This is a genomic window from Pseudomonas sp. B611, from assembly GCF_055407965.1.
In genome coordinates, this window is record NZ_JBUZST010000012.1 from 112,980 (window position 1) to 160,317 (window position 47,338).

At 60.0% G+C, this 47,338-nt stretch carries 40 protein-coding genes (1 of these 40 running past the window's edge); 22 read left to right on the top strand and 18 right to left on the bottom strand.

Going from position 1 to position 47,338, the window contains the following annotated elements; genetic code table 11:
- From rimP to ACZRMO_RS22080, 8 genes are all read left to right on the top strand, one after another.
- Window positions 1-241 carry the 3' portion of a ribosome maturation factor RimP gene (rimP, locus tag ACZRMO_RS22045; RefSeq protein ID WP_032864760.1) on the top strand. The gene continues 218 nt to the left of window position 1, outside the view, so only the last 241 of its 459 coding nucleotides appear in the window; its start codon lies off the left edge, out of view; its stop codon occupies window positions 239-241.
- A gap of 47 nt (window positions 242-288) precedes the next feature.
- On the top strand, window positions 289-1,770 hold the full coding sequence (gene nusA, locus ACZRMO_RS22050) for a transcription termination factor NusA (RefSeq protein WP_017735551.1): 1,482 nt from the start codon (window positions 289-291) through the stop codon (window positions 1,768-1,770).
- A gap of 27 nt (window positions 1,771-1,797) precedes the next feature.
- Entirely contained in the window at window positions 1,798-4,314 is a 2,517-nt protein-coding gene (infB, locus tag ACZRMO_RS22055) for a translation initiation factor IF-2 (protein WP_124527755.1), read from the top strand.
- A gap of 159 nt (window positions 4,315-4,473) precedes the next feature.
- Entirely contained in the window at window positions 4,474-4,869 is a 396-nt protein-coding gene (gene rbfA, locus ACZRMO_RS22060; protein ID WP_003176137.1) for a 30S ribosome-binding factor RbfA, read from the top strand.
- 3 nt (window positions 4,870-4,872) lie between these two features.
- Complete coding sequence (truB, locus tag ACZRMO_RS22065; protein ID WP_026136642.1) at window positions 4,873-5,790, top strand: tRNA pseudouridine(55) synthase TruB; 918 nt, start codon at window positions 4,873-4,875, stop codon at window positions 5,788-5,790.
- Between the two features lie 118 nt (window positions 5,791-5,908).
- Complete coding sequence (gene rpsO, locus ACZRMO_RS22070) at window positions 5,909-6,178, top strand: 30S ribosomal protein S15 (RefSeq protein WP_003177875.1); 270 nt, start codon at window positions 5,909-5,911, stop codon at window positions 6,176-6,178.
- A gap of 194 nt (window positions 6,179-6,372) precedes the next feature.
- Window positions 6,373-8,478: a polyribonucleotide nucleotidyltransferase gene (gene pnp / locus ACZRMO_RS22075; protein WP_124527754.1), complete on the top strand. Its 2,106-nt coding sequence runs from the start codon at window positions 6,373-6,375 to the stop codon at window positions 8,476-8,478.
- 297 nt (window positions 8,479-8,775) lie between these two features.
- A complete protein-coding gene (locus ACZRMO_RS22080) occupies window positions 8,776-9,399 on the top strand; it encodes a BON domain-containing protein (RefSeq protein WP_124527850.1) in 624 nt (207 codons plus the stop codon).
- 310 nt (window positions 9,400-9,709) lie between these two features.
- Here ACZRMO_RS22080 and ACZRMO_RS22085 read toward each other — a convergent pair whose 3' ends face one another.
- From ACZRMO_RS22085 to dksA, 14 genes are all read right to left on the bottom strand, one after another.
- A complete protein-coding gene (locus ACZRMO_RS22085) occupies window positions 9,710-12,628 on the bottom strand; it encodes a DUF748 domain-containing protein (RefSeq protein WP_463974213.1) in 2,919 nt (972 codons plus the stop codon).
- A gap of 87 nt (window positions 12,629-12,715) precedes the next feature.
- A complete protein-coding gene (locus ACZRMO_RS22090) occupies window positions 12,716-13,732 on the bottom strand; it encodes a class I SAM-dependent rRNA methyltransferase (RefSeq protein ID WP_463974214.1) in 1,017 nt (338 codons plus the stop codon).
- 67 nt (window positions 13,733-13,799) lie between these two features.
- Complete coding sequence (locus ACZRMO_RS22095; RefSeq protein ID WP_017735558.1) at window positions 13,800-14,669, bottom strand: oxygenase MpaB family protein; 870 nt, start codon at window positions 14,667-14,669, stop codon at window positions 13,800-13,802.
- Window positions 14,670-14,685: 16 nt separating this feature from the next.
- A complete protein-coding gene (gene acs / locus ACZRMO_RS22100; protein ID WP_463974215.1) occupies window positions 14,686-16,623 on the bottom strand; it encodes an acetate--CoA ligase in 1,938 nt (645 codons plus the stop codon).
- Window positions 16,624-16,728: 105 nt separating this feature from the next.
- Window positions 16,729-18,393 (bottom strand): glucose-6-phosphate isomerase, encoded by a 1,665-nt coding sequence (gene pgi / locus ACZRMO_RS22105; protein WP_463974216.1) that lies wholly within the window; start codon window positions 18,391-18,393, stop codon window positions 16,729-16,731.
- A gap of 213 nt (window positions 18,394-18,606) precedes the next feature.
- The gene (panC, locus tag ACZRMO_RS22110; RefSeq protein ID WP_124527748.1) at window positions 18,607-19,458 is read right to left on the bottom strand and encodes a pantoate--beta-alanine ligase; all 852 of its coding nucleotides are present in this window, start codon (window positions 19,456-19,458) and stop codon (window positions 18,607-18,609) included.
- Complete coding sequence (panB, locus tag ACZRMO_RS22115) at window positions 19,455-20,255, bottom strand: 3-methyl-2-oxobutanoate hydroxymethyltransferase (protein WP_124527747.1); 801 nt, start codon at window positions 20,253-20,255, stop codon at window positions 19,455-19,457. The genes panC and panB overlap by 4 nt, the downstream gene beginning before the upstream one ends.
- A 367-nt stretch (window positions 20,256-20,622) precedes the next feature.
- Window positions 20,623-21,108, bottom strand: a complete 486-nt coding sequence (gene folK / locus ACZRMO_RS22120) for a 2-amino-4-hydroxy-6-hydroxymethyldihydropteridine diphosphokinase (protein ID WP_463974217.1) — start codon at window positions 21,106-21,108, stop codon at window positions 20,623-20,625.
- A gap of 2 nt (window positions 21,109-21,110) precedes the next feature.
- Window positions 21,111-22,499: a polynucleotide adenylyltransferase PcnB gene (locus ACZRMO_RS22125; protein WP_017734147.1), complete on the bottom strand. Its 1,389-nt coding sequence runs from the start codon at window positions 22,497-22,499 to the stop codon at window positions 21,111-21,113.
- Between the two features lie 697 nt (window positions 22,500-23,196).
- A complete protein-coding gene (locus tag ACZRMO_RS22130) occupies window positions 23,197-24,627 on the bottom strand; it encodes a sigma-54-dependent transcriptional regulator (protein ID WP_124527745.1) in 1,431 nt (476 codons plus the stop codon).
- Between the two features lie 22 nt (window positions 24,628-24,649).
- A complete protein-coding gene (locus tag ACZRMO_RS22135) occupies window positions 24,650-27,604 on the bottom strand; it encodes a sensor histidine kinase (protein WP_177414104.1) in 2,955 nt (984 codons plus the stop codon).
- Entirely contained in the window at window positions 27,588-27,764 is a 177-nt protein-coding gene (locus ACZRMO_RS22140; protein ID WP_003176118.1) for a hypothetical protein, read from the bottom strand. The genes ACZRMO_RS22135 and ACZRMO_RS22140 overlap by 17 nt, the downstream gene beginning before the upstream one ends.
- 62 nt (window positions 27,765-27,826) lie before the next feature.
- Window positions 27,827-28,714, bottom strand: coding sequence for a tRNA glutamyl-Q(34) synthetase GluQRS (gene gluQRS / locus ACZRMO_RS22145; RefSeq protein WP_124527743.1), 888 nt, complete (start codon window positions 28,712-28,714; stop codon window positions 27,827-27,829).
- 83 nt (window positions 28,715-28,797) lie between these two features.
- Complete coding sequence (dksA, locus tag ACZRMO_RS22150; protein WP_124527742.1) at window positions 28,798-29,241, bottom strand: RNA polymerase-binding protein DksA; 444 nt, start codon at window positions 29,239-29,241, stop codon at window positions 28,798-28,800.
- Between the two features lie 318 nt (window positions 29,242-29,559).
- Between dksA and ACZRMO_RS22155 the strand changes: the two genes are divergently transcribed.
- Together ACZRMO_RS22155 and sfsA are read left to right on the top strand one after the other, a co-directional pair.
- On the top strand, window positions 29,560-30,732 hold the full coding sequence (locus ACZRMO_RS22155; RefSeq protein WP_463974218.1) for a pyridoxal phosphate-dependent aminotransferase: 1,173 nt from the start codon (window positions 29,560-29,562) through the stop codon (window positions 30,730-30,732).
- Window positions 30,732-31,442, top strand: coding sequence for a DNA/RNA nuclease SfsA (gene sfsA, locus ACZRMO_RS22160; RefSeq protein ID WP_463974219.1), 711 nt, complete (start codon window positions 30,732-30,734; stop codon window positions 31,440-31,442). Before ACZRMO_RS22155 ends, sfsA begins: the two co-directional genes overlap by 1 nt.
- On the opposite strand, the gene ACZRMO_RS22165 is transcribed toward sfsA, so the two are convergent.
- Window positions 31,439-31,756 carry a Rieske (2Fe-2S) protein gene (locus ACZRMO_RS22165; protein WP_017734140.1) on the bottom strand — a complete coding sequence of 106 codons (318 nt, stop codon included), beginning with the start codon at window positions 31,754-31,756 and terminating at the stop codon, window positions 31,439-31,441. The two genes, sfsA and ACZRMO_RS22165, sit on opposite strands and share 4 nt — an antisense overlap.
- 156 nt (window positions 31,757-31,912) lie before the next feature.
- Between ACZRMO_RS22165 and ACZRMO_RS22170 the strand changes: the two genes are divergently transcribed.
- Genes ACZRMO_RS22170 through ACZRMO_RS22180 form a run of 3 tightly spaced genes read left to right on the top strand, consistent with a single transcriptional unit; the run spans window position 31,913 to window position 34,592 of the window.
- The gene (locus ACZRMO_RS22170) at window positions 31,913-32,791 is read left to right on the top strand and encodes a heme/hemin ABC transporter substrate-binding protein (RefSeq protein WP_463974220.1); all 879 of its coding nucleotides are present in this window, start codon (window positions 31,913-31,915) and stop codon (window positions 32,789-32,791) included.
- Between the two features lie 50 nt (window positions 32,792-32,841).
- Window positions 32,842-33,825: an iron chelate uptake ABC transporter family permease subunit gene (locus ACZRMO_RS22175; protein WP_207045613.1), complete on the top strand. Its 984-nt coding sequence runs from the start codon at window positions 32,842-32,844 to the stop codon at window positions 33,823-33,825.
- Window positions 33,825-34,592: a heme ABC transporter ATP-binding protein gene (locus ACZRMO_RS22180; RefSeq protein WP_463974221.1), complete on the top strand. Its 768-nt coding sequence runs from the start codon at window positions 33,825-33,827 to the stop codon at window positions 34,590-34,592. The genes ACZRMO_RS22175 and ACZRMO_RS22180 overlap by 1 nt, the downstream gene beginning before the upstream one ends.
- Window positions 34,593-34,836: 244 nt before the next feature.
- On the opposite strand, the gene ACZRMO_RS22185 is transcribed toward ACZRMO_RS22180, so the two are convergent.
- From ACZRMO_RS22185 to ACZRMO_RS22195, 3 genes are all read right to left on the bottom strand, one after another.
- Window positions 34,837-35,109 carry a TfoX/Sxy family protein gene (locus ACZRMO_RS22185; protein ID WP_010562703.1) on the bottom strand — a complete coding sequence of 91 codons (273 nt, stop codon included), beginning with the start codon at window positions 35,107-35,109 and terminating at the stop codon, window positions 34,837-34,839.
- A 200-nt stretch (window positions 35,110-35,309) separates the two neighbouring features.
- The gene (locus ACZRMO_RS22190) at window positions 35,310-35,654 is read right to left on the bottom strand and encodes a pentapeptide repeat-containing protein (protein ID WP_124527736.1); all 345 of its coding nucleotides are present in this window, start codon (window positions 35,652-35,654) and stop codon (window positions 35,310-35,312) included.
- 93 nt (window positions 35,655-35,747) lie between these two features.
- Window positions 35,748-37,304, bottom strand: a complete 1,557-nt coding sequence (locus tag ACZRMO_RS22195; protein ID WP_463974222.1) for a bifunctional aminoglycoside phosphotransferase/ATP-binding protein — start codon at window positions 37,302-37,304, stop codon at window positions 35,748-35,750.
- A gap of 118 nt (window positions 37,305-37,422) precedes the next feature.
- Between ACZRMO_RS22195 and mrcB the strand changes: the two genes are divergently transcribed.
- The 9 genes from mrcB to msrQ all read left to right on the top strand — a co-directional run bounded on the left by mrcB (window position 37,423) and on the right by msrQ (window position 47,241).
- Window positions 37,423-39,747: a penicillin-binding protein 1B gene (gene mrcB / locus ACZRMO_RS22200; RefSeq protein WP_026136436.1), complete on the top strand. Its 2,325-nt coding sequence runs from the start codon at window positions 37,423-37,425 to the stop codon at window positions 39,745-39,747.
- A 16-nt stretch (window positions 39,748-39,763) separates the two neighbouring features.
- Window positions 39,764-40,498, top strand: coding sequence for a tetratricopeptide repeat protein (locus ACZRMO_RS22205; protein ID WP_463974223.1), 735 nt, complete (start codon window positions 39,764-39,766; stop codon window positions 40,496-40,498).
- A complete protein-coding gene (locus ACZRMO_RS22210) occupies window positions 40,498-40,827 on the top strand; it encodes a YqcC family protein (RefSeq protein WP_124527732.1) in 330 nt (109 codons plus the stop codon). Before ACZRMO_RS22205 ends, ACZRMO_RS22210 begins: the two co-directional genes overlap by 1 nt.
- A 431-nt stretch (window positions 40,828-41,258) precedes the next feature.
- Window positions 41,259-42,983, top strand: coding sequence for an acetolactate synthase 3 large subunit (locus tag ACZRMO_RS22215; protein ID WP_124527731.1), 1,725 nt, complete (start codon window positions 41,259-41,261; stop codon window positions 42,981-42,983).
- Window positions 42,984-42,985: 2 nt separating this feature from the next.
- Window positions 42,986-43,477: an acetolactate synthase small subunit gene (gene ilvN / locus ACZRMO_RS22220; RefSeq protein ID WP_003176102.1), complete on the top strand. Its 492-nt coding sequence runs from the start codon at window positions 42,986-42,988 to the stop codon at window positions 43,475-43,477.
- Window positions 43,478-43,524: 47 nt separating this feature from the next.
- Complete coding sequence (gene ilvC, locus ACZRMO_RS22225; protein ID WP_099584822.1) at window positions 43,525-44,541, top strand: ketol-acid reductoisomerase; 1,017 nt, start codon at window positions 43,525-43,527, stop codon at window positions 44,539-44,541.
- 145 nt (window positions 44,542-44,686) lie between these two features.
- Entirely contained in the window at window positions 44,687-45,544 is an 858-nt protein-coding gene (pssA, locus tag ACZRMO_RS22230) for a CDP-diacylglycerol--serine O-phosphatidyltransferase (RefSeq protein WP_124527730.1), read from the top strand.
- Window positions 45,545-45,607: 63 nt separating this feature from the next.
- Entirely contained in the window at window positions 45,608-46,621 is a 1,014-nt protein-coding gene (gene msrP / locus ACZRMO_RS22235; RefSeq protein WP_463974224.1) for a protein-methionine-sulfoxide reductase catalytic subunit MsrP, read from the top strand.
- Window positions 46,621-47,241, top strand: a complete 621-nt coding sequence (gene msrQ, locus ACZRMO_RS22240) for a protein-methionine-sulfoxide reductase heme-binding subunit MsrQ (protein WP_463974225.1) — start codon at window positions 46,621-46,623, stop codon at window positions 47,239-47,241. Before msrP ends, msrQ begins: the two co-directional genes overlap by 1 nt.
- Window positions 47,242-47,338 lie beyond the last annotated feature (97 nt).

Below are 47,338 nucleotides of genomic sequence, written 5' to 3' on the forward strand. Positions count from 1 at the left end.
CACCCTCGAAGTTTCCTCGCCAGGCATGGAACGCCCACTGTTCACTATCGAGCAGTTTGCTAAATATGCCGGTGACCAAGTGAAGATCAAGCTGCGCTCCCCTTTTGAAGGGCGACGCAATTTTCAGGGCCTTCTGCGCGGTGTAGAAGAACAGGATGTCGTGGTGCAGGTAGATGACCATGAGTTCCTGTTGCCGATCGATATGATCGACAAGGCCAACATTATTCCCAGTTTTGACTGAGACGCGGATCCCGCGGATCCAATGGCTTGCGAAAGGCGAGGCGTACGATGAGCAAAGAAGTACTGCTGGTTGTTGAGTCGGTATCCAACGAAAAGGGTGTACCGGCAAGCGTGATTTTTGAAGCGTTGGAGCTGGCCCTGGCCACTGCTACCAAAAAGCGTTTTGAAGACGAAGTTGATCTGCGTGTGGAAATCAACCGCCACACCGGTGCCTACGAGACTTTCCGTCGCTGGACGGTAGTCGAAGAGGACGATCTTGATGATCCGGCCATCGAAACCTGGCCGAGCAAGGTTGCGCAAACGCATCCTGGCGCCAAGGTCGGTGATGTCGTCGAAGAAAAGATCGAGTCCATCGAGTTCGGCCGCATTGCTGCACAGACTGCCAAGCAAGTCATCGTGCAGAAAGTCCGCGAAGCCGAGCGCGCGCAAGTCGTTGACGCTTATCGCGAGCGCCTGGGTGAAATCATCTCCGGCACCGTGAAAAAAGTGACCCGCGACAACGTGATCGTTGACCTGGGCAACAACGCCGAAGCGTTGCTGGCTCGCGAAGACATCATCTCTCGCGAAACCTTCCGTGTTGGCGTGCGTCTGCGTGCGCTGCTCAAGGAAATCCGCACCGAGAACCGTGGCCCTCAGCTGATCCTGTCGCGTACTGCGCCGGAAATGCTGATCGAGCTGTTCCGCATCGAAGTGCCGGAAATCGCCGAAGGCCTGATCGAAGTCATGGCTGCGTCCCGCGACCCGGGTTCGCGCGCCAAGATCGCGGTCCGTTCCAAGGACAAACGCATCGACCCGCAGGGCGCTTGCATTGGTATGCGCGGTTCGCGCGTCCAGGCAGTGTCGGGCGAATTGGGCGGTGAGCGTGTGGATATCGTCCTGTGGGACGACAACCCGGCGCAGTTCGTGATCAACGCCATGTCGCCGGCTGAAGTGGCGGCAATTATCGTTGACGAAGATGCCCATGCAATGGACATCGCCGTTGGCGCAGACAATCTGGCTCAGGCCATTGGTCGTGGTGGTCAGAACGTGCGTCTGGCCAGCCAACTGACCGGTTGGACCCTGAACGTGATGACCGAATCGGACATCCAGGCTAAGCAGCAAGCTGAAACCGGTGACATCCTGCGCAACTTCATCGACGAGCTGGAAGTCGACGAAGATTTGGCACAGGTGCTGGTAGATGAAGGCTTCACCAGTCTGGAAGAGATTGCCTACGTACCGTTGGAAGAAATGCTCAACATCGACGGCTTTGACGAAGACACCGTCAACGAGCTTCGCGCTCGGGCCAAGGATCGTTTGTTGACTAAAGCCATCGCTACTGAGGAAAAGCTGGCAGACGCCCATCCGGCCGAAGACCTGCTCTCGCTTGAGGGTATGGACAAGGATTTGGCGATGGAACTGGCGGTGCGCGGCGTAATTACCCGCGAAGACCTGGCCGAGCAGTCTATTGACGATCTGCTCGACATCGACGGCATTGACGATGATCGTGCCGGCAAGTTGATCATGGCCGCCCGAGCCCATTGGTTCGAGTAACTAGGCGCGGCCTGAGGAGAGAAGTGCATGACGCAAGTCACGGTGAAACAACTGGCCGATGAGGTCAAAACACCGGTAGAGCGCCTGTTGCAGCAGATGCGTGAGGCAGGTCTGCCGCACACCGCCGCCGATGAAGGTGTGAGCGATAGTGAGAAGCAGTCTTTGCTGACTCACTTGAAGAGCAGCCACAAGGCGAAAGTGGAAGAACCGCGCAAGATTACATTGCAGCGCAAAACCACCAGCACCCTGCGTGTTGCTGGTAGCAAGAGCATCAGCGTTGAAGTACGCAAGAAGAAAGTCTTCGTACAACGCAGCCCGGAAGAAATCGAAGCCGAGCGCAAACGCGAACTGGAAGAACGTCGCGCAGTAGAAAATGCTGCTCGTCAGAAGGCTGAAGAAGAGTCCAAGCGTCGCGCCGAAGAAGAAGCGCGTCGCCAGCCTGCTGCTGCGCAACCTGCTGCCACTGAAGCGGTCGCTGCGCCTGTTGAAGCTGTGCGTGAGGCCGCTCCGGTTGCCGCTGCACCTGCTCCTGCAGCAGACGCTCGCAAGCGTGACGAACCTCGTCGCCCGGACAAACCACGTGCCGACGATAACAATCGTCGCAGCGGCGGTGGCGATGGCGAGCGCAAAAACGCTCCGCATCGTGCTTCGGTCAAAGAGAAAGCGCCTGCTCCACGCGTTGCCCCACGTACTACCGACGAAGAAAGCGATGGCTTCCGTCGTGGTGGTCGCGGCAAGGCCAAGCTGAAAAAACGCAACGCCCACGGTTTCCAGAGCCCAACCGGCCCTGTCGTGCGTGAAGTGAAGATCGGCGAGACCATCACTGTTGGCGATCTCGCCCAGCAGATGTCGGTCAAGGCAGCTGAAATCATCAAGTTCATGTTCAAGCTGGGTACTCCGGCCACCATCAACCAGGTACTGGATCAGGAAACTGCCCAACTGGTTGCTGAAGAGCTGGGCCACAAAGTGACCCTGGTCAGCGACACCGCCCTGGAAGATTCCCTGGCCGAGTCCCTGAAGTTTGAAGGTGAGGCAGTTTCCCGTGCACCGGTTGTGACCGTAATGGGCCACGTTGACCACGGTAAAACTTCCCTGCTCGACTACATCCGTCGTGCCAAGGTTGCTGCTGGCGAAGCCGGTGGTATTACCCAGCACATCGGTGCGTACCACGTTGAAACCGAGCGCGGTATGGTCACCTTCCTCGACACCCCTGGTCACGCTGCGTTTACCGCAATGCGTGCCCGTGGTGCCAAGGCGACCGACATCGTGATCCTGGTCGTTGCAGCGGACGACGGCGTAATGCCGCAGACCATTGAAGCTGTTCAGCACGCCAAGGCTGCCGGTGTTCCTCTGGTCGTTGCCGTGAACAAAATCGACAAGCCGGGCGCTGATCTCGATCGCATCCGTAGCGAACTGTCGGTTCACGGCGTGACGTCTGAAGAGTGGGGCGGCGAGACGCCATTCGTATCGGTTTCCGCGAAGATGGGTACCGGCGTTGACGAACTGCTCGAAGCCGTTCTGCTGCAAGCCGAAGTCCTGGAACTGACCGCTACCCCATCGGCCCCTGGCCGTGGTGTTGTGGTTGAGTCCCGTCTCGACAAGGGCCGTGGCCCGGTTGCGACCGTACTGGTTCAAGACGGTACCCTGCGCCAAGGCGACATGGTCCTGGTCGGTTCGAACTACGGCCGTGTACGTGCCATGCTCGACGAGAACGGCAAGCCAATCAAGGAAGCAGGTCCTGCTATCCCGGTCGAGATCCTCGGCCTGGACGGTACCCCGGACGCTGGCGACGAGATGAGCGTAGTGGCCGACGAGAAGAAAGCCCGTGAAGTGGCTCTGTTCCGTCAAGGCAAGTTCCGCGAAGTCAAGCTGGCCCGTGCTCACGCCGGCAAGCTGGAAAACATCTTCGAGAACATGGGCCAGGAAGAGAAGAAGACGCTTAACATCGTCCTCAAATCTGACGTACGTGGTTCCCTCGAAGCGTTGAACGGCGCCTTGAACGGCCTGGGTAACGACGAAGTGCAAGTGCGCGTTGTCGGTGGCGGTGTCGGTGGTATCACCGAGTCCGACGCCAACCTGGCACTGGCTTCCAACGCTGTACTGTTCGGTTTCAACGTGCGTGCCGATGCTGGCGCTCGCAAGATCGTCGAGCAGGAAGGCCTGGACATGCGTTACTACAACGTTATCTACGACATCATCGAAGACGTCAAGAAAGCCCTTACCGGCATGCTTGGCAGCGACGTCCGGGAGAACATCCTGGGTATCGCCGAAGTACGTGACGTGTTCCGCTCGCCGAAATTCGGCGCGATCGCCGGTTGCATGGTTGTCGAAGGCACCGTGTACCGTAACCGTCCAATCCGTGTACTGCGTGAAGACATCGTTATCTTCGAAGGCGAGCTGGAATCCCTGCGCCGCTTCAAGGATGACGCTTCCGAAGTACGTGCCGGCATGGAATGCGGTATCGGCGTCAAGAGCTACAACGACGTCAAGGTTGGCGACAAGATCGAAGTCTTCGAGAAGGTTCAGGTTGCTCGCAGCCTCTAACTCGCGCACTTCCGGAGCCACGCAGCGTGTGGGCATGCAAATGCCCCGTGCAGCGTACGGACTCTAAACGCAACGCCCGGTCTGGCTTTTGTCAGGCCGGGCGTTTGCCGCTTTCAGACCCCACGGGTTTCACCGTGTGGCAGTAACAGGTAACAAGACATGGCAAAAGAATACAGCCGTACCCAGCGTATCGGCGATCAGATGCAGCGTGAGCTGGCCCAACTGATCCGTCGTGAAGTCAAAGACCCGCGCGTTGGCCTGGTGACCATCACCGCCGTTGAAGTGAGCCGTGACGTTGGTCACGCCAAGATCTTCATCACCGTGATGGGGCAGGACAACAGCGAAGAAATCGCGCAAAGCATCAAGGTGCTCAACTCGGCTGCAGGCTTCCTGCGCATGCAGTTGGCCCGTGAAATGAAGCTGCGCAGTGTTCCCCAGCTGCACTTCCACTACGACGAAAGCGTCGTGCGTGGTGCGCACCTGTCGGCACTGATCGAGCGCGCCGTGGCTGAAGACAGCCAGCACCCGTCCACACCTGAAGACGCCAAGGAGTAAGTGGTGGCTCAGGTCAAACGTATCCGTCGCAACGTCAGTGGCATCATTCTGCTCGACAAACCCATTGGCTTTACCTCCAATGCTGCCTTGCAGAAGGTCCGCTGGCTGCTCAATGCCGAGAAGGCCGGGCACACCGGCAGTCTCGATCCCTTGGCCACCGGCGTGTTGCCGTTGTGCTTTGGCGAGGCCACCAAGTTCTCGCAATACCTGCTCGATTCCGACAAGGGTTACGAAACCCTGATGCAACTGGGCAAGACCACCACCACGGCGGATGCCGAAGGTGATGTTTTGCAGGTTCGCGACGTGACCGTTGGTCGTGCAGATATTGAAGCCGCTTTACCCGGTTTTCGTGGGCAAATCAGTCAGATACCGCCCATGTACTCGGCGCTCAAGCGTGATGGGCAGCCTCTTTACAAGCTGGCACGTGCGGGCGAAGTAGTGGAGCGCGAACCGCGTTCTGTTACTATTGCGCGCTTGGAATTGCTCGCCTGTGAAGGTGACACTGCGCGCCTGGCCGTGGACTGCAGCAAAGGCACCTATATCCGTACCCTGGTGGAAGATATTGGTGAAAAGCTCGGTTGCGGCGCGTACGTTGCAGAACTGCGACGCACCCAGGCCGGCCCTTTCACCCTGGCCCAGACGGTCACGCTGGAAGAGTTGGAAGCCGTGCACGCCGAAGGCGGCAATGAAGCAGTTGATCGCTTCCTGATGCCATCGGACAGCGGTTTGCTGGATTGGCCATTGCTGCACTTCTCGGAGCACAGCGCGTTCTACTGGCTTAACGGCCAGCCGGTACGTGCCCCGGACGCCCCGAAGTTCGGCATGGTGCGGGTACAAGATCATAACGGTCGCTTTATCGGTATCGGTGAAGTGAGCGAAGACGGGCGCATCGCGCCGCGTCGACTGATTCGGTCAGAATGACCGAACGAGGGTGGCTGTTAACAGGCACGGTCACTTCCTCATTTTTAGATACAGGGATTTGTCCCTGGCCTGTTGAAGCTGTTTCTTTGAAACAGTTTCCTGATAAAAGGATTGCCTCATGGCTCTCGACGTTCAAGAAAAAGCACAAATCGTTGCTGACTATCAGCAAGCTGTTGGTGACACTGGTTCGCCAGAAGTGCAAGTTGCACTGCTGACCCACAACATCAACAAGCTGCAAGGTCACTTCAAGGCCAACGGTAAAGATCACCACTCCCGTCGTGGTCTGATCCGCATGGTAAACCAGCGTCGTAAGCTGCTGGACTACCTGAAAGGCAAGGATCTGGGTCGTTATCAGACTCTGATCGGTCGCCTGGGTCTGCGTCGCTAATAAGCGATTGCGCTAGAGGTTGGTTGTCTGCCGTGTGTCAGTGGGATTCCCGCTGGCCCATGGCAGGCTCCCAGCCTCAAGTTTTATCTGGATACACGTTTTACCCTGGACGAGGCTCGGGCCGATTCCCGAGATTGCCCAAGAATTTCGCAAGAAGACAAGTTCCCCAAGAGCCACAAAGAAGGTAGGACACCGTGAACCCGGTTATCAAAAAATTCCAGTTCGGTCAGTCGACCGTTACCCTCGAGACAGGCCGTATCGCCCGTCAAGCCTCCGGCGCAGTGCTGGTTACCGTTGATGACGACGTGACCGTATTGGTGACCGTTGTTGGCGCCAAGACCGCTGACCCAAGCAAAGGCTTCTTCCCTCTTTCCGTTCACTACCAGGAAAAGACTTACGCTGCCGGTAAGATCCCTGGTGGTTTCTTCAAGCGCGAAGGCCGTCCTTCCGAGAAAGAAACCCTGACTTCCCGACTGATCGACCGTCCGATCCGTCCGCTGTTCCCAGAAGGCTTCATGAACGAAGTGCAGGTTGTCTGCACCGTCGTTTCCACCAGCAAGAAGACCGATCCGGACATCGCTGCGATGATCGGTACCTCGGCTGCCCTGGCTATCTCGGGTATCCCGTTCGACGGCCCGATCGGCGCCGCCCGTGTTGCTTTCCACGAAAGCACCGGCTACCTGCTGAACCCGACTTACGAGCAACAGAAAGCATCGAGCCTGGACATGGTCGTTGCCGGTACCTCGGAAGCCGTATTGATGGTTGAATCGGAAGCCAAAGAGCTTACCGAAGACCAGATGCTGGGCGCCGTACTGTTCGCTCACGACGAGTTCCAGTCTGTCATCAAGGCTGTCACCGAGCTGGCTGCCGAAGCTGCCAAGCCAACCTGGACCTGGGCTCCACAGGCCGAAGCGACCGAACTGCTGGGCGCTATCCGCTCCGAGTTCGGCACTGCGATCTCCGACGCCTACACCATCACCGTCAAGGCCGATCGCTACGCGCGCCTGGGCGAGCTGAAGGATCAGGTTGTTGCCAAACTGTCCGGTGAAGAAGGCCAGCCTTCGTCCAGCGAAGTCAAAGCCGCTTTCGGCGAAATCGAATACCGCACCGTTCGCGAAAACATCGTTAACGGCAAGCCACGTATCGACGGTCGCGACACCAAGACCGTACGCCCGCTGAACATCGAAGTCGGCGTTCTGCCGAAGACTCACGGTTCGGCGCTGTTCACCCGTGGTGAAACCCAGGCCCTGGTAGTCGCGACTCTGGGCACCGCCCGTGACGCACAACTGCTGGACACCCTGGAAGGCGAGAAAAAAGACCCGTTCATGCTGCACTACAACTTCCCTCCGTTCTCGGTGGGCGAGTGTGGTCGCATGGGTGGCGCTGGTCGTCGTGAAATCGGTCACGGTCGTCTGGCCCGTCGTTCGATCGCAGCCATGCTGCCGGCTGCCGACGTGTTCCCGTACACCATCCGTGTTGTGTCGGAAATCACCGAGTCCAACGGTTCCAGCTCCATGGCTTCCGTTTGCGGTGCTTCCCTGGCACTGATGGACGCCGGTGTGCCGATGAAGGCGCCGGTTGCCGGTATCGCCATGGGCCTGGTTAAAGAAGGCGAGAAGTTCGCCATCCTGACCGACATCCTGGGTGACGAAGACCACCTGGGCGACATGGACTTCAAAGTAGCGGGTACCGCCAAAGGTGTTACCGCGCTGCAGATGGACATCAAGATCAAAGGCATCACCGAAGAGATCATGGAGATCGCCCTGGGCCAAGCCCTGGAAGCGCGCCTGAACATCCTCGGTCAGATGAACCAGATCATTGGTCAGTCCCGTACCGAACTGTCGGAAAATGCTCCGACCATGATCGCGATGAAAATCGACACCGACAAAATCCGTGATGTTATCGGTAAAGGCGGCGCGACCATCCGTGCGATCTGTGAAGAGACCAAGGCTTCGATCGACATCGAAGACGACGGCTCGATCAAGATCTTCGGCGAAACCAAGGAAGCGGCTGAGGCAGCACGCCAGCGCGTCCTGGGCATCACCGCTGAAGCCGAGATCGGCAAGATCTACGTCGGTAAGGTTGAGCGCATCGTCGACTTCGGCGCATTCGTCAACATCCTGCCGGGCAAAGACGGTCTGGTGCACATCTCCATGCTGAGCGACGCTCGTGTTGAGAAAGTGACCGACATTCTGAAAGAAGGCCAGGAAGTGGAAGTGCTGGTACTGGACGTGGACAACCGCGGCCGTATCAAACTGTCCATCAAGGACGTAGCAGCAGCCAAGGCTTCGGGCGTTTAATCACCCCCAGGCTTTACGCTAAAAAAAGGACTCTTCGGAGTCCTTTTTTATGGGCGCGCAAAAAAAGTGCAGGGAAATCAATCGTCACGGCGATGGCAAAAGCCGCAACTTGCATGCAGGCACGATGGCCTTCATGCAAGTTGCACGATTCCGGAAATCCGCAAATTTTATAAGTTGTTGTTTTTAAAGGATTTTATCGTTGCTCAGAACTTGGCACAGCGCCTGCAATATCCCTGTTAACGCTGCAGCATCAAGGTACACACACTGCAGACTATTAATAAAACAGGAGTTACTCGTATGAAGAAGTTCGCTCTCGCTACCGCCACTGCTACCGCCCTGACCCTGGCCATGGCCAACGTTGCCTTTGCTCAGACTTCTCAAGCGCCTATGACCCTGGCAGCCGGCGAAGTGACCAAAGCCAAGGAGTCCACCTCGGACACTTGGATCACCACCAAAGTCAAAGCTGACCTGCTGACCGAAAAGGGCATTCCAGGCTCGGACATCAAGGTTGAAACCAACAAAGGTGTGGTTACCCTGTCGTCTGACGTAGAAATCTCCGAATCGCAGAAAGCCACCGCTGTTGCGATCACCAAGAAAATCAAAGGCGTGAAAGCGGTCTCTGCTGACAGCCTGCATGCTGGCGGTGCCTACAAAGCCGACAACGTAGACAAGACCAAAAGCGCTGCCGCTGGCGCCAAGGAGTCTACTTCCGATACCTGGATCACCACCAAAGTGAAAGCTGACCTGGTAACCGAGAAAGGCATTCCTGGCACCGACATCAAAGTCGAAACCAACAAAGGTGTCGTTTCCCTGTCTTCGACTGCTGCAGTGACCGAAGCACAGAAAACCACCGCGGTGAACATCACCAAGCAAATCAAAGGCGTTAAAGCTGTATCGGCCGATGGCCTGAAAGCAGAGTAATGCCCAACCTATCGTCTTGAACAAAGCGTCGGCGGCAACGAGCGAGCCAGACATCCGCTCAATGCACCTCACGTGTTCATGCGACCGACCACAGGGATGTGGTCACTACAGGCCCCGGCACTTGTGTCGGGGCCTGTTCTATTGTGGCTTGGAATAAGGATTCCGAGGCGACGCAGAACCAATGTGGGAGCGGGCTTGCTCGCGAAGGCGGTGTGTCATTCACACATCAGTTGACTGATCCACCGCCTTCGCGAGCAAGCCCGCTCCCACACAAGCCCGCACCCACACTTAGATTTGCAATACTCGCTGCTTACTCGGCATCCAGATGCAACGGTGTCACCACCCGACCATCTTTCTCCGCCTGACCCAGGTTGGCATCAATGAAGTACACCCGGTCATCTTCCAGCTGGCCCTTGTCCACCAGGTAGTCCTTGATGGTGCTTGCACGGTCCTGGCCAAGTTGGCGCAGCAGTACGTCGCTGGCGCTCCAGAACTTGATCACGCCGTCACGCAGCTTCGCGGTGCGGTCACTGTCGCTCAGGTCTTTCCATTCCGCCGGAGGTTGTTGTTTCAGGCGGGTACGGTAGATGCCTTCCAGCAATGGCGCCTTTTCCTTCTCCGGTACAACCAGCAGCGAGGCCTGGGCGGGAACCTTGTCGCCACGTCGCTGGAGGATCTTGTAGTAGTTGTATTGGTATTCACGCTCCAGACGTTCGGCGGCCAGGAACGGCCCGTCGCTGCTGGCAGCGGCTGTGCCTTCGATTTCCAGGCGCAAGGCCGGGCGTTCTTTCAGGGCCTTGGCCAGGGTGTTCAAGGCGCCTTCGGCGTCCTTGCTCAGTTCGCTGGAACCTGCGGCGAAGGACACATTGCCCAAGTCCTCCGCGCCACCGCCGGTAACCAACCCACCGATAAACTTGAACGGTGCCGTTGCCGCGCGCACCACCAGGTTGCGCAGGGTCTGCCACACGATCGGCATCACGCTGAACTGTGGGTTGTTGAGGTCGCCCGTCACCGGCAGCTCGATGGAGATCTTGCCATCGGAGTCCTTGAGCAAGGCGATGGCCAGGCGAATCGGCAAGTCCACGGCGTCGGCGCTGTCGACTTTCTCGCCCAGTTGCAGTTGCTCGACCACCACCTTGTTTTCGGCTTTCAACTGGCCTTTGGTGATCACGTAATGCAGGTCGAGATTGAGCCGGCCCTTGCGGATACGGAAACCGGCGAACTTGCCGGAGTAGGGGGTCAGGGTCGTCAACTCGACCCGTTTGAAGCTGGTGGCGATATCCAACGCCGCCATCGGATCAAACGGGTTCACGCTGCCCTTGATGGTCACCGGCGCGTAGCGATCCACCTTGCCCTTGATATCGACGCTGGCCGGTTTGGCCTGGCGGCTGTCGATCGTGCCGATCTGCCCGTTGAGTTGCTGAATGGCGGTGGCAAAGTTGGGGGTCAGGCTGAAGTCGGCAAAGTTCGCCGAACCGTCGTTGATCGCAATCTGCCCGATACGAATGCCCAGCGGCTTGTCTTTGCTGGCCGGTTTCGGGCTTTTATCGGGCGCTTGTGGAATCAGCAAGTCATCGACGTTGGTGGTGCGGTCGTCGTTGATCATGAAGCGCGCATAGGGTTGCAGCAGGTTGACCTTGTCGATCGACAGGCTCTCGCCGTGCTGGTAGTTGACGCCTTCGAGCACCAGGCGCTGCCATTTGAGGAAGTCGCGGGTCTTGAGGGTGTCGAGGGTATGCAGCTGGTCGACCTGAGCGCGTCCGGTGATTTGCAGCTTCAGAGGATCGGCGCTTTTGAGGTTCACATCCAGGTTGCTGCCGAGCATGCCGCTACGCAGTTCCAGGCGAATAAACGGGCTGATATAGGCCTGGGCAACCCGCAGGTCGATGTCTTGGGTATTGACCTTGAGTTTGGCACTGATCGGGTTCAAGTTGACCTCGCCCGTCGCGAGGATCTTGCCCTGCTTGCCCAGACCGGTATCGACCTTCAGGGTAAACGGGCTTTGGTTGAGGCTGTCGAAGTTCTGCACGTCGACGTTCAGCGGGCCCAGCTCCAACGCGACGGCTGGCTTGACCTGACGGTCGGCCAGATGCACCTGATAGTTGCGCAGTTGCACGTCCTTGAGCAGCACTTGCCACGGTTTGCTTGGCGCGGCCGGTTCTGTTTTTGGCGAATCGGCAGTGGCCGGTGCGGTGGCTGGTTCAGGCTTCGCGGTCGGCTTGCTCGGCTGGCTGGCGAACAGTTTCTGCCAGTCCAGTTGGCCGTCGGCTTCGCGGGCAGCCCAGGTTTCCAGTTTGTTGCTGCGAATCTTGCCCACCACCACCTGTTGCTTGGCCAGGTCCACGGTGGTTTCGCTGACGTCCAGGCGCTCCAGGCGCACCAGTGGCCGGCCATCCGGGGCCTTGATGGCAAACGGTGCGATGCTGGCGGCGGTGTTGGTCAGGTTCAGCTCGGTCTCTTTGGCCAGGCTGAATTTGTAGTCGGTGCTGAAGTTCAGCACGCCGTCTTCAAGCACCAGCGGCAGCGCATCACGCACATACGGCCACCAGGCCTTCATCTTGCCATCGGTGACCTTCAACGTACCTTCGGACGTGATCGGCACCAGGCTGAAGTTGCCTTTCCAGTCGATCTGCCCGCCTTCAGGGCCGGCGGCGACCAAGGTCATGTCGGCATTGTCTTCGGGCAGGGTGCTGAGGTTTTTCAGCTCGAAGTCGAGTTTGTCGTAGAGGAACTCGATGGGCTCGCTGGGACGCAAGTCTTCAAAGTGCACGTAGCCGCCGGCCAGCTTGATGGCGTCGATCCGCAACGGAAAGGGCTTGGCATTCGGGTCGGCCGGGGTTGGCTCGCTTGGCGGAATCTTGAACAGTTGCGCCAGGTTCAACTGGCCGGACTTGTCGAACAGCAGCTCCGTCTTGGGCTGGTCCAATTGCACATCGGCCAGGTGCAGCGCGCGGGTCCACAGGCTGTCGATCTGCAGGTTGGCGTAGAGGCGTTCGAAACCGATCTGTTCTTTGCCGGGCTCGCCGATTTTCAGGCCCCAGACCGTCAGTTCCAGGCTGAACGGGTTGAGCTCGATGCGCTCGATCCGTGCCGGCACCGTGGCGTAATTGGCCAGTTGCTGGTTGGCAATGCGCAGGGCAATGCCGGGCAAAATCAGAAAGCCCAGCAAGCTGTACAGGGCAACGGCGGTCAACAAGGCGCCAGTGGCGCGAATCAATCCTTTGGGCATGGGGCGGCGCCATCTATGTCAAACAGGAGTGCCTTGGAGTATGGCACGGGTTTTCGGTTCCGAAGCTCAGGGCTATTGGGAAACGTCCTACAGCTGCAGTATCAGAGTTTTCAGTGGAGGCTGCTGGTCTTGTGACGGAAAATCCGCCCCCGGCGTCATGATTTTCCAGTCGCGTACGGGGCGCCCGGCCTTTTCCGCGCAGCGCAGCACCTGTTCGCGCCAGTCATCCATGCTGACCTTCGCCAGGTTGTTGCAGCAGATCAGCACGCCATTGTCGGCCGTGGCGAGCAGTGCGGGCTTGAGCAGGCTTTGGTAGTCACGCAACAGGTCAACGGTGCCGAAGGCGCTCTTGGCCCAGGCCGGTGGGTCGAGCAATACGAGGTCGTACTGGCGCTGTTCCAGGCGTGGATAGCTCGGCAGTTTCTGGCCGCGACGCTGGGTAATGGGCAGACCGGCCAGTTGGCGGATCGCCGGGAAGTAGTCGGATTGCACGAATTCCATGGTCGGCAATTGTGGGTTCAGCTCACCGTTTTCGCGACCGACCGCCAGGTTGCCCTCGGCAAAGTCCAGGTTGCACACCTCACGGGCACCGCCCGCCGCCGCGCTGAGGCCGACGCCGCAGGTGTAGGCGAACAGGTTCAACACGCTTTTGCCGGCGCTGTGGGCCTTGACCCAGCCGCGGGTGTTACGCAGGTCGAGGAACAGCAGCGGGTCCTGCCCGGCATGGCGCCCGCGCACGCGGTAATTGAGGCCCCATTCGTGGCCGACCAGGTCTTCCAGCGCTGCCGGTTCGGCACGGTACACCGTGTCTTCGCGATCGATCCGCGAGTTGCCACGGGAACGGTCGTTGTACACCAGCAGCAATTCCAGGCCGATGTACTGGTTAATCAGCTGGTGCAGGTCCAGCAGCTCTTCGGTTTGCAGCGCCTGGTGGAAGCTCTGCACCAGCAATTGCGGGCCGTAGCGGTCGATGGTCAGGCCGCCGGCGCCTTCCTGGCTGCCATGGAACAAGCGGTAGCAGTCGGTGCCTTGGGCGTGCAGCTCGTTGATCAGGTCTTGGCGATGATTGAGAGCGGCGCGCAGCGCCTGATTCAAGGGAGACATGGAGCGCGCCTTGCTTAAGTAATGGGGGTAAATGTGGGCGCGGAGTTTAACAGTTATAGGGCCAGGCCTACATCAACCCCATCCGCCGATGCGCCCGTTGTACCGAACCATTGCGCATCGCCCAGCGCAGCAACGGCGCACTGCGCTTGACCCCCGCGCGGATCATCTGGCGTTGCAGCGGGCTCTGGTGCTGGTCGAGCATGGCGCTGGCCCAGTCCGGCAGCAGGTCGATCCCGGCCTGCATCATCAGCGCGCCAAACGGCTTGGCCAGGGTACTCGGCGCCGGGGCATCGAGCAGCAGGCGCAATACCTCACGGCTGCGTTCGTCGCACAGCAGTTGTGGGCGGATACGTGCCAGGTAATCCGACACTTCCTGCCGTGAGCGCGGCACATGCCGCGCGCCGAGTTGTTCGGCGACCAGGGCGATTTCGGCGTAGTAGCGGTCCTGGTCACGCCCCGACAGGTGCGGGTTGCGGTAGCGCAGGTGGGCGGCGAGGAAGTTGCTCACCTCCGCCACATGCACCCAGGTCAGCAACTCCGGGTCGCTGGCCGCATAAGCCCGACCGTCCGGTGCATGGCCGACCACTTGCAGGTGAATGGTGCGCACTTTTTCGATCAACCATTCGGCGTCCTTGCGCGAACCAAAGGTGGTGCCGGAAATGAACTGCGACGTGCGCCGCAAGCGCCCGAGCATGTCCTGGCGAAAGTTCGAGTGGTCCCATACGCCGGCCAGGGCCAGCGGGTGCAAGGCTTGCAGCATCAAGGCGCTGATACCGCCGATCAACATGCTGCTGAAGTCGCCATGGACTTGCCAGCTGACCGAGTCCGGCCCGAACAGGCCGGGGTCGCCCTTGGGGTTTTCCAGGTCCAGTTGGCCCAGTGACAAGCCCGTGAGGCTCATCAACTGGGTTTCGATACGGCTGCGGATAAATTCCATGGCGACTCAGGTTTTCCTAACGGTTCAGGCGTTTGTCGATCAGGCCATCCACCACGCTGGGATCGGCCAGGGTGGACGTGTCACCGAGGCTGTCCAGTTCGTTGCAGGCGATCTTGCGCAAAATCCTGCGCATGATTTTGCCGGAGCGGGTCTTCGGCAAGGCCGGTGCCCATTGGATCAGTTCCGGCTTGGCAAAGCTGCCGATTTCCTTGCTGACCAGCTCCAACAGGTGTTTTTTTAGTGCATCGTCGGGGGTGACGCCATTCATCGGGGTGACAAAGGCGTAGATGCCCTGGCCTTTGACATCATGGGGGTAGCCCACCACGGCGGCCTCGGCCACCAAGTCATGCAGGACCAGGGCGCTCTCCACTTCGGCCGTACCGATGCGGTGGCCGGACACGTTGATCACATCGTCGATACGCCCGGTGATCCAATAGTCGCCGTCCTCGTCGCGCCGCGCGCCGTCGCCGGTGAAGTAGTAGCCGGGGTAGGGTTTGAAATAGGTGTCGATCATGCGCTGCGGGTCGCCGTAAACGCTGCGGATCTGCCCCGGCCAACTGGCCTTGATCGCGAGTACGCCACTGCCGGCGCCGTTGATGACCTTGCCTTGCTCATCCAGCAACACGGGTTGTACGCCAAACATCGGCTGGGTAGCGCAGCCCGGCTTGATCCGCTGCGCGCTCACCAGCGGGCTGAGCATGATGCCGCCGGTCTCGGTCTGCCACCAGGTATCGACAATCGGGCAGCGCTGCTCGCCGACAGCATTGAAGTACCAGTCCCAGGCTTCGGGGTTGATCGGCTCGCCCACGCTGCCGAGCAAGCGCAGGCTGGCGCGGGAGGTATTCTCCAGCGGGCCATGCCCTTCGCGCATCAACGCGCGCAGGGCCGTCGGCGCGGTGTAGAAGATATTGACCTGATGCTTGTCGATCACCTGCCAGAAGCGCGAGCTGTCCGGGTAGCTCGGCACGCCCTCGAACATCAGCGACGTCGCGCCATTGGCCAGTGGGCCGTACACGATGTAGCTGTGGCCGGTGACCCAGCCCACATCGGCGGTGCACCAGAACACTTCGCCGTCGCGGTAGTCGAGCACGTACTTGAAGGTCATCGCCGCTTGCAGCAGATAGCCGCCGGTGGTGTGCAGCACGCCTTTGGGTTTGCCGGTGCTGCCGGAGGTGTAGAGGATGAACAGCGGGTCTTCGGCGTCCATCGGCTCGGGTGGGCAGTCAGTGCTGGCGGCGTCTAGGGCTTGTTGATACTTGAGATCGCGGTCTTCGCTCCAGTTCACCTTTGCGCCGGTGCGTTCCACCACCAATACGGTGCTGACATTCGGGCAACTGGCGAGGGCTTTATCGACATTCTGTTTCAGCGCCACCGGCTTGCCGCCGCGCACGCCTTCGTCGGCGGTGATCACCGTGCGGCAGTCGGCGTCGAGGATGCGGTCGCGCAGGGCATCCGGCGAAAACCCACCAAACACTACCGAGTGCACCGCGCCAATGCGTGTGCAGGCCAGCATGGCGTAGGCCGCCTCTGGGATCATCGGCATGTAGATGCACACCCGGTCGCCCTTCTTCACACCACGGCCTTTCAGCACGTTGGCCAGGCGGCTGACGTTTTCGTGCAGCTGGCGGTAGGTGATTGTGGAGGATTGTGTCGGGTCGTCGCCTTCCCAGATGAAAGCCGTTTGCTCAGCGCGGTGCGCCAGGTGACGGTCGATGCAGTTGTAGCTGACGTTCAGTTGGCCGCCGGCGAACCATTGCGCAGCGCCGGTGTGGATGTCCGATTGCTGAACGGTGTGCCAGGGCGTGATCCAGTCGAGAAAAACCTTGGCCTGTTCGGCCCAGAAGGTATCGGGTTGCTCGATGGATTGGCGATAGAGGCGCCTGTAGTCATCTTGACTGAGTTGCGCAGCGCGGCGCACGGCATCGGCGGTGGGGAAGGTGCTGATATCGAACATGAGCGGTCCTTATTCTTGTTTTAGGCACAAGTCATAAAGATGCACGCTGTGGGGGGAGGGTTCAAGGCCAACGTCCAAACGGACGTTGGCCTTGAAGGGGCAGGATCAGCCGCGGTGACGACCGCGGAAATAGTTGATCAAGCCTTGGGTCGAGGCGTCATCCGCCACGGTTTCTTCGGCGCCGGTCAGGCGGTTGTACACGCCCTTGCCCAGCTCTTTGCCCAGCTCCACGCCCCATTGGTCGAAGGCGTTGATGCCCCAGATCACGCTCTGTACGAATACCTTGTGCTCGTACATGGCCACCAGTGCGCCCAGGCGACGCGGGCTGATGCGTTCCACCACCAGGGTGTTGCTCGGACGGTTGCCCGGGATCACCTTGTGCGGTGCCAGCTTTTGCACTTCTTCTTCGGCGATGCCCTTGTCGCGCAGCTCGGCTTCGGCTTCGCTTCGGGTCTTGCCGAGCATCAGCGCCTGGCTTTGCGACAGGCAGTTGGCATACAGCCACTGATGGTGGTCGGACACCGGGTTGAAGCTGACAATCGGCACGATAAAGTCGGCCGGGATCAGTTGGGTCCCTTGGTGCAGCAACTGGTGGTAAGCGTGCTGGCCGTTGCAGCCGACGCCGCCCCAGATCACCGGGCCGGTATCGGTGGAGACGGGCGTACCGTCTTGGCGCACGCTCTTGCCGTTGGATTCCATGTCCAGCTGTTGCAAGTGCTTGGTGATGTTACGCAGATAGTGGTCGTACGGCAGGATCGCGTGGCTCTGCGCACCCCAGAAGTTGCCGTACCACACGCCCAGCAGGCCCAGCAGCACCGGCATGTTCTGTTCGAACGGGGCGTTCTGGAAGTGCTGGTCCATGGTGTAGGCACCGGACAGCAGTTCCTTGAAGTTGGACATGCCGATGGCCAAGGCAATCGGCAAGCCGATGGCCGACCACAGCGAGTAACGGCCGCCGACCCAGTCCCACATCGGGAAGATGTTTTCTTCACGGATACCGAACGCCACGGCCGCCGCGTTGTTGCTCGACACGGCGATGAAGTGGCGGTACAGCTCGGCTTCCGAGCCACCCTGGGCCAGGTACCAGGCGCGGGCGGCCTGGGCATTCTTCAGGGTTTCGAGGGTGTTGAAGGATTTCGACGAGACGATAAACAGCGTGGTCTCGGCGCGCAGCTTCATGGTCAGTTCGTGGAACTCACTGCCGTCGATATTCGCCAGGTAGTGGCAGCGCACGCCTTTGTGGGCGTAGGACAGCAGCGCTTCGGACACCAGCTCCGGGCCGAGGAACGAGCCACCGATGCCGATGTTCACCACGTCGGTGATCGGTTTCTCGGTGTAGCCACGCCACAGGCCGTCGTGGATGCGGCCGACCAGGTCAGTGATCTGGTTCAGCACCTTATGCACGTCCGGCATGATGTTCACGCCGTTGACCGACAGCTTGTCACCCACCGGGCGGCGCAGTGCGGTATGCAGGGCAGGGCGGCCTTCGGAGGAGTTGACCGGCTCGCCCGCATACAGCGCGTTGATCGCGGCCTTGAGGTCGACTTCCTTGGCCAGGGCCACCAGCAAATCACGGGTTTCGCTGGTGATCAGGTTTTTCGAGTAATCGAGGAAAAGTCCGCAGCTGCTCAAGGTGAACTGGGAAAAACGCTGAGGATCGGCATTGAACGCGTCGCGCATGCTGAAATCCTGCATGGCTTGGCGGTGTTGGTTGAGCGCTTGCCAGGCGGGCAGAGCGGTAACGTCATGAGGAGTGCGGTAGTACGCCATCGCTGCGGGTTTCCTTTTATTACGGGGACTGCCTTTAGGACACTTCAAAGCCCGGAACGTCCTGCCTCTTATCAAGCGGCGGGTTCCAGACAGCGCTAACCAAGAGCGCAGGGCGATTACATTAAACCTAGCGTGTGAACTTGTCTTGGCTTTGTCTGCGCTGTGGCCGGTACTTTTTTATACCGGCACGGCAAGGAGGGCAACAGGCGAGGGTCAGTTGAGGTTCAGATGCAGGTTATCGATGAGGCGAGTTGTGCCCAGGTAGGCTGCGACGAGGATCACCACATCACGGTCTTCAGGGGTTGCCGGGCGCAGGTTTACGCCCTGGCGCACTTCGAGGTAGTCCATGCGCAGGCCGGCGGCTTCGATCTGCTGGATCTGTTCGGCGCGCAGCTTGGCGAAGTCGTGGTCGCCGGCTTGGATGGCTGCGGCAATCTGGCTGAGGCTGCGGTACAGCACCGGCGCGATGGCGCGCTGTTCTTCGCTGAGGTAACCGTTGCGCGACGACAGCGCCAGGCCGTCCTCGGCGCGCACGGTGGGCTCGCCGATGATCTGGATCGGCATGTTCAGGTCCTGCACCATGGCGCGGATCACGGCCAGTTGCTGGTAGTCCTTCTGGCCAAATACTGCGATGTCCGGCTGGACCATGTTGAACAGCTTGCTTACCACGGTCGCCACGCCTTCGAAGTGCCCCGGACGGCTGGCGCCACATAGGCCTTCCGACAGTTGCGGCACGCTGACACGGGTCTGGCCGGTGGTGCCGCCGGGGTACATTTCCTCGACGGTGGGCGCGAACAGCAGGTTGCAGCCGGCTTGCAGGAGTTTTTCCTGGTCAGCGGCCAAGGTGCGCGGGTAGGTATCCAGGTCTTCGCCTGCGCCGAACTGCAGAGGGTTGACGAAAATACTGGCGACCACGAAGTCTGCTTGTTGCGCGGCCTTGGTCACCAGGGTGGCGTGGCCGCTGTGCAGGTTGCCCATGGTTGGCACAAAGCCGATGCGTTTGCCGGCGTTGCGGGCGTGGGTCACAGCGGCCCGCAGTTCGCGTAGGGTTTTTACCGTGTTCATGCAGAGAATCCGTGTTCGGCGCCCGGGAAGGTGACGCTTTTGACTTCGCTGACGTAGGCGCTCAGGGCGGCGTGGATGCTGTCCTGGCCGGTCATGAAGTTCTTCACGAACTTCGGCACGCGGCCGGAAATCGACAGGCCGAGCATGTCGTGCACCACCAGCACCTGACCGTCTGTGGCGGAGCCGGCGCCAATGCCGATCACCGGTACCTTGACGGCCTGGGTAATCTCGGCGGCCAGCTCGCTAGGCACGCACTCCAGCAGGATCATCGCCGCGCCCGCTTGTTCCAGGGCGATGGCGTCGGCACGCATCTGCCGCGCCTGGGCTTCATTGCGGCCCTGCACCTTATAGCCACCGAGGACATTCACCGACTGCGGCGTCAGGCCCATGTGCACGCACACCGGTACACCGCGCTCAGCGAGCAGGCGCACCGACTCGGCAAGCCACAGGGCGCCTTCGACCTTGATCATGTGCGCGCCGGCCTGCATCAGCTTGCCCGCGTTCTGGAAGGTCTGTTCGAGGGTGGCGTAAGCCATGAACGGCAGGTCGGCGATGATGAAGGCGCCATCGTTGCCGCGCTTGACGCTGGCGGTGTGGTAGGCAAGTTCATCGGTGGTAACAGGCAAGGTGCTGTCATTCCCTTGAAGGACCATGCCCAGGGAGTCGCCCACCAGTAACACTTCAACCCCGGCCTGGCAGCTGGCGTGGGCGAAAGTGGCGTCGTAGCAGGTCAGCATGGTGATTTTTTCACCTTTGAGCTTGAGGCTCTGCAAGGTGGTCAGGGTAATGTCTGGCATGAAAAGGGTCCTCGTTCAGGCGCTTGGAAACAGCGAGTAACGCGCGTGAGTCTTCGTTTATACAGGCGCACTGTCTTGAGAGCAGTGCTTATAAGGCCTGGATTGCGCCCTTCAGCGCCGGGTTGGCGGCAGCGGGACGCCTATAGTCGTGAGGAGGACACGGGAAGTCAATTGGATGTGTTACCGCATTGTTACGAGGGGGGTGTTACCCGTGTTACTGATGCGATTCAGCTGGGGAGAGGCGGTTTCTACAGCGCCGAAGATCATATGTGGGAGCGGGCTTGCTCGCGAATGCGGTGTATCAGCCAGCACATGTGGCGACTGGCACACCGCATTCGCGAGCAAGCCCGCTCCCACAGGGATAGCATCAGGCCGTGAGGATGCGTTCCAAACCGACAAACGGGCAGGCTGCCAGCAGGTCGCTCAGGCGTTGGCCATCAGGCAGCTCGAAGTTGTCTGGCGCCAGTTCCGCCAGCGGATACAGCACAAACGCCCGTAAATGCATCTGATAGTGCGGCACCTTCAGGCGTGGCTCGTCGATCTGGCGGTCGCCAAACAGCAGGATATCCAGGTCCAGCGTACGTGGGCCCCAACGCTCAAGGCGTTCGCGGCCCTGGTCGTTTTCAATGGCTTGCAACGCATCCAGCAGCGGTAGTGGCCCAAGGCTGCTGTCCAGGGCAGCCACCGCGTTGGTGTAGCGCGGTTGGCCCGGGAGCAGGGAGTCACTTTGATAAAACGCGGACACGCCGGCAACCGTGGTGCCTGGCAACAGCGCCAGCGCTTCGACGGCGCTGCGCAATTGCTGCTCGGGGGCAGCGAGGTTGCTGCCCATGCCGATGTAGATGCGTTCCACGCTTACTCGCCCGAGGTGTCGGCAGCGCTGCGTTTGCGCTTGGTGCCGCTGCGCCGGCGCTTTTTCGGCCCTTCGCCGTCGCCTTTGCTGCCGAGGTCGCGAATCATGTCGCGGCGTTCGCTGTCATTGGCGTCCTGGTAATCCGTCCACCATTCGCCCAGGCCGTCGGTCTGCTCGCCAGCGCTTTCGCGCAGCAGCAGGAAGTCGTAGCCGGCGCGGAAGCGCGGGTTGTCCAGCAACAGGTCGGCGCGTTTGCCGCTGCGGCGTGGCAGGCGCTCCTGCATGTCCCAGATCTCGCGGATCGGCATGGTGAAGCGTTTAGGAATGGCGATGCGCTGGCATTGTTCGGCGATCAGCTCGTGCGCGGCTTCCTGCATGGCCGGGATTGGCGGCATGCCGCGCTCTTGCAGGCGCAGCACGCGCTTGGGCAGGGCTGGCCACAGCAGGGCGGCAAACAGGAACGCCGGGGTCACCGGTTTGTTCTGCTTGATGCGCAGGTCGGTGTTGATCAGGGCTTCGCTGATCAGGGTGTGGGTATAGGTCGGGTTCTGCTCCAGTGCTTCGGCGCTGGCCGGGAACAACGGATCGAACAGCTGCAGGTCAACCAGCATTTCGAAGGTGTCTGCGGCGTAGCCCGAGAGGAACAGCTTGAGCACTTCTTCGAACAGGCGCGCCGAGGGGATTTCCCGCAGCATGGGGGCCAGTTCGCGGATCGGCGCGGCGGTGTGCTTCTCGATGCCGAAGTTCAGCTTGGCGGCGAACCGCACCGCGCGCAGCATGCGCACCGGGTCTTCCTGGTAGCGCTGCGTCGGGTCACCGATCAGGCGGATCAGGTTGTTGCGAATATCGTGTACGCCGTTGGCGTAATCGAGGATGCGCTCGCTGACCGGATCGTAATAGAGGGCGTTGATGGTGAAGTCGCGGCGCTGCGCGTCTTCTTCCAGGCTGCCGTAGACGTTGTCGCGCAAGATGCGCCCGCTCTCGTTGCGGGAAGACTGGTTGGTGTCTTCCTCTTCATCGTTTTGCGGGTGATTGGCGCGGAAGGTCGCGACTTCGATGATCTCGCGACCGAAGTGGATGTGCACGAGCTTGAAGCGACGGCCGATGATGCGCGCATTGCGGAACTCGGCGCGCACTTGTTCAGGCGTGGCGCTGGTGGCGACGTCGAAGTCCTTGGGCGTGATATTGAGCAGCATGTCGCGCACGCAACCACCCACCAGGTAAGCCTGGTAGCCGGCGTTCTGCAAACGCTCGACGATGTTCACCGCATAACGGCTGAACTGGGCGCGCTGCAACGAATGCTGGTTGCTGTTAAGCACCTCAGGCGTGCTGCGAATGTGTTGCGTACGACGCAAGGGAGAACGGAATGACTGGAACAACTTCTTCAGCATGGGATGCACTGTTTGAAGGAATGTTCGGCCATAACGAAGAATGACCGCATGATGGGCGAGGATTCTAGCATTTAGTCAGGGGATGGTGTAGGAACAAGCTACAGGCATTGCGCCATAAGCCTTTAAAGGTCAAATGCCGGAAACTACAAGGGGAGCCGAAGCTCCCCCAGAAGTAGTTGCGTGCTCTATTTTTATTATGGGTTGCGGGCTTTTTGTTTTTGTTGATCGCCCTCGCCATGAAGCTTCACCTTCATGACACTCCCAATCGGGAGTCAAGAGCAAACGGATTGCTTTGGTCGCTGTGTTGCTGATCTACGATCCAACCAGTTCAGGCTCTGCCTTAGGGCAGTTTTTGTTGTTCTCGGCCTGGTTGCGGGGCAAGCCCCAAATGCAACGCCTCTCCAAAAGAATCAGTTAGCTGCGCCTCCGCCGTGTTGTTTTTGTTATGCGTGAGTCGATTCGTCTTATTTTTATTGTCTTGTACAAAGCTTGTTATTGTTTTTGTACTAAGCATATAGCAGGGTGCGTGCCAACTTTTGTGCCGCCCAGCAAAACCGGGGGTCAAAGGTGGTTTTGAGGTTTTGGCGGGCGAAAAAAAGCCGGGGCTTCGTTACCTTAAGCCCCGGCTTTTGTTACGTGAAAAATCAGCGGTAACAGTTTTTTCACATCTGAGGGTGTTACCTGAGGGGGCACCCCCTCAACTTTCGCTGGCAACCCCGGTCTTGCGCCGCGGGATGCCCAGGCGCTGGCGGCGTTCCCACAGGCATTTACGGCTCACGCCGAGTTTGCGCGCCAGTTCGGTCTCGGTCATGTGGTCTTGATGCTCAAGGACGAAGTGCTGGAAGTAATCCTCCAGTGACAAATCTTCCGTCGGCTCATGGCTGGTATTGCTACCACCGCCCTGTTGCGGGGCCAGGCCGATGAAATCGTCGTCGTCCAGATCGCTGAGTTCGATGTCGATGCCCAGCAGCTCGGCAGAAATTTCCGGGCTTTCCGACAGGATCACCGCACGCTCGACCGCGTTCTCCAGTTCCCGCACGTTACCTGGCCACGAGTAATGCCGGATCGCCTGCTCGGCGTCTGGGGCAAATTTGAGGTCGGTACGGTTGATGCGCGCGCTCTGGCGCAACAGGAACGCGTTGGCGATCTCGTTGACGTCGGCGCCACGCTCGCGCAGGGCTGGCAGCTTGAGGGCGATCACGTGCAGACGGTAATACAAGTCTTCACGGAACTGGCCGATCTTGGCCAGGCTCTTGAGGTCTCGGTGGGTCGCCGCGATCAGGCGCACATCGACCTTTTGCGACTGCACCGAGCCCACGCGGCGGATCTCGCCTTCTTGCAGTACACGCAGCAAGCGCGCCTGGGCTTCCAGTGGCAGTTCGCCGATTTCATCGAGGAACAAGGTGCCACCGTCCGCCGCTTCCACCAGGCCCGCACGCCCGGCGCTGGCGCCGGTAAACGCGCCTTTCTCGTGGCCGAACAGCTCGGACTCGATCAGGGATTCAGGAATGGCCGCGCAGTTCACCGAGATCATCGGTGCCTTGGCACGCTTGGACAGGTTGTGCAGGGCGCGGGCCACCAGTTCTTTACCGGTGCCCGACTCGCCCTGGATCAACACATTGGAGTCAGTTGGGGCGACTTTGCGGATCTTGCTGTACAGGTCTTGCATCGGTGGGCAGGAGCCGATGATGCCGATCTCGCCGTTGCTGTTGTCCACCCCTGGCTTGTCGGTGGTTTTACCGGCCGGGCGTTGTTCGGCCGGCGCGCTGCTGGCCGACTGACGGTCACGCAGGATACGGGCCACGGCCTGGAGCATTTCGTCATGGTCGAAAGGTTTGGCGATGTAGTCCACCGCGCCCATCTTCATGGAGTCCACCGCCGAACGCAGGCTGGCGTAGCTGGTCATGATCAGCACCGGCGTGCCCTGGCCAAGCTTGATCAGCTCGGTACCCGGGGCGCCGGGCAGGCGCAGGTCGCTGACAATCAGGTCGAACGTGGGAATGCTGAAACGCTCCTGGGCTTCCTGTACCGAGCCAGCTTCGCTGACCTGGTACTGATTGCGTTCAAGCAGGCGACGCAAGGCAGAGCGGATAATGGTTTCGTCTTCGACGATCAAAATGTGCGGCATTGATTCAATTCTCTCGACGGTCTCAGTTCACAGCGGACGTCGCTTCGACATGACGCGGCAAGGTCACCCGGATACGGGTGCCGCGTTGGCTTTCGGTGTCAGCCGGGCTGTCGATGGTGATTTGTCCATAATGCTCTTCAACGATGGAATAGACCAGTGCAAGGCCCAGACCGGTACCTTCACCGGGGTCCTTGGTGGTGAAGAAGGGTTCGAACAATCGGTCCATGATGTTCTGTGGAATGCCGCTGCCTTCGTCTTCGACGATCAGGTCCACCGTGTGCTCGAAAGCCTCGGTCTTGACGCGTACCGCACCGCCGGCCGGGGTTGCGTCACGGGCGTTGGACAGCAGGTTGATCAGCACCTGGGCCAGGCGTTGTGAGTCACCGTCGACCCAGTGATCGGGATCGCACAAATTGAAAAACTGTACTTCGAAATTGCGTCGGTTCAGGGCCAGCAGCCCAATTGCATCCTGTGCCACTTCGGCCAGGCACACGGCTTCGTCCTGGTTCTGATGGGCGCCCGCGTGGGCAAAGCTCATCAGCGACTGCACGATGCGCGAAACACGTTTGGTCTGCTCAAGGATCTGCCCGCTGATTTCGGTGATCTCGCCGTCTTCTTCGCGCTCTTCCCGCAGGTTTTGCGCCAGGCAGGCGATACCGGTGATCGGATTGCCAATCTCATGGGCCACGCCGGCCGCCAGGCGACCAATGCTGGCCAAGCGCTCGGAGTGCACCAGTTTGTCTTCGAGCATCTGGGTTTCAGTCAGGTCTTCCACCAGCAGCACCAGGCCGCTATTGCCCGGTGCCAAAGGCTCGTCGATGGCGGCTTTGTGCAGGTTCAGCCAACGGGTCTGGCCGTCGAGGGCCAGGTGTTGTTTGTGCAAGTGTTCGTCGGGCAGGTTGATAAAACCTTGCAGCAGTTCTTTCCAGGGCTCGCCCAGGGTGTTCAGGCGCGAACCGACCACGCGCTGCGCGGCGATGCCGGTGAGTTCCTCCATGGCCTTGTTCCACATCAGGATCTCTTGGTCCTTGGCCAGGGAGCAGACGCCCATCGGTAGTTCTTGCAACGTCTGGCGGTGGTAGCGGCGCAGGGCATCGAGTTCGGCGGCAAGCCCGGTAAGGCGCGAGTGGTAATCCTCCAGCCGGCTCTCGATGAAATGTATGTCCTCGGTGACGTAGTTTTCGCCGCCGGCCTTGTAGGGCAGGAACGTTTCCACCATGTCCTGGGACACACTCGGCCCCATCAAACCGGAGAGGTTGGCCTCGATCCGATCACGCAGGCGGCGCAGGGCATACGGGCGGCGTTCGTCAAACGGCAGGTAGAGATCGCGCAGCGCCTGCTCGACCTCTTTTTGCGCAGCCTTGGCACCCAAGGGTTTGGCAAGCTGCGTGGCGAACTCCTGGGGCGACGCCGCATGCAGCTCACGGCGTTGCGGGCGGCGTACGTTGTCCACGGCACAGGCTTCGGCGGCGCTGGTTTCTTCCGGGCTGGCGTTGGTGAACAGCGAGATCAGGGTGAACATCAGGACGTTGGCGGCCAAGGACGCAATTGCGGCCATGTGCCAGCTGGTGTCGTCGAGCACGTAGATCATGTTCAGCAGCGGGATGTAGAAGCCCTGCAAGTTGCCGACCAGCGGCAGCAGCATGGTGACGATCCACACCAGAATGCCCGCCAGCAACCCGGCGATAAACCCACGGCGATTGGCAGTCGGCCAGTACAGCACCGACAACACCCCCGGCAGGAACTGCAAGGTGGCAACAAACGCGACGATGCCCAGGTTGGCCAGGTCTTGCCCGGCGCCCAGCAGCAGGTAGAAACCGTAGCCCGCCATGATGATTGCGACGATCAGCGCGCGGCGCGTCCACTTCAGCCAGCGGTAGATATTGCCCTCAGCCGGTGGCTGATACAGCGGCAGTACCAGGTGGTTCAGCGCCATGCCCGACAGCGCCAACGTGGTGACGATGATCAGCCCGCTGGCTGCCGACAAACCGCCGACATACGCCAGCATCGCCAAGGCCGGGCTGTTGGCCGCAATGCCGATGCCAAGGGTGAAGTATTCGGGGTTGGTGGTGGCGCCCAGTTTCAGGCCTGCCCACAAGATCAGCGGCACCGCCAGGCTCATCAGCAGCAGGAACAGCGGCAAGCCCCAACTGGCGCTGACCAGCGAGCGCGGGTTGAGGTTCTCGGTGAACGTCATGTGATACATGTGCGGCATCACAATTGCCGAAGCGAAGAACACCAGCAGCAGCGTGCGCCACGGGCCTTCCTGCAACGGCGTGTGCAAGGCGGCGAGGGCGGTCTGGTTTTGCAGCAGCCACAGTTCCAACTGTTGCGGGCCGTCGAACACGCCATAGAGCGCATACAGGCCAACGCCGCCGATGGCGATCAGCTTGATCACCGACTCGAAGGCAATCGCAAACACCAGGCCTTCGTGTTTCTCGCGGGTAGCAATATGGCGCGAGCCAAAGAAGATCGTGAACAACGTGATCAGCGCGCAAAAGGCCAGGGCGACGCGATGTTGCACGGGCTCACGCGTGAGGATGCTGATGGAGTCGGCCACGGCCTGGATTTGCAGGGCCAGCAACGGCAACACGCCGATCAACATGAAAATGGTGGTCAGCGCGCCGGCCCAGGTGCTGCGAAAGCGGAAGGCAAACAGGTCGGCCAGGGACGACAGCTGATAGGTGCGGGTGATTTTCAGGATCGGGTACAGCAGCACCGGCGCCAGCAGGAACGCGCCGGACACGCCGAGGTAGCTGGACAAAAAGCCATAGCCGTACTGATAGGCCAGGCCCACCGTGCCGTAAAACGCCCAGGCACTGGCGTAGACGCCGAGGGACAAGGTGTAGGTCAACGGATGGCGAATGATCGCCCGCGGAATCATTCCGCGCTCACTGATCCAGGCCACCCCGAACAGCGCGGCCAGGTAGGCGGCGCTGACCAGCAGCATCTGGGTGAGGCTAAAGCTCATCGGCATCTTTTTGGCTCTGCAGGATGAAAGTCACGACGATCAGGATCAGCCACAGCAGATACGGGCGATACCAGGCGCCCGTGGCGTCGATCCACCAATCCATGATGGCGGGGGAAAACAGGTAGATCCCGACGACCAGCAGCAGGACCAATCGATAGATGTACATGTTGGCCTCTGTGTAAAAACGTGCGGCGATGGTAACGGATGCTTGGCAAGCTGCAAGCGCCTTCAGCTCAATTGCGCTTCGGCCAGCGTGAGTGTGCGTGGGATCTGTGTGGCATCCCAGTGCTGGATGCCCCAATCCAGCAGTTCCCGTGGGCTGGCATGCAGCAACTCGGCGCCGGGTTGCTGGCCGAGGGCGCGCAAGGCCCTTAGCAGCAACGGCGTGGCCTGGTCGGGCGTCAACGGTGGCGAGCGGTAGGACTTGCCGAGCTTGTTGCCGTCCGGCTGGATGATCAACGGGACGTGCAGGTAGCGCGGCTGGCGCAGGCCCAGCAGTTCTTGCAGGTACAGCTGGCGCGGTGTGGAGTCCAGCAGGTCGGCACCGCGCACGATATCGGTGACACCTTGCCAGGCATCGTCGAGGACCACGGCCAGTTGATAGGCGTAGAGGCCATCGCGGCGACGGATGATGAAGTCGCCGACATCGCGGCCCAGGTGTTGTCGGAATTCGCCTTGTACGCGGTCAGTAAAGTGGTACTCCAGCTCGGGAACACGCAAACGGATAGCGGCGTCTTGCTGATCGTGGCCGGCGTTGCGGCACAGGCCCGGGTAGATGCCGTTGTAGGGCTCCAACTGCTTGCGCGAACAGGTGCAGGCGTACGCCAGGCCGTGGTTGAACATGTCGTTCAGTACTTTGGCGTAGGCGTCGTGCCGCTCGCTTTGTCGGACCAGTTCACCGTCCCACTCAAAGCCGTAGCTTTCCAGGGCGTGCAGAATCGCCGCCTGGGCGCCGGGCTCTTCACGGGGTGGGTCGAGGTCTTCCATGCGCATCAGCCAGCGGCCGCCGTTGGCGCGGGCATCAAGGTAGGAGGCGAGGGCGGCGACCAGGGAGCCAAAGTGCAAATGGCCGCTGGGCGTGGGGGCGAAACGCCCGATATAGGTAGAGGCTGTCATGGGGCGGATACTACTGGAAATTCGCTAAACGCCAGAAACAAAAATGGGGCGTTTGCACGCCCCATTCGTTCAGCCCGGAAGGATTACTTGCCGACCTGTTTTTCCTTGATTTCCGCAAGGTTCTTGCAGTCCACGCACATGTCTGCGGTAGGGCGCGCTTCGAGGCGACGAATGCCGATCTCGATGCCGCAGGACTCGCACCAGCCGTATTCTTCGTCTTTGATCATTTGCAATGTCTTGTCGATCTTCTTGATCAACTTGCGTTCGCGATCACGGGCGCGCAGTTCGAGGGCGAACTCTTCTTCCTGGCTGGCACGGTCTGCCGGGTCAGGGAAGTTGGCTGCTTCGTCCTTCATGTGGTCAACGGTACGGTCGACCTCCTGCATCAAGTCCTGTTTCCACTTGTTCAGGATCTTGGTGAAGTGCTCGCGCATGGGTTCGCCCATGTACTCTTCACCCTTCTTTTCCACGTAGGGTTCGAAGCCGCCGAGGCCTTGAGTCTGCTGTTGCTTTGCTTGGGTGGACATGAATAGACCGCCTCTCACTCTTCTAATCCATTGCGCAGGATTGCAACATCACCGACACCTGCCGGCCCTGCGGCTGCAAGCGGGCGAACTTACCAGATAGATTCGGGGTGCGCCACTCCCGGTTGTCGAGGCTGCAGCGAAGGGGTCGTAAACTGCCGCGGCCCGTCGTAGCTGGGTATGCAATGTCTCGAACGTTGATTTTAGTCGTTTTGCAGGCGCTTGCCCGGTCTGCGCGGACAGCCGGGCAGGCAATAGAACATGTTTTACCGCGTGGGTTCGGTAGAATCTGGATTTTGTCCTCACCGTTAAGGAAGGCTAATGGCTCAGCCATACAGTGCGCGCAGTCGCGCCATCGAACCTTTTCATGTCATGGCATTGCTGGCGCGTGCCAATGAGCTACAGGCCGCCGGGCACGATGTGATTCACCTGGAAATCGGCGAGCCGGATTTCACCACCGCCGAGCCGATTATCCAGGCCGGCCAGGCTGCACTGGCCAACGGCAAGACCCGCTATACCGCCGCCCGTGGCCTGCCGGAACTGCGCGAAGCCATCAGCGGTTTCTACCAGCAGCGCTACGGTTTGAACGTGGACCCGGAACGCATCCTGATTACTCCCGGCGGCTCTGGCGCCTTGCTGTTGGCCAGCAGCTTGTTGGTGGATCCGGGCAAGCACTGGCTGCTGGCGGACCCCGGTTACCCGTGCAACCGGCACTTCCTGCGCCTGGTGGAAGGCGCGGCGCAACTGGTGCCGGTTGGCCCGGAAGTGCGTTATCAATTGACGGCCGATCTGGTGGCCAAACACTGGGACGCGGACAGTGTCGGCGCACTGGTCGCCTCGCCGGCCAACCCGACGGGTACGATCCTCACCCGAGACGAGTTGGCGGGATTGTCGAGTGCCATCAAGGCGCGCAACGGCCATCTGGTGGTGGACGAGATTTACCACGGCCTCACCTACGGCACGGATGCTGCGAGCGTGTTGGAAGTGGACGACGATGCCTTCGTCCTGAATAGTTTTTCGAAGTATTTCGGCATGACCGGCTGGCGCCTGGGTTGGCTGGTGGCACCGCCCGAAGCGGTCGGTGAGTTGGAGAAGCTGGCGCAGAACCTCTACATCAGCGCGCCCAGCATGGCCCAACATGCGGCGCTAGCCTGTTTCACGCCACAAACCCTGAGCATCCTGGAAGAGCGTCGCGCCGAATTCGGCCGCCGTCGCGACTTCTTGCTGCCAGCCTTGCGTGAGCTGGGGTTCGGCATTGCCGTCGAGCCAGAAGGGGCATTCTATTTGTATGCCGATATCAGCGCGTTTGGCGGTGATGCCTTCGCGTTCTGCCGGCACTTCCTCGAAACCGAACATGTAGCGTTTACGCCCGGGCTGGATTTCGGTCGCTATCAAGCCGGCCACCATGTGCGCTTTGCCTACACGCAAAACCTTGATCGGCTACAGGAAGCGGTGGACCGCATCGCCCGTGGCTTGCGGAGCTGGCAAGGCTGATGCGCTTTAATCCCCCCCTCGAAGAAGGTCGGCTGATTCGCCGTTACAAGCGTTTTCTCACCGATATCGAAACCGTTGGCGGCGAGTTGCTCACCATTCACTGCCCCAATACCGGCTCGATGCTCAATTGCATGGTGGAAGGTGGGCAAGTCTGGTTCAGTCGCTCCAATGACCCCAAGCGCAAGTTGCCCGGCACCTGGGAAATCGCCGAGACCCCCCAAGGGCGCTTGGCCTGCGTGAATACCGCGCGCGCCAATCCGTTGATCGAGGAGGCGTTGCGCGCCGGGGTGATCAGCGAGCTCAACGGTTTTACCGCCTTGAAGCGTGAAGTGCCTTACGGCCAGGAGAACAGCCGCATCGACTTTCGCCTGGACTACCCCGACGGTGCGGCGTACGTCGAAGTCAAAAGCGTCACCCTGGGCTTTGATGGCAGCGCAGTTGCCGCGTTCCCCGATGCGGTGACGCAGCGCGGGGCCAAACACTTGCGTGAGTTGGCGCACCTGGCCCGCGACGGTGTGCGGGCGGTGCAGTTGTATTGCGTCAACCTGTCGGGGATTGAGGCGGTGCGGCCGGCGGTGGAGAACGACCCGGCTTACGCCGCTGCATTGCGTGAAGCCAAGGCCGCCGGTGTCGAGGTGCTGGCGTACGGCGTGCGGGTGACGCCCGAGGAAGTGTGCGTGGACCGGCGCCTTGAGGTGCTGTTCGACTAGAGTTCCACCCACAGGCCCTGTGCGTCTTCACGGCCGGGCAGGGCGGTGAGGCTTTGCCCGGCGCACGGGCCGGAGATGCACTCGCCGCTTTCGATCAGGAACAGGGCGCCGTGAGTGGCGCACTGGATCAGGCTGGCGCTGCTGTCGAGGAACTGGTCGGCCTGCCATTCCAGCGGGATGCCGCGATGCGGGCAGCGGTTGATATAGAAGTAAGCAACACCGTCACGGCGCACCGCCAACAATTTGCAACCGTCGATTTCAAAACCGCGGCTGCTATCGGGCGCGAGGGTGTCGGAGGGGCAGAGAAACTTCATTTCAATCCTTAAGTGCCTTGACGTTCAAATGCAAACAATTATCAAATGCCGGCTTCGCCCGTTAGCTGACTGGGCGCTCAGTACGATGCCCGGCAGGGATTATCTGTCACATCGTCGGGTGCTCGTAAGGCCCCGCCTCTGGAAGGAAACCCTGTTATGCGCCTGAGTACCAGCGCTATTGCGCTTGTTGTCGGACTGCTGGTCAACCACGGGGCGCAAGCCTCTGAACTGCCGCAACGCTGGGTCAGTGCCGGTGGGGCGCTTTCGGAGTGGGTGATGGCGCTGGGTGGTGAGTCGAAGCTGGTGGGGGTGGATACCACCAGTCAGCATCCGGCGTCACTCAAGGCCTTGCCGAGCATTGGCTACCAGCGGCAACTGTCGGCGGAGGGCATCCTGAGCCTGCGTCCGCAGATCCTGGTGGGCACCGAGGAAATGGGCCCGCCGCCGGTACTGGCGCAGATCCGCAGCGCTGGTGTGCAGGTGGAAATGTTCTCGGCTCAACCGGATTTGCCGACGCTGCAAGGCAACCTCCAGCACTTGGGCAAGCTGCTGGGTGATGAGGCTAAGGCCCGTGAATTGTTTGCAGGGTATGAGCAGGCTCTGAATCAGCAGAAAAACTGGGTGACCAGGGCGCAAGCCACGCAAAAAGCCCCGGGTGTGTTGCTGTTGCTCGGTCACGCAGGTGGCAAGCCGCTGATCGCGGGTAAAGACACGGCGGCAGACTGGGTGTTGCAACAGGCGGGTGGGCACAATCTGGCGACCCACAGTGGCTACAAGCCATTTTCCGTGGAGTCGCTGGCGGGCTTGAGCCCTGATGTACTGGTGTTTTCTGATCGTGCCCTGAGCGGTGATGCGGCTCGGGCAGCCTTGTTCAAGGAAAACCCGATCCTGGCGGCAACCCCAGCGGCCAAGAGTGGGCGGGTATTCGAGTTGGACCCGACGCTGCTGGTCGGTGGGCTTGGGCCGCGTCTGCCGCATAGCCTGGTGCAGTTGTCCGCCGGGTTTTATCCGTCCCAGGCCAAGCCCGCTCCATGACCACTCTGGTTAAACCCAAGACGCTGTTTATCGGGCTGTCGCTGTTATGTGTGCTGGCGATCTGGCTGTCGTTGGCCCTGGGCCCGGTCAGCCTGCCGTTGCTGGATACGCTCAAGGCGGCATTGCGCTTGATGGGCGTGCCCATCGACGGCCAAGGGCTGGAGCAGGCGGAGCTGATCCTGGGGCAGATTCGTTTGCCGCGCACGTTGCTGGGGTTGGCCGTGGGCGGCGTGCTGGCATTGTCGGGGGTGGCGATGCAGGGCTTGTTTCGCAACCCGCTGGCGGATCCGGGGTTGGTCGGTGTGTCCAGCGGTGCGGCACTGGGGGCGGCCATCGCGATTGTCGGTGGAACGTTTTTTGGCGGCTTGCCGGACGCGTTCGGCCCGTACCTGTTGTCGTTGTGTGCGTTTCTCGGTGGGTTAGGTGTCACCGCGCTGGTGTATCGGTTGGGGCGGCGTAACGGCCAGACCAATGTCGCAACGATGCTGCTGGCCGGTATCGCCCTGACGGCGCTCGCCAGTTCGGCCGTGGGTTTATTTACCTACCTGGCGGATGACGCCACCTTGCGCACCCTGACCTTCTGGAACCTGGGCAGCCTCAACGGCGCCAGCTATTCGCGGCTGTGGCCGTTGCTGCTGGTGAGCGCCGGCGTCGCGCTGTGGTTGCCGCGCCGGGCCAAGGCCTTGAATGCGCTGCTGCTGGGCGAGTCGGAGGCCAGCCATCTCGGGATTGACGTTGAGCGGCTCAAGCGCGAACTGGTGTTCTGTACGGCCCTGGGTGTGGGCGCGGCGGTGGCGGCGGCGGGGATGATCGGGTTTGTCGGCTTGGTGGTGCCGCATTTGGTGCGCTTGCTGGCGGGGCCGGATCATCGCGTGCTGCTGCCGGCCTCGGTGCTGGCGGGGGCGAGTTTGCTGCTGTTTGCCGATCTGGTGGCGCGCCTGGCCCTCGCGCCGGCGGAGTTGCCCATCGGCATCGTGACCGCGTTTATCGGCGCGCCATTTTTTCTTTACCTGTTGTTGCGGGGGCGTGCCTGATGCTGCGCGTGGAAGACTTGCAGATCCGGCGCGGACGCAAAACCGTGCTGGCGGATGTCACCCTGCAATTGTTGCCGGGGGAAGTGCTCGGTGTGCTGGGCCCCAATGGCGCGGGTAAAAGCACGTTGCTTGGGGCGTTGTGTGGTGAGTTGCAGCCGGACCAGGGCGGCGTGTGGTTGGATCAGCGGCCCTTGGGTGATTGGAGTGGCGCGCAGCGTGCGCAACGGTTGGCGGTGTTGCCGCAAACCTCGACCCTGGATTTTGCTTTCCGCGTTGAAGAAGTCGTCGGCATGGGCCGCTTGCCCCATCAGAGCGGGCGGGTGCGCGATGACGAAATTATTGCAGCAGCCTTGCAGGCGGCAGATGTCGGGCATTTGAGCGGGCGCAGCTATCTCGCCTTGTCTGGCGGTGAGCGCCAGCGCGTGCACCTGGCGCGGGTGCTGGCGCAGTTATGGCCGGGCGAGGCGGGGCAGACATTGTTACTGGATGAGCCGACGTCGATGCTGGACCCCTTGCATCAACACACAACCTTGCAGGCCATTCGCTCCTTTGCGGATCGCGGTGCCGCTGTGTTGGTGATTTTGCATGACCTCAATCTCGCGGCGCGCTATTGCGATCGGATTCTGTTGCTGGAGGACGGCCGTCCCCATGCCCTGGATACGCCGGCGCAGGTGATGCGCCCGGAGCCGTTGAAGGCGGTATTTGGTCTGGATGTGTTGGTGCAACCCCATCCAGAGCGCGGGCACCCGCTGATTATTGCGCGCTGAGATCGGCTTTTTCACGGGCAAAAAAAGACCCGGCAAGAGCCGGGTCAAATAACCGTGATTAGCCTGATGAGGAGATAATCTGAGAGTCCGAACCAATGGTCTTTCAGTTATCGGCTGATCTCGCGACCAGTTGTGATAATCATAACGATTCTCATTTGAGAGTCAACATTTGTTTTTGCACTCATCTCGGCTTTTCTCAAACACCTGTTCGGAACTCCCGTAAATACTGGGCGTGGTTAGCGAGCTAATTCTTCTGGCGCGCCGAGATAGCATCCAATTGACGGTTCAATGCCTCCTTGCGTTCGGCTGGAATATCGTTCCAGTGAACATCCATCAATGCCCCTTCGATTGCATACAGCAGTACTTTCGATGCCCGGAACCCGCGAGTCCGCACAGCTCGGTAGGCATCGACCGCGCCCAGGCGACGCAAGTCGGACGCACTGTGGATGCCCACCGCATGCAGCCACTGCGCTGACGTCTTGCCGAGGTTTTTCAGGTGTTGCAGCTCATCGTTCATCAAGCCTCCTTGCGACGGCCGAATGGTTCGGTGGGTATCGTGACCAGGCAAGCCTGAACAGGAGTGTAGCGCTCAGTAGGAAAAGCGTGGTTCTTTGGCCGGAAGCGGCCTAAAAGCTTATAAGAATGATGCGAGGATTTTTTGCCAGGCAGGCGTAAACCCCGGCGCACGGGTGTGCTCCGGGATTTTTATGCAAGAAATTACTTTGTGCGATAGCGCAGGCGCGTACCGAAATTGACCGACATGAGGATCTCATCGGCGGTCAGTTCAGGCGGGAAGTAGGTGCCCGAGATTTGTGCATGCGCCAGGCTGGCGCCTTCCAATGAGCAGTTGCGCAAGTCCAGGCCGCGCAAGTCGGTAGAGCGGAAGTAGGCGTCGGTGAAATCCACGCCGGTAGCGTTCAGGTCGCGTAGGTCCAGCCCTCGGAAGTCGCCACCGCGCATGTCGATGGTGCCGTCTTTCGGGCGTTCCTGGTTGAAACCGCGGATATCGTCTTTGTGCAGGAGCGAATAGAGCGGGGTATCAAGAAGCTTGGGCTGACTCATGACGACGACTCCTGTTGGATTTATGACGCCATTATAGTGCCACTATTGCTCGGCCGTGCGCCCAAAGTCGGTGACACGGCCAAGAATTATTTCTTACAGGCCTGGCAGGCGCTGGCGGATGTGCGCCACCAAGGCGTCCAACGTTCCGCTTTCGTTGGTCTCGACGCGCTTGCTCAGGAGCAGTTCCTCGGCGGTCAGCGGGTCGCGATTAGCCTCCTGTTCGTCGATAACTGCCAATGTGGCGTCGGAAGGGTCGTTTTTATCCGCTTGACGTTGTGCCAACCAGCTCTCGATAACGGCGCGTGGTGCGTTGCAATCCAGGATCAGGAAGGGCGCGCCGGTGGCTTCGGCAACCTTGGCGGCGGCTTCGCGTTGGGCGCGCTTCAGGAAAGTGGCGTCCAGCACGACTGGGAAGCCGGCGCGCAGCACGGTCGCGGCAAGCTCATTCAAGCGCGCGTAAGTCGCGGCGCTGGCGTCGGCCGCATAGATGCCAGCCTGTGGCGTGTTTTCGATCTGCTGCTCGCCGAACAGGCGCTTGCGCTCCACATCCGAACGCAGGCGCACGGCACCCAGTGCTTCTACCAGGCGCATGGACACCTGGCTTTTGCCGACGGCAGAAACACCGTGGGTGATCGCCAGGAAGCGCGATGGGATGGTGCTGTAGCTTTCCGCCAGGTTGGCGTAGTTGCGGTATTGGCGCAGGCTGGTGGCGCGTTGCACTGGGCTCGCGTCGCCGGGCATGCTGAACAGCGCGATCTTGGCGCGTACCAGGGCGCGGTAGGCTTTATAGAAGTTCAGGACTTCCAGGCCTTGGTAGTCGCCCGTCAGCTCCAGGTACTGGCTGATGAAACGGCGCGCCAGGGATTTGAGGCCACGGTCTTCCAGGTCCATCGCCAGGAAGCCGGTGTCGGCGTAAACGTCGGTGAAACGGAAGGGTTCGTTGAACTCGATGCAGTCGAAGATCACGACCTGGCCATCGATCAGGGTGGCGTTACCCAGGTGGATGTCGCCGTGGCATTCACGGGTGAAACCTTCCAGCTTGCGCTGGGCAAACAGCGGCTTGAGGCGTTCGAAGCTGCTTTCGGCCCAGGCTTGCAGAGCGTCCAGTTGCGTCAGGTCCGCCTTGTCGCTGAGGAACGGGCGGATCTGGTCGAAGTTCTGGCGAACCGGCGCCATCAGTTCATCTGGAGTGCCTGCCGGGTGGTCTTGCGGGACTTTCGGCGCCGTGAGGTGGAAATGCGCGATCTGCCTGGCCATCTCATCGATGTGCGCGGCGGTCAGTTCGCCGTTGGCTTGCAGGGTGCTGAGCAACTGGCTTTGCGGGAACTGGCGCATTTTCAGCGCGTACTCGATGGCCGGGCCTTCGCCTCCCAGTTGCGGGGCTTCGGCAGTGCCGGTGATCGGCAACACTTCAAGATACAAATCTTCGGTCAGGCGCGCGTTGAGACGCAGCTCTTCGCGGCAGAAGTGGCCGCGATCCTCCAGGGACGTGAAGTCCAGGAAACCGAAGTTCATCGGCTTCTTCAGCTTGTAGGCGTAAGGACCGGTGAGCACGACCCAGGAAATGTGGGTCTCGATAACTTGGAACGCTTCAACCGGATGAGGGTACAAAGCCGGGTTTTGCAGGGCTGCGATCAGGGACTGGCTCACGGGCGATCCTTCAAAGACTGGGGGAAATCATGGCGGGCATTATGGCTGCTGACGCCTGCCATGCAAACCGCTGTCCGGCTCATGTTGAACATCAACAAAGTGCGTATAATCCGCCGCCATGACTCGAACCCGATCTCCCCGTTCCCGTAAAAAACCTCCTTCCCGCGGCCTGCGCCCGTGGCTGGGCTGGGCGCTCAAGCTCAGCCTGGTGGGCCTTGTGGTACTTGCCGGCTTTGCGGTGTACCTCGACGCCGTGGTGCAGGAGAAGTTCTCCGGCAAGCGCTGGACCATTCCGGCCAAGGTGTATGCACGCCCGCTGGAATTGTTCACTGGCCAGAAGCTGAGCAAGGATGACTTCCTCACCGAGCTCGACGCGCTGGGCTATCGCCGCGAGCCTGTGAGCAACGGGCCTGGCGCAGCGGCGGTCAGCGGCAATACCGTTGATTTGAACACCCGTGGCTTCCAGTTCTATGAAGGCCTGGAAAAAGCCCAGCCGGTGCGTGTGCGTTTCTCCGGCGACTACGTGGCTGAGCTGGCGTCCCTCAACGGCTCGAAGCTGCCGGTGGTGCGCCTGGAACCGCTGATGATCGGCGGTATTTACCCGAAGAACCTTGAAGATCGCATCCTGATCAAGCTCGATCAGGTGCCTCCTTACCTGCTCGAAACCCTCGTCGCCGTAGAGGACCGCGATTTCTACAGCCACTGGGGCGTCTCGCCGAAGTCGATTGCCCGCGCCGTCTGGGTGAACACCTCCGGCGGCAAGATGACTCAGGGCGGCAGCACGCTGACGCAACAATTGGTCAAGAACTTCTACCTGACCAACGAGCGCAGCCTGACCCGCAAGCTCACCGAAGCCATGATGGCGATGCTGCTGGAGCTGCACTACAGCAAGCAGGAGATCCTCGAGGCGTACCTCAATGAGGTCTTCGTCGGCCAGGACGGCCAGCGTGCGGTGCACGGTTTCGGCTTGGCCAGCCAGTTCTTCTTTGGCCAGCCGCTGTCCGAACTCAAGTTGCATCAGGTCGCGTTGCTGGTGGGCATGGTCAAGGGCCCGTCCTACTACAACCCGCGTCGCAACCCGGAGCGTGCGCTGGAGCGCCGCAATCTGGTGCTGGATGTGCTGGAACAGCAGGGCGTTGCCACCGCTGAGCAAGTGGCGGCGGCGAAGAAGATGCCGCTGGGCGTCACCACGCGCGGCAAACTGGCCGACAGTTCGTTCCCGGGCTTTATCGACCTGGTCAAGCGCCAACTGCGCGAAGACTACCGCGACGAAGACTTGACCGAAGAAGGCCTGCGGATCTTCACCAGTTTCGATCCGATCCTGCAGATGAAAGCCGAAGCGTCGGTCAACGACACCTTCAAACGCATGACGGGTCGTAAAGGCGCGGATGAAGTCGAAGCGGCCATGGTTGTGACCAACCCGGAGACCGGTGAGGTCCAGGCAATGGTCGGCAGTCGCCAGGCCAGTTTTGCCGGCTTCAACCGTGCACTGGACGCGGTGCGGCCGATTGGCTCGCTGGTCAAGCCCGCGGTCTACCTGACGGCGCTGGAAAAACCGAGCAAATACACCCTGACCAGTTGGCTGTCGGATGATCCGCTGTCGGTCAAAGGTGGCGATGGCCAAGTGTGGACACCGCAGAACTTCGACCGTCGTTCCCACGGTACGGTGTTCCTGTATCAGGGGCTGGCGCATTCCTACAACATCTCCACCTCGCGCCTCGGGCTGGAAGTGGGCGTGCCGAATGTGTTGAAAACCCTGGCTCGCCTGGGCATCACCCGTGAATTCCCTGCTTTCCCGTCGATCCTGCTGGGGGCCGGCGCGATGACGCCGATGGAAGTCGCGACCATGTACCAGACCCTGGCCAACGGTGGTTTCAATACGCCGATGCGTGGGATTCGTAGCGTGCTGACCGCCGAAGGTGAGCCGCTCAAGCGTTATCCGTTCCAGATTCAGCAGCGTTTCGATGCAGGCTCCATCTACCTGATCCAGAACGCCATGCAGCGTGTGATGCGTGAAGGCACCGGTGCCTCGGTCTATAAGGTGCTGCCATCGAACCTGACACTGGCGGGCAAGACCGGTACCAGTAACGACTCGCGCGACAGTTGGTTCGCCGGCTTCGGCCAGGATGTGCTGGCGGTGGTGTGGATGGGCCGTGATGACAACGGCAAGACCCCGTTCACCGGGGCGACCGGTGCGCTGCAGGTCTGGACCAGTTTCATGCGCAAGGCCGACCCGCTGCCGCTGAACATGCCGCAGCCTGACAACATCGTGCAGGCCTGGATTGATCCGCACACGGGACAGGGCTCCGATGCCAACTGCCCGGGCGCGGTACAGATGCCGTATATTCGCGGCAGCGAGCCACCACCCGGCGCCGCGTGCGGTGGCAGTGCCCCTGCTGATGCGGATTCGGTGATGGATTGGGTCAAGGGCTGGATGAATTAAGCAAAGAGGGTTTCACGTGAACAAGTGGTTGTTTCCAGCTATTACAACTCTGGCTTTGCTCGGTGGTTGCTCCAGCGTGCAGCGCGGTTCCATCCCTGTGGTGGATTCGAGCACTGCGGTGTCCAACAACGACCGTATCTCGGCCAATGGCGGCTTCCGGCAGACCGTGACGAATCGTCCTGCTCAGGCCCGCCCTCAGGCAGTGCCGCAGGATTCGGGCGTGGTGGTGATGGTGCCGGGTGGCGGTGCTGCTGCCGCCGCGCCGATCAGCGCCGAGCCGTGGACGCCGGGGCCAAGTACGTCCGGTCCGATCGATGCCACGCCGATTCAAACGGCGCCGATCAACCAGGGCACTTACAACATGCCATCGACGCCGAGCGGCATTCCGTCGTCCTCCAATTCCGGTGGCCTGTCGGCTGACGAGCAACTGGACGGTCCGGTATTGGCGCTACTGACCACTGCCCAGCAACAGCAGGCTGGTGGCGACCTGAACGGTGCGTCGTCAAGTCTGGAGCGCGCCCAGCGTGTTGCTCCTCGTGAGCCGCAAGTGTTGTATCGCCTGGCCCAGGTGCGCATGGCCCAGGGTGATGCGCCGCAAGCCGAACAGTTCGCCCGTCGCGGCCTGACGCTGGCCAACGGTCGTCCCGACCTGCAAGCCAACCTCTGGGCACTGATCGGTGATGCGCGTGCCGCCCAAGGCGATGCCGCAGGTGCCGCTCAGGCACGGCAAAAAGGCAAGGTTACCTACTGATGGATGTACGTTTTCCTGCGATTGCCGAGCAATTGTTGCTGATTGAACGCGAATTGCGCGTGCAGGGCTGGTGGGACGAGGTATCCCCCGGCGTCGAGGCCCTTAGCAGCGTCGAGCCCTTTTCGGTCGATACCCTGGACTTTCACCAGTGGTTGCAATGGATCTTCCTGGCGCGCATGAAGCAGATCCTCGAACAGGATCTGCCGTTGCCGAATGCGTCGGGCATCTTGGAGATGGCGGAAATGGTCTATGCCGACCGCCCGCGAGAGAGCCTTGGCTTGCGTAACGCGCTGAAAAAGTTCGATCAATTGATCGTCGACGCTCGTTAATTGCCTGACTGCCGGGTTTTCCGGCAGTCTTGCGCACATTTCTACCGCTTGACGACATTCAGGCGAGTTTTATCCCTCCTCAAAGCCCTTTCTTCTGCGTTCTCATGCGCTTAGTTGGAAAAAAGCGCAATTATTGCTTGACTTGAACGGCCTGAAACAGAAGAATCCAAAGTCCGCTGTATCGGGACTGCCAGAAGCAGGCCCGCTCAGCAGATCATGAGGCGCACATCCGCGCCGACCTGTTACACCCGCAACGCGTTACCTCGCGCTGGGTGGGAAAAGCCCGCAACACTTGGGACGATCCCAATACTTGCTCAGTCAGTGCTGACGTAGTCGGCGACCACCGTCGCTCATGCTCTGTTGAGAAGTAAACCTATTAAGACCCGTCGGTTTTCAACGGACGGTATTCTGGCGTTTTAGAGGTGAACAACGTGGAGCTTTTATCTGGTGGTGAGATGCTCGTCCGCTTTTTGCGTGACGAAGGCGTCGACTATATCTACGGGTACCCAGGTGGTGCTCTGCTGCATGTCTACGACGCGCTGTTCAAGGAACCGGCTGTTAATCACATCCTGGTTCGCCACGAACAGGCCGCGACCCATATGGCTGACGGTTATGCCCGTGCCACCGGTAAAGCCGGTGTGGTACTGGTAACGTCCGGCCCAGGCGCAACCAATGCCATTACTGGCATCGCGACTGCGTATATGGACTCCATCCCGATGGTGATCATTTCCGGCCAGGTGCCAAGCACCATGGTGGGTACCGACGCATTCCAGGAAACCGACATGATCGGTATCTCCCGGCCGATCGTGAAACACAGCTTCATGATCAAGCATGCCTCGGAAATCCCGGAAGTCATGAAAAAGGCGTTCTACCTCGCGCAGTCCGGTCGCCCGGGCCCAGTGGTGGTCGATATCCCTAAGGACATGACCAACCCAGCGGAAAAATTCGAATACGTTTTCCCGAAGAAAGCCAAGCTGCGTTCCTACAGCCCGGCCGTTCGTGGGCACTCGGGGCAAATCCGCAAGGCTGCAGAAATGCTCCTGGCGGCCAAGCGCCCTGTGCTGTACTCGGGCGGTGGCGTGATTCTGGGTGGCGGTTCCGCACCGTTGACCGAACTGGCCAAGTTGCTCAACTTGCCAGTGACCAACACCCTGATGGGCCTTGGCGCATACCCGGGCACCGACCGTCAGTTCGTCGGCATGCTGGGTATGCACGGCAGTTATACCGCCAACCTGACCATGCACCACGCTGACGTGATCCTGGCAGTCGGTGCACGGTTCGATGACCGCGTGATCAACGGCCCGAGCAAGTTCTGCCCGAATGCCAAGATCATCCACATCGACATCGACCCGGCGTCCATCTCCAAGACCATCAAGGCTGACGTGCCTATCGTAGGTCCTGTGGAAAGTGTGCTGACCGAAATGGTCGCTGCACTGAAGGACATCGGCGAGACGCCGAACAAGGAATCCGTTGCCAGCTGGTGGAAGCAGATCGACGAATGGCGCGGTGACCGCGGCCTGTTCCCTTACGACAAGGGCGACGGCAGCGTCATCAAGCCACAAACCGTGATCGAAACCCTGTGCGAAGTGACCAAGGGCGACGCCTTTGTGACCTCCGACGTGGGCCAGCACCAGATGTTCGCCGCGCAGTACTACAAGTTCGACAAGCCAAACCGCTGGATCAACTCCGGTGGCCTGGGCACGATGGGCTTTGGTTTCCCGGCGGCCATGGGTGTGAAGCTGAGCTTCCCGGACACTGACGTTGCCTGTGTCACCGGTGAAGGCAGCATCCAGATGAATATCCAGGAACTGTCGACCTGCTTGCAGTACGGCCTTCCGGTGAAGATCGTCTGCCTGAACAACGGCGTACTGGGCATGGTTCGCCAGTGGCAGGACATGAGCTACAACAGCCGTCACTCCCACTCCTATATGGAGTCGCTGCCAGATTTCGTCAAATTGGTTGAAGCCTATGGCCACGTCGGCATTCGCATCACCGATCTGAAAGATCTGAAGCCGAAGATGGAAGAGGCGTTCGCCATGAAGGACCGCCTGGTGTTCATCGATATCAAGGTGGATACCAGCGAGCACGTCTACCCGATGCAGATCAAAGACGGCTCTATGCGCGACATGTGGCTGAACAAGACGGAGCGTACTTAATCATGCGGCATATTATCTCCCTGCTTCTGGAGAACGAACCCGGCGCTCTGTCTCGTGTTGTCGGTCTGTTTTCGCAACGCAACTACAACATCGAAAGCCTCACCGTGGCCCCGACCGAAGACCCGACCCTGTCGCGCCTGACGTTGACCACCGTGGGCCACGATGAGGTGATCGAGCAGATCACCAAGAACCTCAACAAGCTGATCGAAGTGGTCAAGCTGGTCGACCTGTCGGAAAGTGCCCACATTGAGCGCGAGCTGATGCTGGTTAAAGTCAAGGCCACGGGTGCCCAACGTGCCGAGATCAAGCGCACTACCGATATTTATCGCGGGCAGATCGTCGATGTGAGCGCCAGCGTTTATACCGTTCAACTGACCGGTACAAGCGACAAGCTGGACAGCTTCATCCAGTCGATCGGGACGGCCTCGATTCTGGAAACGGTACGCAGTGGTGTCACCGGGATTGCCCGTGGCGACAAAGTACTCAGCATCTAACCCAAATTAGTGAATGGCCTTACGGCCTGGATATATAGAGGAACCTCATGAAAGTTTATTACGAAAAAGATTGTGACCTGTCGATCATCCAGGGCAAGAAAGTCGCCATCATCGGCTACGGCTCCCAGGGCCACGCTCAAGCGTGCAACCTGAAAGACTCCGGCGTTGACGTGACCGTTGGCCTGCGCAAAGGCTCGGCCACTGTTGCCAAGGCTGAAGCCCACGGCCTGAAAGTGACTGACGTTGCTTCCGCTGTTGCGGCTGCCGACCTGGTCATGATCCTGACCCCGGACGAGTTCCAGTCCGCGCTGTACAAGAACGAAATCGAGCCGAACATCAAGAAGGGCGCCACCCTGGCCTTCTCCCACGGCTTCGCGATCCACTACAACCAGGTTGTGCCGCGCGCTGACCTCGACGTGATCATGATCGCGCCGAAAGCACCGGGCCACACCGTGCGTTCCGAGTTCGTCAAAGGCGGCGGTATCCCTGACCTGATCGCCATCTACCAGGACGCTTCGGGCAACGCCAAGAACGTTGCGCTGTCCTACGCTGCTGGCGTTGGTGGTGGTCGTACCGGCATCATCGAAACCACCTTCAAGGACGAGACTGAAACCGACCTGTTCGGCGAACAAGCCGTTCTGTGCGGCGGTACCGTTGAGCTGGTCAAAGCCGGCTTCGAAACCCTGGTTGAAGCTGGCTACGCGCCAGAAATGGCCTACTTCGAATGCCTGCACGAACTGAAGCTGATCGTTGACCTCATGTACGAAGGCGGTATCGCCAACATGAACTACTCGATCTCCAACAACGCCGAATACGGCGAGTACGTGACTGGCCCGGAAGTGATCAACGCCGAGTCCCGTCAGGCAATGCGCAACGCCCTGAAACGTATTCAGGACGGCGAATACGCCAAAATGTTCATCACCGAAGGCGCTACCGGCTACCCTTCGATGACCGCCAAGCGTCGTAACAACGCCGCTCACGGTATCGAAGTCATCGGCGAGCAACTGCGCTCCATGATGCCGTGGATCGGTGCCAACAAGATCGTCGACAAAGCCAAAAACTAAGTCGCACGCATCAAGGGAAAACGCGGCTTAGGCCGCGTTTTTTCGTTTGGGGAGCAGGTTCTGGTATAAAGCTGCATCGTTTGCGGGCGAACACTCGCCGCAAGTATCAGTCGAATTTTTTTCACACCGTTGCAAGGTAAAGTCCATGAGCGAACGTCCCGAAGAGCCAAACCAGGCTTCTGACGCCGAAAGCCTGCTACCGATCGATGAGCATGTCGAAGAAGGGCATGACGCGGAAGGCCGCAAGGTCCGGCATCGTGGCATCTATCTGCTGCCCAACCTGTTCACCACGGCGAACCTGTTTGCCGGGTTCTATTCCATCATCAACTCCATGAGCGCCCAAAGTGCGCTGGCGGCGGGTGATGCAGTCAGTGCCAGCAAATATTTCGGTTTTGCTGCCATCGCAATCTTTGTTGCCATGGTGCTCGACGGCCTTGATGGGCGTGTAGCGCGCATGACCAATACCCAAAGTGCATTCGGTGCAGAGTACGACTCGCTGTCGGACATGGTTGCCTTTGGTGTTGCGCCTGCGTTGCTGGCATTTGCCTGGGCGCTGGGTGATATGGGCAAGGTCGGCTGGATGGTCGCCTTTATCTATGTTGCGGGGGCGGCTTTGCGTCTGGCGCGTTTCAATACCCAGGTGGGGACCGCTGACAAGCGTTACTTCATCGGTCTGGCCAGCCCTGCTGCTGCGGGTGTGGTGGCGGGGATCGTCTGGGCGTTCAGTGACTATGGCATCCAGGGTTCGAAGATGTCGTTCCTGGTGGCCTTGATGGTTGCGGCGGCCGGCATGTTGATGGTCAGCAATATCAAGTACAACAGCTTCAAGGAGCTGGACCTCAAGGGGCGCGTGCCTTTTGTGGCAATCCTGGCCGTTGTGCTGGTGTTTGCAGTGGTCTTCAGTGATCCGCCGCGGATTCTGCTGCTGGCGTTCCTGGTCTACGCCGCTTCGGGCCCGGTTCAGTACTTGTTGCATCTGCGTCGGGACAAAACATTGCCTTAATGTAATTTCCCCCATACTCCGCAGTCTATTGGTGCATCAGTTCTCCAATGCTGCGGAGTTGCCATGTTAATCAAATTGCCAAAAGCGTCCGATTGCCACGAATCGGATGTCACGCCTGAATCCTTCTATTTCTCTCGCCGCAGCTTGCTCGGTGGTGCGCTTGCCGGTATCGCTGCCAGCAGCTTGCCGCGTTGGGCCAGTGCGGATGATGCTTCGCGTTACGTCGATGTTGAACCGGGCAAGGCACCGAGTTGGTTTGCCGAGAAACTGCCTGACACCCGATGGCAGGCGGTGACGGTAAAAGACGAAGCAATAACGCCCTTCAAGGATGCAACCCACTACAACAACTTCTATGAGTTCGGTACCGGCAAAGGCGATCCGGCGACGAATGCGGGTTCGCTCAAGACCGAGCCGTGGAGTGTTGTGATTGATGGTGAGGTTGCGAAGCCGGGGCGCTATGCCCTGGAAGACTTCATGAAACCTTATCAGTTGGAAGAGCGGATCTACCGTTTGCGCTGTGTCGAGGCCTGGTCGATGGTCATCCCCTGGATTGGCTTCCCTATCTCGGCTTTGCTCAAGCAGGTCGAGCCGACCTCGAAGGCCAAGTACATTCGGTTTGAAACGCTCCAGGATCCGAAGAGCATGCCGGGCCAGCGTTCAAGCTTTGGTCTGATCGACTGGCCTTATATAGAAGGGTTACGCCTGGATGAGGCGATGAACCCTTTGGCGATTCTTGCCGTTGGTATGTACGGGCGTGAATTGCCTAACCAGAACGGTGCACCGTTGCGTTTGGTGGTGCCGTGGAAGTACGGCTTTAAAAGCGTGAAGTCCATCGTGCGCATCAGCCTGGTCAGTGAACAGCCGAAAACCACCTGGCAGAGCATTGCGGCGGATGAATATGGGTTCTACGCGAACGTGAACCCCACGGTTGATCATCCGCGCTGGACGCAGGCGCGTGAGCGGCGCCTGCCGAGTGGCCTGTTCAGTCCCAATGTGCGTGAGACGCAGATGTTCAATGGCTACTCGGATGAAGTTGCCTCTCTTTATACCGGTCTAGATTTGCGGAAGAACTACTGATGCGCTATCCGATCTGGCGCCTCGGCGTCTTTATCGCGGCGGCAGTGTGGCCGCTATTCTGGCTATACGAAGCGTGGAGCTCTGTTCTCGGGCCCGATCCAGGCAAAGTGCTGGTGGATCGACTGGGTCTCGGGACGTTGATCCTATTGCTGATTACCCTTGGAATGACGCCGCTGCAGAAACTCAGCGGTTGGGCAGGGTGGATAGCTGTGCGCCGGCAGCTGGGCTTGTGGTGCTTTGCTTATGTAGTGCTGCATTTGGTGGCTTATTGCGTGTTTGTCCTTGGGCTTGATTGGTCGCAGCTGGGGGTTGAGCTGCGCAAGCGGCCTTACATTATTGTGGGTGCGTTGGGCTTCTTGTCGCTTTTGGTGTTGGCGGTGACTTCAAATCGCTATAGCCAGCGACGTTTGGGCAGCCGGTGGAAGAAATTGCATCGTCTGGTTTATGTGATTCTCGGGCTGGGCTTGCTGCATATGTTGTGGATCGTGCGAGCCGATCTGAAGGAGTGGGTTGTCTATGCTTCTATAGGTGCGCTGCTTTTGGTCTTGCGGATTCCGCCAGTGATGCGCCGAATACCACGTCTTATTGCTAAAAAAGCACCTTCTGCAACAAAAGCGTAATTAACGGTTGACGGCAGATTTCAGATGTCTATAATTCGCCCCACTTCCGGCGCAGTCGAAACGGAAAACTCCTTGGTAAACAATGAGTTATGTAGGT

Excerpts from the sequence above, each read along its gene's own strand:
- infB (WP_124527755.1), top strand. The coding sequence starts at position 1,798 with ATGACGCAAGTCACGGTGAAACAACTGGCCGATGAGGTCAAAACACCG.
- rbfA (WP_003176137.1), top strand. The coding sequence starts at position 4,474 with ATGGCAAAAGAATACAGCCGTACCCAGCGTATCGGCGATCAGATGCAG.
- ACZRMO_RS22165 (WP_017734140.1), bottom strand. The coding sequence starts at position 31,756 with ATGAAGTTTCTCTGCCCCTCCGACACCCTCGCGCCCGATAGCAGCCGC.
- msrQ (WP_463974225.1), top strand. The coding sequence starts at position 46,621 with ATGCGCTATCCGATCTGGCGCCTCGGCGTCTTTATCGCGGCGGCAGTG.
- ACZRMO_RS22190 (WP_124527736.1), bottom strand. The coding sequence starts at position 35,654 with ATGAGTCAGCCCAAGCTTCTTGATACCCCGCTCTATTCGCTCCTGCAC.
- panC (WP_124527748.1), bottom strand. The coding sequence starts at position 19,458 with ATGAACACGGTAAAAACCCTACGCGAACTGCGGGCCGCTGTGACCCAC.
- dksA (WP_124527742.1), bottom strand. The coding sequence starts at position 29,241 with ATGTCCACCCAAGCAAAGCAACAGCAGACTCAAGGCCTCGGCGGCTTC.
- ACZRMO_RS22135 (WP_177414104.1), bottom strand. The coding sequence starts at position 27,604 with ATGCCGATGAGCTTTAGCCTCACCCAGATGCTGCTGGTCAGCGCCGCC.
- ACZRMO_RS22140 (WP_003176118.1), bottom strand. The coding sequence starts at position 27,764 with ATGTACATCTATCGATTGGTCCTGCTGCTGGTCGTCGGGATCTACCTG.
- mrcB (WP_026136436.1), top strand. The coding sequence starts at position 37,423 with ATGACTCGAACCCGATCTCCCCGTTCCCGTAAAAAACCTCCTTCCCGC.
- ACZRMO_RS22125 (WP_017734147.1), bottom strand. The coding sequence starts at position 22,499 with ATGCTGAAGAAGTTGTTCCAGTCATTCCGTTCTCCCTTGCGTCGTACG.
- pssA (WP_124527730.1), top strand. The coding sequence starts at position 44,687 with ATGAGCGAACGTCCCGAAGAGCCAAACCAGGCTTCTGACGCCGAAAGC.
- ACZRMO_RS22090 (WP_463974214.1), bottom strand. The coding sequence starts at position 13,732 with ATGTCTCCCTTGAATCAGGCGCTGCGCGCCGCTCTCAATCATCGCCAA.
- acs (WP_463974215.1), bottom strand. The coding sequence starts at position 16,623 with ATGTTCGATATCAGCACCTTCCCCACCGCCGATGCCGTGCGCCGCGCT.
- ACZRMO_RS22180 (WP_463974221.1), top strand. The coding sequence starts at position 33,825 with ATGCTGCGCGTGGAAGACTTGCAGATCCGGCGCGGACGCAAAACCGTG.
- sfsA (WP_463974219.1), top strand. The coding sequence starts at position 30,732 with ATGCGCTTTAATCCCCCCCTCGAAGAAGGTCGGCTGATTCGCCGTTAC.
- nusA (WP_017735551.1), top strand. The coding sequence starts at position 289 with ATGAGCAAAGAAGTACTGCTGGTTGTTGAGTCGGTATCCAACGAAAAG.
- ACZRMO_RS22170 (WP_463974220.1), top strand. The coding sequence starts at position 31,913 with ATGCGCCTGAGTACCAGCGCTATTGCGCTTGTTGTCGGACTGCTGGTC.
- ACZRMO_RS22095 (WP_017735558.1), bottom strand. The coding sequence starts at position 14,669 with ATGGAATTTATCCGCAGCCGTATCGAAACCCAGTTGATGAGCCTCACG.
- ACZRMO_RS22130 (WP_124527745.1), bottom strand. The coding sequence starts at position 24,627 with ATGCCGCACATTTTGATCGTCGAAGACGAAACCATTATCCGCTCTGCC.
- gluQRS (WP_124527743.1), bottom strand. The coding sequence starts at position 28,714 with ATGACAGCCTCTACCTATATCGGGCGTTTCGCCCCCACGCCCAGCGGC.
- ilvN (WP_003176102.1), top strand. The coding sequence starts at position 42,986 with ATGCGGCATATTATCTCCCTGCTTCTGGAGAACGAACCCGGCGCTCTG.
- ACZRMO_RS22155 (WP_463974218.1), top strand. The coding sequence starts at position 29,560 with ATGGCTCAGCCATACAGTGCGCGCAGTCGCGCCATCGAACCTTTTCAT.
- ACZRMO_RS22185 (WP_010562703.1), bottom strand. The coding sequence starts at position 35,109 with ATGAACGATGAGCTGCAACACCTGAAAAACCTCGGCAAGACGTCAGCG.
- msrP (WP_463974224.1), top strand. The coding sequence starts at position 45,608 with ATGTTAATCAAATTGCCAAAAGCGTCCGATTGCCACGAATCGGATGTC.
- panB (WP_124527747.1), bottom strand. The coding sequence starts at position 20,255 with ATGCCAGACATTACCCTGACCACCTTGCAGAGCCTCAAGCTCAAAGGT.
- ilvC (WP_099584822.1), top strand. The coding sequence starts at position 43,525 with ATGAAAGTTTATTACGAAAAAGATTGTGACCTGTCGATCATCCAGGGC.
- rpsO (WP_003177875.1), top strand. The coding sequence starts at position 5,909 with ATGGCTCTCGACGTTCAAGAAAAAGCACAAATCGTTGCTGACTATCAG.
- ACZRMO_RS22210 (WP_124527732.1), top strand. The coding sequence starts at position 40,498 with ATGGATGTACGTTTTCCTGCGATTGCCGAGCAATTGTTGCTGATTGAA.
- ACZRMO_RS22085 (WP_463974213.1), bottom strand. The coding sequence starts at position 12,628 with ATGCCCAAAGGATTGATTCGCGCCACTGGCGCCTTGTTGACCGCCGTT.
- pgi (WP_463974216.1), bottom strand. The coding sequence starts at position 18,393 with ATGGCGTACTACCGCACTCCTCATGACGTTACCGCTCTGCCCGCCTGG.
- ACZRMO_RS22080 (WP_124527850.1), top strand. The coding sequence starts at position 8,776 with ATGAAGAAGTTCGCTCTCGCTACCGCCACTGCTACCGCCCTGACCCTG.